Raw genomic sequence first — 55475 nt, forward strand, 5'->3', positions numbered from 1 at the left:
ATGGACTTTCCGTGTCTCCCGCGTGGGCGGATCGGGCTACCGTGGTGCCATGTCCAGCACCAGAATCGGCAAACACATTCGCGCGCCACGGGCGACCGTCTACGGCCTGTTGCTGGATGCCGAAGCGATCGCGCAATGGCGCGTGCCCACCGGGATGACCAGCCACGTCCACGCATTCGAGCCGCGCGAGGGCGGTTGCTTCCGCATCACCCTCACCTACGACGATCCGACCGACGCGGGTAAGACGACCGCGCAGTCCGACACCTATCAGGGGCGCTTCGTCACCCTGATTCCCGACGAACAGGTCGTGGAAATGGTCGAATTCGAGACCGACGATCCGGCCGCACGCGGCGAGATGACCATCGCCATCACCCTTTCCGACGCGGAGGACGGTGGAACCGATCTCGTGGCGATCCACGAGGGCGTGCCGAGCGCGGTGAAACCGGAGGACAACGAACTGGGCTGGCGCCTCGCGCTCGCCAAACTGGCCACGCTTGCGGAGACCGGCACGCTCGACTGAGCGGAGCCGAGCCGGATCGAGCATTCTGGCGTGCGAATTCAGCGCGGTGCGTGGTTCGCGCAGGCGGCTTTCTCACCGGGGCTCGATCGGACAGGGCCACAGCATGTTTCACCGCTCCAGCTGCTGACGGAGCGGTCGAGAGGTCGTGCCGGGCCGTCCGCCACACGGCGACCACGTGGCAGCCGAGCACATCCGTCGTTACCGTGAAGGGATGTCGCCGTTGGACGATCGGCACCCGTCCACCGTCACCGACTGGGATGATGCGCGACGTAAGGCTCGACTCCGGGAGACCCGCCTCGGGCACCGGTGGACGACGTTGCGCCGCACCAGGTTGGCACTACTGCGGGTCGCCGCACTACTGATACTCGTACTCATCGTGTTCACCCAGTACTGGGTGCACGATGTCGCCCCCGAGCGCGCCAGACTCGCGCTGACCGAGCCCGCGCTGCTGCCGGTGGCGACTCCCGCGCGAGAGGAGAACTGGGACACCGCGGTCGTCGACCTGGTAGGTCTCGGCGGACTGAACGCCTCCGACACGGCGTCCGCGCTGCCCGCGCTACGACGGATGGGCGTGGTCTGGGCCATCAAATACGACAACGAGGGCATCGACAGCAAGGTGATCGCCGATCTCGTGGTCCGCGCCGCCCAGATGTCGGGCGTGCGGAACATCGTGCTCGTCGGGCACAGCATGGGCGGTGTGATCGCGCTGGAGGTCGGCCAGCACATCCACTTGGACAGCGATCGGCGGCTGGCCGGCGTGCTACTGGACTGCACGCCCGTCGATTTGAACGCGGTGCGCCCGGAGAGCCGCGGCCGGGGCGAGGACATGCTGCGCTGGATGGGATGGCTGCCGGGGGCGCGCGAGAGCCGCACGCTGCGCATGGCCGTGGAGACCTATGCGCGGCGGGACCGGTTCGTCGATCGCGCCGCCGATCCCGTGCCCACGATCCGATTCGCCGAACTCGGCCAAGTGCTCGTCGACGTCGCGACCGAGAAGGTGATGTCGCGCAACGCGGCGAGCAACGGCCTGATCGAATCCCAGTTCCTGGCCATCGTCGGCGGCGGCGCGATCGACAATCTGCGCGCCCTCTCCCGCCCGGTGAACGGCAAACCGCGCCCGGCCATCGTCTACATCCGGCCGCGCGAAGCCGAACGGGACCGCGTCGTCGACGTCGCGTACTCGCACCAGGTGCTGATCGAACGGGTGGGCGGAGTGGACGGCAGCCTGCTGGTCGTGCTGCCGCGCGGCACCGGCCACGCCAACCCGAGGCAGGCGCCCGCGGAGTACAACAAGGTCATCGACCAGCAGGTGCTGCCGTTCGTGCAGCGGTATCTGGATCAGGTACGCGGGGTCCGCAGTGCCGCAGCGCCGCCCTGACACCGGTTCGAATCAGGCTGTCGTTAACCGTGTTCGGGCTCGTTCCGTCCTGCTTGACTACCCGGTATGTTTCGACCGAGTACGTTCCTGCCCGGCCTCCGCGGCCGCACCACCGCCGCCTTGCTCGTTTTGGCGACCGCTGCGACCCTCGGGTTGACCGGATGCGCGAAGGACGACACACCGGTCGTCGACACCGCCAACACTCCGTTGCCGACGGAGGTGCCCGCGGGCATCAAGCTGATCGTCGCCGACCAGCAGGAGCGCCTGCAGAGCGTGCTGCGCGCGTCCGGTGAACTGGACAAGTTGCCGTTCAAGGTGGAGTTCGCCAACTTCGTCGGCGGGCCCGCCATCCTGGAGGCGTTCCGCGCAGGCGCCGCGGATGTGGCGCCGGTCGGCGACGTGCCGCCGATCCACGCGCTGGCCGCAGGGCAGGACGTGCCGATCGTCGGCGCACAGCAAACCAGTCCTGCCGCACTGAAATTGGCGGTCGCACCCGGCCGCACCGCCACCACGCTGGCGGATCTCGAGGGTAAGAAGATCGCCTACGCCGAGGGCACCGCGCAGCAGGCCGCGGTGCTGCGCGCGCTGGACAAGGCCGGGCTGAAAACCGGCGACGTGCAACTGGTCCGGCTGCAGCTGGCCGAGTTCCTGGACGCGGTGCGCACCGGCCAGGTCGACATTGCCCCGCTGATCGAGCCGAACGTGACCCGGCTGCTGCGTACGCCCGGCACCTCGCTGATCCCGGACTCCGAGACCGCGGGCATCTACGGCGGCCTGGCCTACCTGTACGCGCGGCGCGCGGTGACGCAGGACCCGGCCAAGTCGGCGGCGGTCGGCGCACTCGTCGGGGCCTACGTCCGGGCCTACCAGTGGGTCAACACCCACCGCGAGGAGTGGGCGCAGAAGTACTACGTGGACAGCCAGAAGGTCAGTCCCGAGGATGCCCGGCGCATCGTGGATTCGCTCGGCACCTACACCTTCCCGCATCTGGACCAGAAGCTCGTCGACCGGCAGCAGTCCACCATCGACGCGATCGCGGCCGCGGGCGAACTGCCCAAGATAGTCAGCGCCGCCAACGGTTTCGACCTGCGCTACGACGCCGTCGTGACGCGCGCGGTCACCGAATCCGGCGCCTCGCACGAACCGAAGGAGCGGTGATGGCCACCCTGGACGCCGGAGTACTCGGCCGATTCGGCAGGACGGGCGCCGCACCCGCCGAGCTGCAAGCCAGGGGCAAGGTGACGCGACGCAGGCTCGGACCGGGCAAGCCGATTCCGTTCGGCATCGCGCTCGGTCCGACGCTGCTGGTGGCGGCCTGGGTGATCGGATCCGCCGCGGGCGCCATCGATCCGGAGACACTGCCCGCCCCGTGGACTGTCGCGCAGACCGCGGGTGATCTGATCGCCGACGGACGTTTGCAGTCCAACCTGCTGACCTCGGTGCAGCGCGCGGGCATCGGTCTCGGTCTCGGCGTGGCCATCGGCGTGCTGCTCGCGCTGGCCGCCGGGTTGAGCCGGGTCGGAGAAGCGTTGCTGGACGGACCGGTTCAGATCAAGCGGGCTATTCCGACGCTGGCGCTGATCCCGCTGTTCATCGTCTGGTTCGGCATCGGCGAGGAGATGAAGCTCATCGTCATCACCACCAGCGTGTTCGTCCCCGTGTACATCAACACGCACGCCCACCTGCGCAGCGTGGACGCCCGCTATGTGGAACTCGCCGAGACGGTGCAGCTTTCGCGCTGGGGCTTCATCCGCCGCATCGCGTTGCCCGGTTCGCTCCCCGGCTTCTTCATCGGTCTGCGCCTGGCCGTGACGATCTCGTGGCTGGCGCTGGTCGTGGTGGAACAGGTCAACGCCACCAGCGGCATCGGCTACCTGATGACGCAGGCGCGCACCTACGGCCAGATCGACGTCATCGTGGTCGGTCTGGTGATCTACGGCCTGCTCGGACTGTTCGGCGACATCGCCGTGCGCGCGCTGGAAAGGAGGGCGCTGGCATGGCGCCAGACACTCGCGGACTGAACGTGGTCCGCGCTCGCAATCTGAGCCGCGGGTTCGGCGATCGGGTGGTGTTGCGCGGCATCGACCTCGACATCGCCCGCGGCGAATTCGTCGCGCTGCTCGGCCGTAGCGGCTCGGGCAAGAGCACCCTGCTGCGCGCGCTGGCCGAATTGGACGACGACGTACCGGGTTCCGGCGATCTCGCGGTGCCGTCGGAACGCGCCGTGGTGTTCCAGGATTCGCGCCTGCTGCCGTGGGTGCGGGTGCTCGACAACGTGACGCTCGGCCTGAGCGGTGCGGGCTCGGCCGAACGCGGCCGCGCGGCGCTCGCCGAAGTCGGTCTCGCCGGTCGTGAGAAGGCATGGCCCAAGGAACTTTCCGGCGGCGAGCAGCAGCGCGTGGCGCTGGCCCGCTCGCTGGTGCGTGAACCCGAGCTGCTGCTCGCGGACGAACCGTTCGGCGCGCTGGACGCGCTGACCAGGATCCGGATGCACGCGCTGTTGCAGGAACTGTGCGCCGAGCACAGGCCCGCGGTGCTGCTGGTCACCCACGATGTCGACGAGGTCGTACTGCTCGCCGACCGTGTGCTGGTCCTCGACGAGGGCCGCATCGCCATCGACCTGCGCCTCGACCTGGAACGTCCGCGCCGCCACAGCGATCCGGAGTTCATCGCGGCGCGCGAGCGGCTGCTGGCCGGACTCGGCGTCGACCCCCTTGTCAGCGCGGCCGGTGACGCGGCCGCCCCCCATCATCATCGCGAAGAAGAGAAGCGAGCGTCATGACCGAGCGACCGAGGCAGCTGAGCCTCAACGCGTTCATCTATCCGTCCGGCCACCACGAGGCGGCCTGGCGGCACCCGCAGAGCCGTCCCGATCGTATCTACGACGTCACCTACTACCAGGAGATCGGCCGCACCGCCGAGGCCGCGAAACTCGACGCGGTGTTCTTCGCCGACGGGCCCGCGCTGCGCACCAACGTCGAGCACAACGCGGCGCCCGGCCTGGAACCGATCACGCTACTCACCGCGATCGCCGCGGCCACCACGCATCTCGGCCTGATCGCGACCGCGTCCACCACGTACTACGAGCCCTACAACCTGGCCAGGCTCTTCTCCAGCCTGGACCACATCTCGGGCGGGCGCGCGGGCTGGAACATCGTCACTACCGGAACCGACGTGGCGGCGGCCAACTTCGGCCTCGACCGGCACCCCGATCACGCCGAACGTTATGCCCGCGCACGCGAATTCGTGGACGCCGTGGTCGCGCTGTGGGACAGCTGGGAGGACGACGCGATCCTGCTCGACCAGGCCGCGGGCGTCTACGCCGATCCGGACAAGATCCACCGCATCGATTTCGAGGGCGAATACCTCAAGGTGCGTGGGCCGTTCAACTCGGCGCGTACGCCGCAGGGTTATCCGGTGCTGGTGCAGGCGGGCGCCTCCAATGAGGGTCGTTCCTTCGCCGGGCGCTACGCCGAGGCGATCTTCACCGCGCATCAGCGGCTGTCCGACGCCCAGGCCTTCTATGCCGACATCAAGGCGAAGGCGAAGGAATTCGGCCGCGACGCCGACCAGGTGAAGATCTTGCCCGGCATCAGCCCGTTCCTCGGCGACACCGAGGCCGACGCCAAGCGGCTGGAGCGCGAGTTCAACGAGCTCACCGTGCCGGAGTACGGTCTGGCCCAGCTGGAGAGCATCGCGGGCAAGAGCCTGCGGCACCTGTCGCTGGACGAGCTCGTCCCCGCCGAGGAGTTCGACGGCGCGGGCGATGTCACCGACAACCAGCGTTCCCGGCTGCAGGTGGTGGCGGGCATCGTGCAGCGCGACCGTCCGACGCTGCGCGGGCTGCTGCACCGATTGGCGGGCGCGCGTGGGCATCGGGTCTTCGCGGGCACCCCCGAGCAGGTCGCCGACACCATCGAGGAATGGTTCCGCAACGGCGGCGCGGACGGTTTCAACGTGATGCCGCCGTACTACCCGGGCGGGCTCGAGGTCTTCACCTCGACCGTCGTGCCGATTCTGCAGGAGCGCGGCCTGTTCCGCACCGAATACACCGGGACCACGCTGCGCGACCACTTCGGTCTCGCGCGGCCGGAGAGCCAGTTCGCCCGACGCCCGGCGCTGGCCCGGTGAGCGGGGCGGACGGCAACTGTTCGCGACTCGTCGCGCGGCGGACGCCTCAGGTCCGTCGGGTGACCCAGAATCGCTGCGCCGCGAGGTCGTTCGGTCGGCGGTCGGGGCGGTGAGCGGGAATACCGTCGAGAAGCCCGCGCTAGCCGACGCTCCGGTGCGCCTGCGCAGCCTCACCTGGTCGGTGTTCGTGCCGATGGGGTTGTACGGCACCGGGGCCGGTGCGGCCGCGCCCATGTACGCGCTGCGCGCGCTCGACCTCGGGGCGTCGGTCGGCCTGGCCGGTGTGATCGTCGCGCTCGGCGGGCTCGGCATGGTGCTCACCGATCTGCCCGCGGGCCGCATCGTGGCTCGGATCGGGGAGCGCGGTGCGATAGGACTGGGTTCGCTGCTCGGACTCGTCGGCATCCTGGCCGCGATCCTCGCGCCGAATCTCGGTGTGCTCGCGGCGGGAATGCTGCTCAACGGCGCGGCGGGCGCGGTGTGGGGTCTGGCGCGGCAGACCTACATCGTCGCGGTGGTGCCGCCCGCCGATCGGGGCCGGGCGCTGTCGACGCTGGCGGGTGCGCACCGGCTCGGGTTCTTCTGCGGACCGTTCCTCGGTGCGGGTCTGGTGCACGGCATGGGGCCGAACGGTGCGCTGTGGTTGCAGTGCGTGACGACGGTGCTCGCCGGGTTCGCGATGGTCGCCATTCGTGATATCGACGACGCCGCGTCCGGCGGGCACACGCTGCGCTCGGTGGTTGTCGAAAACCGCAGGCTGCTGGGCACTTTGGGATCGGCGGCGTTGCTCACGGGCGCGGCACGGGCGTCGCGGCAGGCGCTGCTGCCGCTGTGGGCCGCGCACATCGGCCTGAGTCCCACGGCGACCAGTCTCATCTTCGGCGTCTCCGGCGCGGTGGACGTGCTCATGTCGTATCCGGCAGGTGTCTGGCTGGACCGGCGCGGCCGCCGCGCGACGGGCGTGCCCTCGATGATCTGCTTCGCGGCCGGATACGCGGTGCTGCCGTGGACGGGCACGGCGGTCACCATGGGTCTCGCGGCGGTGCTGCTCGGACTGGCCAACGGGATCAGCAACGGGCTGATCATGACGGTCGGCGCGGACGTCGCGCCGGAGGACCGGCGCGCGGAATTCCTCGGCGCGTGGCGGCTCACCCACGATGTCGGCATGTTCGCCGGGCCCATCGCGGTGGGCGTGATCAGCTCGGTCGCGGTGCTCGGCGCGGCCGCCTTCGCGCTCGCGGTGTCCGCCGCAGCGGGTGCGGTGGCGATGTATCGCTGGTTCCCGGGCGTCGTCGGAGTGGGCAGTCATCTCGATCGCGCGAGCGCGGTTCCACCAGAGACAGGTTCGGCTGCCGCCTGAACCAAGCCGCCGCCACTACCCGCGGAACTCCTCGCTCAGGCCGTGGCGCGTTCAGCGGATGCGGCTGCCGAGGAGGTGGCGCACGCCCGCGACGAACAGTTGCAGGCCGAAGTCGAAACGGGCTGTCGCGTCCGGTGTTTCGTCGATCGGAGTGTCCTCGGGCAGCGCGCCCGCCGAATCCATCTGCATCCGGGACTGTTCGTCGACGGTCTGGCCGAGCACGTAGTACAGCAGGGTGAACGCGGCCAGCTCCGCCTCGTGCCGCGGCATTCCCGCGCGGATGGCCGCGCTCGCCAGGCGTTCGCGGCCCTTGCTCGTGGTCAGGCGGGAGGCGTAGGTCGACGAGACCAGCTCGGCGCCGTCGCGGTAGGCGAGCAGGCAGTCGCGCAGCCGGTGCGCGAGTTCGGTGATCTGGCCGGACCACTCTTCGGCGGTCACCGGGTCCTCCATCGGCGCGAGGATGCGGTCGGCGACGGCGCCGAGCAGCGCCTGCTTGTTGGGGAAGTGCCAGTACAGCGCGCCGGGCTGCACCTGAAGCGAGCTCGCCAGCCTGCGCATGGTCAGGTCGGCGAGGCCGTACTGGTCGAGAATGGCGATGGCGCCGTCGACCACGTCCGCCCTGTGCAGCTGCACCCGAATTCCTTCCCCGTCGTGTTTTGACTCACTCCTACCGCTACCCTAGCCTGAACACCGTTCAAGTTGCACGGCCACCTCGAACGCGAGGTGCCGTCGCCGACAGGCAGACCAGCCGAAGGGATTCGTGCAGTGACCCAGGCACCCGTTGACACCGATGTTTTGGCGATCGCCCGCGAGCAGGTGCTCGAGCGCGGCGAGGGTCTGACTCAGGAGCAGACCCTCGAGGTGCTGCGGCTCGGCGACGACCGGCTGGAGGAACTCCTGGCCCTGGCCCACGAGGTGCGCATGAAGTGGTGCGGCCCCGAGGTCGAGGTCGAGGGCATCATCAGCCTCAAGACCGGCGGCTGCCCCGAGGACTGCCATTTCTGCTCGCAGTCCGGCCTGTTCCAGTCGCCCGTGCGCGCCGCGTGGCTCGACATCCCGAGCCTGGTCGAGGCCGCCAAGCAGACCGCCAAGACCGGCGCCACCGAGTTCTGCATCGTCGCCGCGGTGCGCGGACCGGACGAGCGGCTGATGGCTCAGGTCGCCGCGGGCGTCGAGGCCATCCGCAACGAGGTCGACATCCAGGTCGCGTGCTCGCTGGGCATGCTGACCCAGGAGCAGGTCGATCAGCTGGCCGCGATGGGCGTGCACCGCTACAACCACAACCTGGAGACCGCCAAGTCGCACTTCCCGCAGGTCGTCACGACGCACACCTGGGAGGAGCGCTGGGACACGCTGCGCATGGTGCGCGAGGCGGGTATGGAGGTGTGCTGCGGCGGCATCCTCGGCATGGGCGAGACCCTGGAGCAGCGCGCCGAATTCGCCGCGCAGCTGTCCGAATTGGAGCCCGACGAGGTGCCGCTGAACTTCCTCAACCCGCGCCCCGGCACCCCGTTCGGCGACCTCGAGGTGCTGCCCGCCGCCGACGCGCTGCGCGCCGTCGCCGCGTTCCGCCTGGCGTTGCCGCGCACCATCCTCCGCTTCGCGGGCGGCCGTGAGATCACCCTCGGCGATCTCGGCGCCAAGCAGGGCATCCTGGGCGGCATCAACGCCGTCATCGTCGGCAACTATCTGACCACCCTCGGTCGCCCCGCCGAGGCGGACCTCGATCTGCTCGGCGAGCTCAAGATGCCGATCAAGGCGCTCAACGAAACGCTGTAGGGCGCGGCCATGAGTACTGTCATGGATATGGACGAGCGCTACAACCCGTTCACCGGCAAACGGATCGTGCCAGGTCTCGACGACGCGGTGCCGACCGCGGCCGCGTTGGGCCTGGAGCCGCCGCGCTTCTGCGAGCAGTGCGGGCGGCGCATGATCGTGCAGGTGAGTCCCGATGGCTGGTGGGCCAAGTGCTCGCGGCACGGCGTGATCGACTCGAAGAGTCTGGAACACCGCTAGTGGCGACGGTGCGGGCGGACGGCGTCCGGAGCGAGGCGGGAGCGGCGCTGCTCGTCCTGGCGGCGGTGGCGGTGGGCAGTGCGCTCGTCGGCGTGCTGTGGGGTTGGCTGGCGCCGACCGAGCAGTTGCTGGTCACCGAGCCCGGACGCGGTGCGCCGCTGACCGGCGAGAGTACGCATCAGTTCGACGCGGTCGCGCTGTTCGTCTGCGCGGGCGCGGTGACCGGATTGCTCACCGCCGTGGCGGCTTGGCGGCTGCGCACGATACGTGGTCCGCTGTTGCAGGTCGGGTTGCTGTCCGGATCGCTGATCGGCGCGTATCTGATGGCGTGGGTGGGGGAGTCGGTCGCCGAGTCGCTGCATCCGCGTCCCGACGACCCATCGGTCGGCCAGATCGTCAAGCTGCCAACGCAAGTCGGCACCGCGCTCGCTTTCATCGTGCAGCCGCTGGTTGCATCGCTGGTGCTGCTGTTCCTCGCGGCGCTCAGTCCGTCCGAGGATCTCGGCACCGGCTACGGCAGCGCATTCGGTCGTTCGCGCCGGACCGCGGAGTTCGAGCCGATCGGATTCGACGCCGCGGTGCCGCGCGCACCGTACGGAAGCGTCTATGGCGGTTACGATCCGGCGACCGAGGACGGATCGGGATCGGTGTCGCGTCCGGCTCGCTGACCCGTCGCCCAACCGTTGCCTTCGCGGCGCTGTTTTCGTGCCTCTACCACGTAAAATGGTGGAAAACCGTTGCGTTCGGAGAGGAACGGGGGCGTGGCGTTCATCGGTGGCGGTCCGGTCGTCGAGGAGATCGACGCAAAATTCTGGCGGTTGTCGGAGCCGCTCGTCTATCAGGGTGATGTGCAGGAGTTCATCGTGCCCGCGGGCTTCCGTACCGACTTCGCGTCGGTGCCGCGCGCGCTGGTCTGGCTTATTCCCCGCTACGGCGCGTACACCCGCGCCGCCATCCTGCACGACTACCTGCTGCACTCACACCTGGTGAGCACCGCGGACGCCGATGGCCTGTTCCGGCGCTGTCTGCGGGAATTCGGTGTCTCGGTGCCGCGCCGCTGGATGATGTGGGCGGCGGTGCGCTTGGCGAACCGGTTGGCCGGCGCGAACGCGCGAGAGCTGGCCTTGTTTCTGCTCGTCGCGGTGCCCTCGGTGCTCTTCCTCGCGATACCGGTCGTCGTGGTGACGCTGTGCCTGTGGTTGTTCTGGTTGGTGGAGCTGGTGTTCTGGGTCGCGGGCCGCCTTGTCGCCCACACGGCCGCACCGCCTCCGAAGCCCCAGATGAAAACGGCCTGAACGAATTTCTGGTCGCCGACCGTCGCGCCGGAAAATCGGTGGAGCGGTCCGCTCCCGGTCGGTACCGTGACTCGGCAAGCAATCGGGCGAGCCCAGGGGAGGAGGTGAACGACCATGCACGCCCCTCCGCACACCACGGCACAACCCGACCTGTCCCGACCCCCTTCGGAACGCCCCGATCTCACCGCCTGGCGCCGCCGCCACGAACTCCGCCGCTCCAACGCGGCCCAGCCCATCCCCGGCAAGCAGCGCTACCGTCGCGCCGCGAAACACCGAAACCGTTCCCACGACGCGTGATTCGCCTGCGGGCGGGGTCTTCGTGACGACTTCGATGCGCGCCCCACAGCGACCTGCAGGTCTCGGTGATCGCCACCGCCAGCATGGGCGCCCACACGGCGTTGGCGCGAGCATGGGCAGTGGCCAACGCGGTGGCGCAGTGGAATCGACCGGTCTCGACCCGCAGGCGGCTCCAGTGCGGCTCAGCGCCGGATTGCACCACCACCCCCGAATCAGCGCCAGGCATCGACGAGTTCCGCAGGGCCCCAATGCATTGCCAGCGGGAGATCGGTCCCGACGCCTGCGCGGGATACGGCGACGAGTGGCGTGTGAGTGTCGGTACCCGGCGCCGAGAGCATCGCTCGGGCGAGGGCGTCATAGTCGTGGCGATCGAAGGGGCGGTCCTCCAGCCACTTGATCGAGCCGAGGAAGTGGACCGCGCCGGCGATTGGCGCGCGATCGGCGCCGACGAGATCGATCTCCGGATTGTTCTGCCGGTTCCACCACCCGCCGATCGCCTCGGTATCGGGCCACCGCTCATCGGGCAGCAGGCGGAGTAGTGATTCGCGGATGAGCGGTTCGACAGCCCGCCCACGCCAGGCTGTCCAGGATCGTTCGATACGTGTGCGGGCGAGATCGCCGCGCCCTCGTTCGATCAGTGGAATTCCGCGCTGTAGGAAGGCGAGCCAGAATCGAAGGTAGGAATCGGCGATGCGATAACGCTTGTTCTTGCTGTCGGGTTTGGTGGACAGCGGAAGGTCCGCGGCGACAATTCGTTTCGACTGCAATGTGTTCAGCAGGGGCGTCAAGGTTCCTGCGGGTAAAGCGCCCACGCCACCAGCCTGGGCTGCGATGGTGCTGAATGTCCGCTCGCCGCTGCCCACTGCTTCGAGCACCGCGCGCGATCGCGACGCTTCCGGGAACTCGCCGAGCAGCGTCAGTTCCCCCGCTACCAACAGCGGCGACAACGGATTCTCGGTCGAAGCACGGAGAAAGTCGGTTCGGCTCATACCGGGCCGCCACGACTGCACGATCTCCGGGAAACCGCCGGTGATCAGTAGTGCATCGACAGCGGCGGCCGCGTCGAGACCCGTCATCGCCTGAACATCGGCCAGATGGAGGGGTTCGACCGTCATTTTGGCGGCGCGTCCGAAAAACGGACGTTCGCGGGACTGCAGCGCCTCCATCACCGAAATGTCGCTGCCTACCAGAATCAGGAGGACGGGTTTGGCTGACAAATGGCGATCCCACACGGTCTGTAGTGCGCCCTCGAATTCGCCGTCTTGCTCGACCAGCCACGGCACCTCGTCGATCACCGCGATGGTGGGCGAGTCGTCCGGGATCGCGATGGCCAGAGCCCGCAGCGCCTGGTTCCAATCAGCGGCATGTAGGCCCGCCACCAGATCCGCCCCGCCCAGGGGGGAATGGGCGACGGTGGTGAGGAAGTCCGCTCGTTCCGCGACCGGGTTGCGCCCACGGGTGGCCTGGAAGACGAGGTAGGCAAGACCCGACCGATCACAGAACTCCTGGACGAGTCGTGACTTTCCGACCCGTCGGCGACCGGTCAGGATGACCGCTCGACCTCGTGTCGGTCCCGCTTTCTCAGCGACCAGGGTGCGCTGTCGGCCGAGAATGTCCAGGTCAGCGGCCCTGCCTGTGAAATCCATCCACCCTCCGCGCTAAACATAGATCGAATATTACTTAGATGGATTCTAACTTAGTAGTGAGGCAGCTGGGCGGGACGATTCACTCGGCGCGGGGGCGGAGGGCGGCGAATTCGTCGGTGACGCGGAGGCCGGAGTCGCTGAAGCGGTAGACGGCGGCGGGGCGGCCGCCCGCGCGGCCGGGGGCGGCGGTGGCGCCGGTGGGGGTGATCACCTTGCGGCGCGCGAGGACGCGCTGGAGGTTGGTGGTGTCGACTTCGTAACCCAGTGCCGCGCAGTAGATTTCGCGCAGAGTCGACATGGTGAAGGTGGACGGGGCGAGCGCGAAGGCGATGTTGGTGTAGGAGAGTTTGGCGGCCAGCCGGGTGCGGGCGTGATCGACGACCGTGCCGTGGTCGAAGGACATGGCGGGCAGCGCGGAGACCGGGTGCCACGCGGTGTCGCCGGGCAGTTCCGGTTCGGCGGTCAGCGGGACCAGCCCGAGGTAGGCCGAAGCGATCCGGCGCGGACCCGGCACGCGGTCGGGGTCGCTGAAGACCGAGAGCTGCTCGAGGTGGGTCAGCTCGCGCACGTCGACCTTCTCGGCGAGCTGCCTGCGTGCCGACGCGTCCAGGTTCTCGCCGTCGCCCAGCCGTCCGCCGGGGAGCGACCAGGTGCCCTTCTGTGGGTCGAGCGCGCGCTCCCACAGCAACACGGCCAGTTCGGTGCGCTGGCCGGGCGGGCACGGCCCCGATACGCCGTTCGCGACGCCCTGGCCAGCGGTTTTGCCGGTAGGGAAGCGGCGAACCTGGAACACCGCGGTGAGCGATTCGTGGATGGTGCTACTATGGGGCACGTTTTCGATTGTAAGACGAAAACCTGGTTTGGTGTGAATCGGCGGGGTTGCCGGGCGCACGAGGAAGGGAGCCATCATGGCGACGACGGGTGCGAAACTGGCGCCTCCGCTGATGGGGCAGGTATTCGACGGACCCTCCGGCTACGCGGGTGTCGCGGCGACGCCCGAGTGGGCGCAGGAGGTCAAGCGGCTGGCGAGGGAGCGCAACGCGACCATTCTCGCGCACAACTACCAGTTGCCCGAGATCCAGGACGTGGCCGACCACGTCGGCGACTCGCTGGCGCTCTCGCGGATCGCGGCCGAGGCTCCCGAGGACACCATCGTGTTCTGCGGCGTGCACTTCATGGCCGAGACCGCGAAGATCCTCAGCCCGGAGAAGACCGTGCTGATCCCGGACCAGCGCGCGGGCTGCTCGCTGGCGGACTCGATCAGCGCCGCCGAGCTGCGGGCATGGAAGGCCGAGCACCCGAACGCGGTCGTGGTGTCCTACGTGAACACCACCGCCGAGGTGAAGGCGCTCACCGACATCTGCTGCACCTCGTCCAACGCCGTCGACGTGGTCGCCTCCATCGACCCCGACCGCGAGGTGCTGTTCCTGCCGGACCAGTTCCTCGGCGCGCACGTCAAGCGGGTCACCGGCCGCGAGAACATGCACATCTGGGCGGGCGAATGCCACGTGCACGCGGGCATCAACGGCGACGAGCTCACCGAGCAGGCGCGCAGCCACCCGGACGCCGAGCTGTTCGTGCACCCCGAGTGCGGTTGCGCCACTTCGGCGCTGTACCTCGCCGGCGAGGGCGCGTTCCCGGCCGACCGGGTGCACATCCTGTCCACCGGCGGCATGATCGACGCCGCCAAGGCGGCCGCGGAGCGGAGCTCGCGGAGCGGAGGAAAGGGCACAGCGACTCAGGTTCTGGTCGCGACCGAGGTCGGCATGCTGCACCAGCTGCGCAAGGCCGCCCCCGGCATCGACTTCCAGGCCGTCAACGACCGCGCCTCCTGCAAGTACATGAAGATGATCACCCCCGCCGCGCTGCTGCGCTGCCTGGTGGAGGGCGCCGACGAGGTGCACGTCGACCCGGAAACCGCGGCCCTGGGCCGCAATTCGGTGCAGCGGATGATCGCGATCGGCAATCCGGGCGGCGGCGAGTGAGCCGACGCCGTCGACGTGCGGCGGTCGCGTAGCGCCGTCGCACGACTTCGGCGGGCGCGGTGGCATCCGCGCCCGAGCTCGGAACGAGAGGCTGGCGGAGATGAATGCTCCGGTAATCGAGTGGGAGGCCTCGGCCGACCTGGTGGTGGTCGGCGGCGGCGTCGCCGGATTGACGGCGGCGCGCACCGCGTCACTGCGCGGGCTGCGGGTGCTCACGCTCAGCAAGGGCGGGCCGATCGACACCTCCACCCAGTACGCGCAAGGCGGCATCGCCGTCGTCGCGCCGCACGGTGATTCGATCGAGTCGCACGTGCGGGACACCGTGGAGGCGGGGGCCGGACTGTGCGAGACGACCGCGGTGCGCGCGATCGTCGAGGGCGGGCAGGCGGCCGTGGCGGCCCTCACCGACCTCGGCGCGGTGTTCGATCTCGGCCGTGACGGTCAGATCTCGCGCACCAGGGAGGGCGGGCACAGCACGCGCCGCATCATCCACGCGGGCGGCGACGCGACCGGCGCCGAGGTGCAGCGCGCGCTGAACACGGCAGGACTTCCTGTGCTGTTCGGAGCGGCGGCCTGCGAGGTGGTCACCGGGCCCAGCGGGGTGCAGGGCGTGATCGCGGTGTCGGACAAGGGTTTCGGCGTGGTGCACACCCCTGCCGTGCTGCTCGCCACCGGCGGGCTCGGCCAGCTCTACGCGCTGAGCACCAACCCGCCGGGCGCGACCGCCGACGGCATCGCGCTGGCGCTGTGGGCGGGTGCGGCCGTGGCGGACCTGGAATTCGTGCAGTTCCACCCGACGGTGCTGTACACGCCGGGCGGTTTGGGCCGACGGCCGCTGATCAGCGAGGCGGTGCGTGGCGAGGGCGCGACTCTGGTCGACGCCGAGGGCAAATCGGTGACAGCGGGGGTGCATCCGCGCGGCGATCTCGCGCCGCGCGACGTCGTCTCCCGCGCCATCGCCGCGCGGATGCGCGAGCTCGGCACCGATCACGTCTTCCTCGACGGCCGCGCGATCGACGGTTTCGCCCAGCGTTTTCCGACGATCACCGCGTCCTGCCTCGCGGCGGGCATCGATCCGCAGGAGAGCCTGATTCCCGTCGCGCCCGCGGCGCACTATCAGTGCGGCGGCGTGGTCACCGATCCGCACGGCCGCACCGGCGTGCCCGGGCTGTACGCCGCGGGCGAGGTGGCGCGGACCGGGTTGCACGGCGCGAATCGGTTGGCGTCCAACAGCTTGCTGGAAGGCCTGGTCGTCGGCGAGCGGGCGGGTGCCGCGGCCGTGGAGCGCCTCGGGGCGCCCGCGGAGGTCACCGACGTGCGCCCGCGGACCATGCCACGGGCTCCGCGCGCCGCGCTGCAACAGGTCATGACCGCGCACGCCGCGGTGGTACGCGACAGGGACGGGCTCGCGGGTGCGGCGGCGACGCTGGAACGCGCGGTGCTGCGCGGCATGTCGAGCCGGTTCGCCGATTCCGGAACCGTGGTGCCGCCCGCGCCGGACGATCTGGCCGCCCGCCGGATCGCGGAACTGGAGGACGGCGCGCTGACGCTGACCGCCCGCGTGCTGCTGCTCGCCGCGGCCGCCCGCACCGAAAGCCGTGGCTGCCATACGCGATCCGATCGTCCCGAGCCGGACGAGGCGCTGCGGCACAGCATTCCGATCCGCTTGGACGCCGACGGCCGCCCCGATGTGCTGCTGGTCGGCGGCTCGCCCGAGGGGGAGCCGCTGGCCTCCCGCCTGGCCGACGACCCCGAGGCCCCGGCGCTCACCGTGGCGGTGCCGTGAGGCCCGATATCGACTTCCGCTCGCGCTCGCCGCGGGCCGACAGAGGAGGAGTGCACTGATGGCGCTGGACGCCGCACTCGAGCGCGACGAGGTGCTCGCGCTCATTCGCACCGCGCTGGACGAAGACCTGCGCTACGGACCGGACGTCACCACGATGGCGACCGTGCCCGCCGACGCGGCGGTGAAGGCCTCGGTGGTGTCCCGGCAGCCGGGCACCGTGGCAGGCATCGACGTGGGGCTGCTCGTGCTCGACGAGGTGATCGGGCCGGACGCCTACGAGATCACCGAGCGGGTGGCCGACGGGACGCGGGTGCACGCGGGCGACGTCGTGCTCGGCGTGGTCGCGCCGACCCGCGGTCTGCTCACCGCTGAGCGCACCATGCTGAACCTGCTGTGCCACCTGTCCGGCATCGCGACCGCCACCGCGGCCTGGGTGGACGAGGTCGAGGGCACCGGCTGCCGGATCCGCGACAGCCGCAAGACGCTGCCCGGCCTGCGCGGTCTGCAGAAGTACGCGGTCCGGGTCGGCGGCGGCGTGAACCACCGGATGGGACTCGGCGACGCGGCGCTGATCAAGGACAACCACGTCGTGGCGGCGGGCTCGGTAGTCGACGCGCTGCGCGCGGTGCGCGAGCTCGCTCCCGAGGTGCCGTGCGAGGTGGAGGTCGACAGTCTGGAACAGCTCGACGCCGTGCTCGCCGAGAACGTGGAACTGGTACTGCTGGACAACTTTCCGCTCTGGCAGACCCAGGCGGCCGTGCAGCGGCGCAATGCCGTGGCGCCGGAGACCGAGCTGGAGTCGTCGGGCGGCCTGAGCCTGGAGATGGCGGCGGATTACGCGCGCACGGGCGTGGACTATCTCGCGGTCGGCGCGCTGACCCACTCGGTGCGGGTGCTGGATCTGGGCCTGGACATGTAAGCACCGCGGCCGAGCCCACCACGGCGCGTCCGGCCTCGTTCTCGTCGGTGATCCGATCGGGAAGGGGGTCGGCATTCGTCGGCAAAAGGCGCAGACTGTTTCGTAGGACGGCTTGACGCTGTGCATCCGACTGCCCATTGTCACCGGGACACGGTGGCGCGCCGGCTAACGAGTGGAGGTCCGCAATGTCCATGTCATCGACGGTGGAAGCATGCCTGCGCGAAGCAGGCGTCGAATACGAAGTCGTGCGTCATCCGCACAGTTACACCAGCGCACACACCGCGTCGGTGGCCAACATCCCCGGTGATCGTCTCGCCAAGACGATCGTGCTCGAAGACGAGCAGGGCTACGTCGGCGCGGTGCTGCCATCCACCCATCACCTGCGGCTGTCGAAGCTCTGGTCGCAAACCGGACGCCATCTGGTGCTGGCCAAGGAGTCCGAGCTCCGCGAGGTCTTCAAGGACTGCGAGGTCGGTGCGATCCCGGCCGTCTGCACCGCGTACGGGGTGCGGACGCTGATGGACGAAAGCCTCACCACGGTGCCCGACGTCTATTTCGAGGCGGGCGATCACGAGGCGCTGGTCCACCTGCGCACGGATCAGTTCATGCGGTTGATGGAGCGAGCGGAGAAGGCGCACTTCTCGAAGAGCGGGAAGAGCAGCACCGAGGAACCCGCGGTGTGACACCGGGTCGAGCGGCCGCACCACGGATCGATGTCGTGAGCGCGGCGCCTTCGCCCCGGAGCGGAAGACACGCGCCCTGATCAGAGGGTGCGCACCATGGTTCGCTGATGCACGCGCGCGCCCCGATAGCGCAGACCGGGCACCAGCGGTTCCTTGCCGTGTGTGGCGAAGCCCCTCCGCTCGAAAAACCGTACGGCGCGGGTGTTCTCGACCGGGGGCCTGCCGGTGGCAGCCGGGGGAGCCAGCGGCCGCGGCGTGCTCGAGGAATCGAGCCATCAGCGCGTCCGCCGCGCCGGTGCCCCTGCCCTCCTCGGCCACGTCCGATGTGCAGGTGCGAGGGCCGGCGCGGGTCGGTGAACTCGCCCGCGGTCGGCAGGCGGCGCAGCTTCGCGCCGACCCGGCCGGTGCGCGTCAGCCTTCCAAGCTCGCCGTCAATCGGCGCAGCAGCGTCTCGAACTGCTCCAGGATCTCGGGCGGGTACTCGGCCAGGATCGCGTCCTGGCGTTCGTTGCACGGGCGGAAGAACTCGTCGGCCCGTTCCTTGACCTGTGCGCTGGTGCGCAGCGTCACCACGCGCCGGTCGGTGTGCTCGCGTGTGCGGGTGAGGTAGCCCGCGTCTTCCAGCCGGTTGAGCAGCGAACTCATCGCGCCCGAGGTCAACGCGATGCGCTTGCTCAGCTGGGCGGGCGAGATCGGCGTGCCGAGCACCTCGGCGGAGGTGATCTCCAGCAGGGCGAACGCGTCGGTGGAGTGCACGCCGAGGTCCGCGGCGAAGCGGCGGCCGAGCTCGGCGAAGCTCGCGCCGTAGGACAGCAGGCCGTCGGCGAGCCGTTCGCGTTGCGCCGCAGGGTCGTTCGGCACCGGCACTCCTTTCTCGATGGGCACTTGCCCGTGCCCGCACGGATTGACAACTTACCCCGCGGCGGAATAGCTTCATCATAAAGTAACTTGATGATGGAGGTAAATTGCCGACCGAAACCGAGACACCTTCCGCCCGGCGCTGGCTGGGGCTGATCGCCGTCGCCTTGGGTGTCGCCCTGATCGTCGTCGACCTGACCATCGTCAACGTGATCATCGCGCCGATCATCGACGACCTCGGCATCACCTCGATCGAGGCGCAGTGGATCCAGGAGTCCTACGCCATCGTGTTCGCGGCGCTGCTGCTGCTCACCGGGCGTCTCGCCGATCTGTACGGTGCGCGAAGGCTTTTCGTCATCGGGCTGGCGATCTTCGGGGTGACCAGCCTGCTGGCCGCCGCCTCGCCGACCGGGGTCGCGCTCATCGCGGCCCGCTTCCTGCAGGGCGTCGGCGGCGCCATGATCCTGCCGACCTCGCTGGCGTTGGTGAACTGGGGCTTCGCGGGGGAGGCACGCGCCAAGGCGTTCGCGATCTGGGGTTCGACCATCGGCGCGGCGGCCGCGGTCGGCCCGCTGCTGGGCGGCTGGCTGGCGGACTTCTCCTGGCGGTGGGCCTTCGGGATCAACATCCCGCTGGTGCTGGTGATCGTCGCGGCGGTGCTGCGCTTCCTGCCCGCCTCGCCGCGCGTCCGCGGGGGCGTCGACCTGCGTGGCGCGGCGCTGTCGGTGCTCGGGCTCGGGTTGCTGTCGTTCGCGTTGATCGAGGGGCGCCACTACGGGTGGGTGCGCACGATCGAGCCGCTGGTGATCGGTGAGGTGTCCTGGCGTGGCGGGCCGTCGCCGGTGCTCGTCGCCCTGCTCGGCGCGATCGGCGCGCTGGCGCTGTGCTGGCGCAGGCAGCGGCGCTTGGTGCGGACGGGCGGCGATCCTCTGCTGGACGTGCGCTTGTTCGCCGTTCCCTCGTTCCGCAACAGCAATGTCGTCACGATCGTCGTCGGCGTCGGCGAGTTCGGGATCATCGCGGTGCTGCCGCTGTGGCTGCAATTCACCCTCGGCTACACCGCTTTCCAGACCGGGCTGGCCCTGGCCGCGCTGGCGGTCGGCAGTTTCTGCGCCAGCGGGGCGAGTTTCTCGATGACCGCGTCGGCGATGGCGCAGGTGCGGATCGGCCTGCTGCTGGAGGCGGCGGGGCTGGCGCTGCTCGCGCTCGTCGCGGCGGCGGACACGCCCTGGTGGGCCATCGTGCTCGCCCTGTTCGTCTACGGCGTCGGCGTCGGCTTCGCCACCGCGCAGGTGACGAACGTGGTGCTCGCCGACGTGCCCGCCGAACACGCCGGACAAGGCTCGGGGATCCAGAGCGCGGCAAGGGAACTCGGCTCCGCCCTCGGCATAGCACTGCTCACCACGCTCTTCTTCAGCGTGCTCGGCGCCGAACTGCGCGACCGGCTCGCGGGCACACCCGGCGCCGACGAGCTGACCGCCGCCGTCACGGCCAGCGCCGGATCGGCGATCCCGGCGCTCGCGGGCGACCCCACCACCGCCTCGGTCGCCGAGGCCGCCCGCGCGGCCATGACCTCCGGCCTCGCGGCCGCGGCTTACGTCTGCGCGGGACTACTGATACTGGCCCTGGCCACCACCGCGTCCATCCAGCGACGCTCCGCGGGTCTCGCCCCGCGCGTCGCGGTAGACGAACGAGTCCGGGGCAGCAGTGGACAGGCCGAAGTACCCGCTGACCGACGCTAGCGAGTTCGGCTGCCCACCGCCCTGGCTGAGCTGCCACACATTTTCCATCCGCAGCACAGGCTCGTCGCCTCTGTGAGGTGTAGGCACGGTGTGTGGCATGGGCTGTTCCAGCGGGGTTGGGCTCGACCGGTCGGAGACTCGCTGAGCGTCAATGAAACCCTGCCGCACCGTTTGGCTGAGCTGCCTGAAACCCGCTGAGTCGACGACGGAGCCCACCGCCCTGGCTGAGCTGCCACACACTTTGCCTGCGCTGCGCGACGCCTTTGTGAGGCGTAGGCGGGGTGTGTGGCAGCGGCCTGTTCGAGGCGTGTGGAAGGTGTGTGTTGCCCCGGGTGGGGTTGTTTCGGGATGTGGTGGTCAGGCGGTGAGTTCGCGTTCCAGGGGGGTGCGGAAGCGGGGGATGGTGCGGATGTCGCCGAACCAGGTGGTCGTGCGGGCGGCTTCGGCTTCGATGCGGGCTTCGGCTTCGGCGCCGATGTCTTCCAGGAGTCGCCAGACGATCTCGCCGTCTTTGCGCTGAGCCCAGCCGCCGACGATGCGGCCGTTCCACCAGATGGTGGGGCCGATATTGCCGTTGCGGTCGAACAGGGCAGGGGCGTGCGGGCCGAGGTACCAGTCGCGGGACTGCCAGCCCATCGGCGTCGGGTCAAGGGCGGGCAGGAAGGCGGCCCAATCCTCGGGCGCCGCAACGGGTTCGAGGTCGTCGGCGAGGACGAGGCCGGGGGAGCCGTCCAAGTCGACCTCGGCGATGTCTAGACGAGCCAGCGCCTTGCGGACCTCGGCGAGGGTCCAGCCGGTCCACCATTTGAGGTCGGTGAGCGGGGCCGGACCGAAGGCGGCCAGCCACTGGCGCACCAGTTCGGCGCGCGCCTCGTCGGCGGGCAGCTCCGCCACGCCGTCGGGCAGCCAGGACTCCACCGGCGACCACAGGTACTGGCTACTGGCCCAGCTGCCGTTGGGTCGGCCGCGCACGATGCGGCCTTCGCAGCCCAGGGTGACCAGCACCCAGGTGGTGATGTTGGTCGGCTTCGAATACGCCTTGTCCGGTGCGGGATTCACCTGGGTGCGCAGCCGCGGCACGTCCTTGCCGAGCTGCGCGCCGGTGGCGGCGCCACGGGCCAGCAGCGCGCGATGGGTCTCCTCTTCGACCTCGGCCCACCAGTCCGCGACCTTCCCGTCCCCGAATCCGGCCTGTTCGAGGAAGCGTCCGTAGGTGCGGCGCTGCTTGTCCGCCAACGCGTTCGCGCAGGAGGCCTGGAGCACCGGAACCAGTTCGACGGGCGCGACGAACATCGTCCGGCGCATCGCCAGCATGCGCAGCAGCGTCCGGTGCTCGTACAGTTCCCGCTCCACGTCCGCGGGCGTCGCCCGGTGGCTGCGCGCGCCGAGGGAGAGGAACACCGTCGCCGGGTCGGTGGCGTGCAAGACCACCAGCGACCTGGCGATACTCGTGACGTCGTCGGTGCGGTGCGTGTCCGCCAGCCGGTGCCGCACCCCCAGTCGCGCGCGCCGCTCGGCGGCATCTATCGAACGCATAGGCGAATACTAGCCACCGGCTCCGACATCCGACCGTCGCGACGACATGGTGGCCGATGCCGTCACGGCCTCACCCGGCGCCGCGGCGCCAACCGATAGAGCGGGCTCGGCCGGTGTCGGCGTCGCGCGGCGCAGCGCCGATTCCGACAGCGCACAGGCCGCTGCGACCGTCGCGCGGCCGAATCGCGAGGACAGAGCCTCAGAGCCCGAACCGGCTCGGATCCACTCGCAGCGCCTGGCAGGCCTCCCGCACCGCCGCGATCTCGGCCTGGTCGAAGGACCCGTCGGCATTGCCGATCATGATGCCGATCTGCACCACGGCCTCGGCCTCGGTCTGCTTGCCCGCCGCCTTGCCGATCTGTTGCATGACGTGGGCGCGGCCGAAGGCCGGATCGGCGGTGAGTCGATGGCAGTTGTCGTCGAAGAGCGCGCGCAGCTCGTCGGCGGGGAAGTTGTTCAACACCGGATCGGCGCAGATGAGCCCCGCGACCCGCATCCGCTCGTCCGGATCGATGGTCCCGTCGGCGGCGGCGACCAGAGCACACATGCCCATCGCCGCGTCGCGGAAGGAGCCGCCGCGCAGTTCGTTCTTCTTGGCCAGCAGCTGCTTTCGCCACTGCGGGGCCTTGTCCACCACGTCCATCAGCCGACTGACGGTGTGCGCGTTGGAGATCAGCTTGTTGATGAAGGACATGGACGAACTCCCGGAAAGAGGGCCCGGCCGCCGCGGACCCGCGCGGCGCCGAACTCCGACTGGAACGATCGGCACCGTAGCAGACCCCGCGGCGGGAGGACGCCCTTCCGAAAGTTGTTCGGTCGCCGGTCGTTCGCGGGTCCTGCGCCGGGTGTGGGCATCGCGCAGGCCGCCGGTCACGACCTGACGCACAGCGGTGTCGCGCCCAGCGGCGTGGCATCATTCCGAAGACGAGGCGCGGATACGGAGTGCTTGCGGTGTGCTGCCTGCTGTGGGGCGCGACGGTCCTTGCGCCGCCGTCGGTTTCGGCCGAACCCGGCTGCCGGGGCGGAATCGATGTGCGCGCAGTGGCGCTGCCAGTGGACGGTGAGGAGGCCACCGGCCGGGTCCAAGAGCCGTATCGCTGCGTGCCCGGCGATCTGCCGCCACGCGACCTGGTCGTCGCGATGCACGGCCACGACGGCTCCTCGGCCGACCACGCCGACTACCTCACCGCCATCGCCTGCCGCACCGGCGCGCCCTTCCTGTCCATGAACTTGCGCAGCGCCACCAGTGTGTGGCGCACCGGGGAATGGAACCTGTGGGCGGGCTGGCGCGACCTGGTGGCCGCGACCCAGTGGTATCGCGCGGAACCGGTGGAGGGGCCGGACCGCGACTATGTCGTCGACGTGGCGCGCGGCATCGTGACCGCGCCGCCCGCGCCCGCGAACGCCACCTGCGCCGCCTGAGATCGCGGCCTGCCGGAACAGTTCCCGCCTCGATCCAGTTGTTCGGAACGACATCGACAAGAGAGGCGTGAGATGAGCAAGCCAGCGGAGCCGGCGTACCACTGGAACGGAGCGGACCTGGATCTGGACGCCTACCTGGCGCGGATCGGCTTCGACGGTGAACGCGCCCCCACCCTCGCGACACTGCGCGAGCTCGTTCGCCTGCACACCACCTCCATTCCGTTCGAGAACCTGGAGCCGGTGCTCGGCCGCCCGATCCCGCTGGACCTGGCCACCCTGCAGGACAAGCTGGTGCGCGGGCGCCGCGGCGGCTACTGCTATGAGAACGTCGGGCTCTTCGCCGCCGCGCTGGAACGACTCGGTTTCGGCGTGACCGGACTCAGCGGCCGGGTGACCATGGGGTCCGGCGGGTTGCGTCCCTCGACGCACGCCCTGCTGCGGGTGACGACCGCGGACGACGAGCGCGTCTGGATCTGCGACGTCGGATTCGGCTCCGGTCCGCTCGAGCCCTACGAACTGGTCGAGCGGGAGGCGGAGTTCTCCTTGGGGCAGTGGCGATTCCGGCTGGAACGCACGACGGGCGAGCTGGACGCCGACGTGTGGGTGCTGCACCAGTTCGGGCGCGACGGCTGGATCGACCGCTACACCTTCACGACCGAACCGCAGTACCGCATCGATTTCGAGGTGGGCAACCACTTCGTCTCCACCTCGCCGCGCTCGCCGTTCACCACGCGCCCGTTCGTCCAGCGCTTCCTGCCCGACGTGCACCACGTGCTCGACGGCCTGACCCTGATCACCGAACGTCCCGACGGATCGAGCGAGACCCGTGAACTGGAGCCGAGCGAACTGCCCAAGATCCTGTCGAAGGTCTTCGACATCGAGCTCGACCCGGCCGACGTCATCGCGGTGAGCGCCGCGCCCTGGCTCGACCGCTGACCGCGACACCGGCTCCGCGGATACGCCGCGCCGACGGACGATTTCGGTACCGTCGGCGGGGTGCGCATCCACCGGAGGCTCCTGTTCCTGTCCGCGGCACCCGTGCTCGTCCTGGCCGGGTGCAGTTCCGGGCCTGAGCAGCCGGACACCGTGGCCGGGCAGTTCGCCGATGCGCTGAACAGCGACGACGTCGCCGCGGCCGCCGCGCTGACCGACGATCCCGGCAAGGCGGCCGACACGCTGAACCAGCTCTACGACGGCCTCGGCAAGGACGTCGTTTTCGAGGTGCGCTCGACCGACGAGAACCGTTTCACCTTGGCCGCCACCTGGCGGCTGGGCAAAGGCGGCAAGGACGAGTGGAGTTACACCACCGTCGGTGAGGCGACCGAGAACGGCGACTGGAAGATCCGCTGGGATCCGGCCACCGTGGCACCCGGCCTCGCCGCGGGCCCGCTGACCTACGGACCCGCCTACGCCGAACCCGCCCGGGTCCTCGACGGGGCGGGCGGCAACCTGATGACCGAGCAGATCGTCACCCTGGTGAACCTCGCGCCCGGCGCGGACACGGCGGCCGTCGCAGCCCTGGTCGGCCCGCTCGCGCCGGGCATCACCGCGCAGTCCCTGCGGGCGGAACTGGCCGCCGCGCAGGGCAAACCGATCACCGCGATCACGCTGCGCGCCGCCGACATCGCCCCGATCAACGACGCGCTGGCCGCGGTGCCCGGCGTCACCCTCGCCCCGCAGACCCGGCTGCTGACCACCGACAAGGCCCTGTCCTCGCCCACCCTGTCCGGCCTCACCGAACTGTGGCAGCAGAACGCGGACGCGGCGGCGGGCTGGGCCGTGCGGGCAAAGACGCCCAACGGCACCGAACGCATCGCGGGACAGGACCCGCGCCAGACCACCGACATCGCCACCACGCTCGACGTCGGATTACAGCGCGCCGCAGAGGACGCCCTGGCTCCGATCGGGCAGCCCGCCGCGATCGTCGCGCTGCAACCGTCCACCGGCAATGTGCTGGCCATGGCACAGAACGCCGCCGCCGACGCGCAGGGACCGATCGCGCTGACCGGCCTCTACCCGCCGGGTTCGACCTTCAAGACGGTGACCGTCTCGGCCGCGCTGCAGGCGGGCGACGCGACGCCGGACAGCGTGCTCCCGTGCCCAGGCACCGCGGACATCGAGGGCCGCCGGATTCCCAACGACGACAAGTTCGACCTCGGCCGGGTCCCGCTGCACACCGCCTTCGCCCGCTCTTGCAACACCACCATGGGCATGCTGGGCGTGAAGCTACCGCCGGACGGGCTGACGAACGCGGCCGCGCAACTCGGCCTCGGCATCGACTACGTCACACCCGGCCTGACCACGGTCACCGGCCAGGTGCCCGCTGCCGACACCGCGGCCGAGCGCGTCGAGTCCAGCATCGGTCAAGGGCAGGTGACGGCCTCGCCGTTCGGGATGGCGCTGGTGGCCGCCTCCATCGCGCACGGGTCGGCGCCCGCGCCGACCCTGGTGCAGGGCAGGCCGGGGACGGCCGACCGGCAGCCGGAGCCGCTGCCCGGCACCGTCGACGACCAGCTGAAAGCCATGATGCGCGAGACCGTCACCGGCGGCACCGCCACCCAGCTGCGTGACATCCCCGGGCTGCTCGGCAAGACCGGCACCGCGGAGTACATCGACGACACCCACGCGCACGGCTGGTTCGTCAGCATCGACGGTGACCTGGCGTTCGCGGTGTTCGTCAGCGACGCGGGCAGCTCGGCCCCCGCGGTGAACGCCGCGGGACGGATGTTGCGCGCGCGGTGATCTTTCGGCGTTCTCGCACCATACGCGCCGCTCCGCCGTCGCTCCGGCGTGCGCGAAACTGCCTGCGCCCGTACTATCGACCGGTTCCGGCGATTTGGGCGGCGGATATATCCCGGCTGGCGCGGACCGCGCTCCGCACGCCCGCTACACTCGTCGGCGGGCCGCGTCAGCGGTCAATATGCGGGATGTCACGATTTCGAGAAGGTTCGGAGTAGGCGCCATCGATACCGGTCAGTTGATCGCGGAGCATTACCGCCTGGTCGAGCGGATTGGTAGCGGCGGCACAGGTGTCGTCTGGCGTGCCACCGACGAGCGACTCCGGCGTTCCGTGGCGATCAAGCAGATCCACATTAAAGCGAGCCTGCCGGAGGCCGAACGCGAAGTCACGCGCCAGCGCGCGATCCGCGAGGCCCGCAACGCCGCGCGGTTCCAGCACCCGAACGCGATCGTGGTGTTCGACATCACCGAACACGAGGGCGACCCGTGCCTGGTGATGGAGTACCTGAAGTCGCGCAGTCTGGCCGCGGTGCTCTCCGCGCAGGGCACGCTGCCGCTGACTCAGGTCGCACGCATCGGCGAGCAGGTCGCCTCGGCGCTGATCGCCGCGCATCAGGCGAGCATCGTGCACCGCGACGTGAAGCCGGGCAACATATTGCTCGACGACCACGGCACGGTCAAAATCACCGATTTCGGCATCTCCCGCGCCGCAGGCGACGTCACGCTCACCGAGACCGGCTTGATCTGCGGTACCGCCGCCTACCTCGCTCCCGAGGTGGCCCGCGGCTCCGACCCGACCCCGGCCGCCGACGTGTTCTCCCTCGGCGCCACGCTGTTTCACGCGCTGGAGGGCGAACCGCCCTACGGCGCGAGCGCGAATCCGCTCGCGGTGCTCTACGCCGCGGCCAACGGTCAGGTCAGCGAGCCGCGAAACGCGGGGCAGGCCACCGACTTCCTGCTCGCGCTGCTGAATCCGGACCCCCAGGAACGGCCGAGCATGCGCGTCGCGCGCGACACGCTGGCCGCCTTCGCCGACTCCGCCGCGGTGCCCGCCGGATTCGTCCCGGCCAGTGAGGCTTTCGCGCGCCAGTCCGCTTCGGATGCGGCGACGCGGGCGCTGCGCACCCCGGTGCCCCAGCCCACGTACCAGCCGACCGAACGGCACGTCCGCCCGCTGCCGCCGCCGCAGCACGCCGCCGCGCACCCGAACACGGCCGCGCACCCCAGGACCGCGGCCCAGCCGCGTCCGGCGTCCTCCTCGGGCGGCAAGCGGCGCGCGGTGCTCATCGGCGGTGTCGTCGGCGCGGTGGTCGCCGTGGCCGCGCTGCTGATCGGCAGCCTGAACCAGTCGGAGTCGAACTCGCCCTCGGCGCAGGCGACTCCGCCATCGGCGAGCGCCACGGCCACCGGCGGCGCCACCACGACGGCCCCGGCGCTGGGCCGCACGCCGAGCGCGGGCACCGTCGAATGGGGACCGGCCGGTCAGCTGATCGTGAACTTCTACAACAACCCGGGCGGGTCCTGGTCGCTGCTCACCCCGGCGGCGCAGAAGGCCTACGGCGGGGAACAGGCGTTCCGCGAGTACTGGGGTTCGCGCATCGTCGACACGTTCTCCGGCATCAACGCCGCCTCCGGCTCCAACAATCCCGACGGCTCGGTGGACATGCGGCTGGCCAATCTCACGGTGGAGGGCGAGTCCAAGGGGCTGGTGCTGCGGGTCGTCGACGGCGGCGGTCGCCTGCTGATCGACAGCGAAACCCGCTGAGCCGCGGGCGGCGTCGGAGTCGCCGCGAGGAGTCGCAATGGCCACGGCGGCAGTGCCGCCGTTAGTCTTTCGTCATGGAGATCAGGGGGATGCTGGCCGCGGAACGCGCCGAGCTCGTCGAGTTGCTGCGCGACCTGCGCGCGGAGGACTGGGAGACGCCGTCGCTGTGCGCGGGGTGGTCGGTCCGTGATGTGGTCGGGCATCTGCTGTACGACACGATCGCCCCGCTGACCTACGGTGGCGTCGTCGTCCGGTGCGGGTTCTCCATCGATCGGGTGAACGGCCGACTGGTCGACAAGGCGCGGGCGCTGTCCACCGCCCAGCTGATCGACATGTTCGAGAACGCCGCCGGGACGTTGTCGCGATTCGGCCCCGCCCTGGTGCTGGCCGACCTGTTCGTGCACCAGCAGGACATTCGCCGCCCGCTCGGCCGCCCCCGCACGATCCCGGCCGACCGGTTGCGCCGCGCGCTCGAACACCCCGACCCGTTCGTCCGTCCGGGACACCGCAGCAACGGACTGCGGCTCGTGGCCACGGACCTGGACTGGGCCAGTGGCAGCGGGCCCGAGGTGCGCGGTCGCGCCGAGGCGCTGGCGCTCGCCGTCGTCGGACGCACGCAGGTGCTCGACGAACTCGAAGGCGAGGGAGTCGCCGAGCTGCGCCGCCGCTGCGGGTGATCACTGGACCGTCCGCGTGTGCGGGAAGAAGACGTCCGGCGGCGTCCACTAGGCTGGTAGCGGCAACTTTCCTGTTGTGACCAGCTGGAGACAAGGATCGACACCGACATGACATCCCGCATCGAGCTCGCCCGCGTCGATTTGCGCGGTCGTACTCCTTCCGCTGCCGAGCTGCGCTCCGCGCTGCCGCGCGGGGGAGTCGACGTGGACTCGGTGCTGCATCAGGTGCGGCCGGTGGTGGAGGCGGTCCGGGAACATGGTGTCTCGGCGGCGCTCGAGTTCGGCGAGCGGTTCGACGGTGTGATTCCCGCGACCGTGCGCGTCCCCGCCGCCGAACTGGTGAAGGCGCTCGACGAGCTGGATCCCGCGGTGCGCGCCGCGCTGGAGGAGTCGATCGCGCGGGCCCGCGCGGTGCACGCCGATCAGCGCCGCACCGACACCACGACCCAGGTGGTGCCCGGCGGCACCGTCACCGAACGCTGGGTGCCCGTGGAGCGGGTCGGGTTGTACGTGCCCGGCGGCAACGCCGTCTACCCGTCCAGCGTGGTGATGAACGTGGTGCCCGCCCAGACCGCGGGCGTCGGTTCGCTGGTGGTGGCCTCGCCGCCGCAGGCCCAGTTCGGCGGGCTGCCGCACCCGACCATCCTGGCGGCCGCGCAGCTGCTCGGCGTCGAGGAGGTGTGGGCGGTCGGCGGCGCGCAGGCTGTCGCGCTGCTCACCTATGGCGGCGTCGACACCGACGGCGCGGAGCTCGAGCCGGTGGACCTGATCACCGGTCCCGGCAACATCTACGTGACCGCCGCCAAGCGGCTGTGCCGCGGCCTGGTCGGCATCGACGCCGAGGCCGGTCCCACCGAGATCGCCATCCTGGCCGACGCCACCGCCGATCCGGCGCACGTGGCGGCCGACCTGATCAGCCAGGCCGAGCACGACGTGCTCGCGGCCAGCGTGCTCGTCACCGACAGCGCCGAGCTGGCCGACGCGGTGGACGCCGCGCTGAGCGCCCAGATGACCGTGGTCAAGCACGCGCACCGGGTGCGAGAGGCGTTGACCGGCAAGCAGTCCGGCACCGTCCTCGTCGACGACATCGAGCAGGGCCTGCGCGTGGTGAACGCCTACGCGGCCGAGCACCTGGAGATCCAGACCGCCGACGCGGCCGCGGTCGCGGGCCGGGTGCGCAGCGCGGGCGCGGTGTTCGTCGGGCCGTACGCGCCGGTCAGCCTCGGCGACTACTGCGCGGGCTCGAATCACGTGCTGCCCACCGCGGGCTGCGCGCGCCACTCCTCCGGTCTGAGCGTGCAGACCTTCCTGCGCGGCATCCACGTCGTCGAGTACACCGAGGCGGCGCTGAAGGATGTGGCCGGGCACGTGGTCGCGCTCGCCAACGCCGAGGATCTGCCCGCGCACGGCCAGGCCGTCACGGTGCGATTCGAGACGCTGTCATGACCGGTCAGCTCACCGCGCCCGGGTCGTCCATCGGGCTGGACGACCTGCCGCTGCGCGAGAATCTGCGCGGCAAGAAGCCTTACGGCGCACCGCAATTGAACGTTCCGGTGCAGCTGAACACCAACGAGAACCCGCATCCGCCGAGCCGCGCGCTCGTCGACGACGTCGCCGAGTCCATTCGCGCCGCCGCCGCCGACCTGCACCGCTACCCGGACCGTGACGCGGTGGCGTTGCGCACCGACCTGGCGGCCTACCTCAGCCGCCAGACCGGGTTCGCGGTCGACACCGCGAACGTCTGGGCCGCCAACGGTTCCAACGAGATCCTGCAGCAGCTGTTACAGGCCTTCGGCGGACCCGGCCGCAGCGCACTGGGTTTCGTGCCCTCCTACTCGATGCACCCGATCATCTCCGAGGGCATCGACACCGAGTGGGTCGAGGCCGAGCGCAATGCCGATTTCTCGCTCGACATCGACTACGCGCTGGCGGCGATCGCCGAACGCAAGCCGGACGTGGTCTTCGTGACCAGCCCGAACAACCCCACCGGACACAGCATCCCGCAGGACGACCTGGTCCGGATCCTCGACGCGGCGCCCGGCATCGTGGTGGTCGACGAGGCGTACGGCGAATTCTCCGCGGCGCCGAGCGCGATCGCGCTGATCGACCGGTTCCCGGCCAAGCTGGTGGTGAGCCGCACCATGAGCAAGGCGTTCGCCTTCGCCGGTGGCCGCCTCGGCTACCTGGTCGCCGCGCCCGCGGTGATCGACGCCATGTTGCTGGTGCGGCTGCCCTACCACCTGTCGGTGGTCACCCAGGCCGCCGCGCGCGCGGCCCTGCGGCACGCGGACGAAACCCTCGGCAGCGTCGCGGAATTGGCGGCCCAGCGCGACCGGGTCGCGTCCGCGTTGCGCGAGATGGGCTTCGACGTGGTGCCGAGCGACGCCAACTTCGTGCTGTTCGGCCGGTTCGCCGACGCCGCGCACGCCTGGCAGCGGTACCTGGACCGCGGCGTGCTCATCCGCGACGTCGGCATTCCCGGCTATCTGCGCGCGACCATCGGCTTGGCCGCCGAGAACGACGAGTTCCTGCGCGTCAGCAGGGAATTGGTCGGCACCGAGCTCACGCCCCGATGAACCCCGTGGAGGAAGCACCGATGAACAGGACCGCGCGGGTCGAGCGCATCACCAAGGAATCCAGCATCGTCGTCGAACTGGATCTGGACGGCACCGGCAAGACCGAGATCTCCACCGGCGTCCCGTTCTACGACCACATGCTCACCGCGCTGGGCGCGCACGCCAGCTTCGACCTGACCGTGCGCGCCGAGGGCGATATCGAGATCGAGGCGCACCACACGGTGGAGGACACCGCCATCGTGTTCGGGCAGGCGCTCGGCAAGGCGCTGGGCGACAAGTCCGGCATCCGGCGCTTCGGCGACGCCTTCATCCCGATGGACGAGACCCTCGCGCACGCGGCGGTCGACGTGTCGGGGCGGCCGTACTGCGTGCACACCGGCGAACCGGAACACCTGCTGCACGCGGTGATTCCGGGCAGTCCCGTGCGCGGCCGCTCGGAACCGGGCGCGCCGTATTCGACCGTGCTCAACCGGCATGTCTTCGAGTCGATCGCGCTCAACGCCCGCATTGCGCTGCATGTGCGGGTGCTCTACGGCCGCGATCAGCACCACATCACCGAGGCCGAGTTCAAGGCCGTGGCGCGGGCGCTGCGGGCCGCCGTCGAACTCGACCCCCGGGTGAGCGGCGTGCCGTCGACGAAGGGAACGCTGTGACAACGAAATCCGTCGCCCTGCTCGACTACGGCTCCGGCAACCTGCACTCCGCCGAGCGGGCGCTGGTCCGGGCGGGGGCGCGCGTCGAGGTGACCGCCGACCCGCAGATCGCGCTGGCCGCAGACGGTCTCGTGGTGCCCGGTGTCGGGGCGTTCGCGGCCTGCATGGCGGGACTGCGCGAAGTGCGTGGCGAGCGCATCATCGGCCAGCGCCTGGCGGGTGGTCGTCCGGTGCTCGGCATCTGCGTCGGCATGCAGATCCTGTTCGAGCGCGGCGTCGAGTTCGGCGTGGAGACCGACGGGTGCGCCGAATGGCCCGGCGTGGTGGAGCGGTTGTCCGCGCCGGTGCTGCCGCACATGGGCTGGAACACCGTGTCGGCCCCGTCCGACAGCGTGCTGTTCAAGGGCATGGACGCAGACACCCGGTTCTACTTCGTCCACTCCTACGCCGCACAGACCTGGGATCTCCCCCCGAGCGAGCACTTCGCCTCCCCGAAGCTCACCTGGGCCGAGCACGGCGTCCCGTTCCTCGCCGCGGTCGAGAACGGCGCCCTGTCCGCCACCCAGTTCCACCCGGAGAAGTCCGGCGACGCGGGCGCCCACCTCCTGCGCAACTGGATCGACTCCCTCTGAACCACGCCCGGCCGATCGGACCGCGTGCCCTCCGGCATGCGGTCCGATCGGCGCTGGGCGTGCAATTCTCAGCGAAACCCCGGCCTGTCGACTTCCCGGCCACCATTTCTCTCCGTCGATAGTCGAACGGTGGTCGAGCCAGATCGACGGTAGTCGAATGGCCTAGAAGCGAGTGCCGATCGCCCACTGCGGTGTGCTCTGGACCCGGGAGAGCCTCCACCCCTCCGCAGTCCGCACAGCGTCGAACTGGTAGATCTCGCCGAGCGTGTATTTCGGCTCGGTGAGCGTGCCCTCGACCACCGGCGCGAAGGTGGCCAGCAGGTTGGCGCGTACGGCGGCGGCGTCGCCGCGCAGGTCGACGATCACGTTGCTGATGAAGTGCTGAATCTTCTTGTCGGCGGAGTGACTTCGCCCGGCCTGCGCGATCATCGCGGCGACGCCCTGTGCGGTGCCGCCGGGCGTGGTGGCGCTGGCGTCGGCGGTGTAGATCTCCCGGAAGTCCTCGAAGGTCCCGTCGTCCAGGGTGCGGCCGAGGCGGTCGACCAGCGCGCTGATCTGGTTGCGGTCCACCAGTTCTCGGATTTCCCGCCGCTCGACGTCGTCGGCGGCGGCGGTGGACGAGCAAGCGGCCAGCGCCGCGATCGGCAGCAGGGCGAGCGGGAGGACGAGGCGGATCTTCTTCATGGCAATGGCCTTTCGAACTATATGTTGGTCTCTCCAACGTTGGTGAAGCCAACGATAACAAACGTGGGTCGCGCCAACAAGTGGGTTGCTAGATTGGTGCCATGGAGATCGCGCACGACGGCGCCGCGGGCAGGCTGCGCGCACTGCCCACCCGGCTGATCAACCAGGTGGCCCTGGTGGCCGACCGGGCGACGGAACGGGCACTGGAGGACACCGGATCGCGCAGGCACCACTACGCCCTGCTCGCGACGCTGCGCGAGTTCGGTCCCGCGAGCCAAGCCGATCTCGGCCGCCGCACCCGCATCGACCGCAGCGACATCGTCGCGGCCCTCAACGACCTGGCCGACCGCGGTTTCGTGGAACGCAGCCCCGACCCGGGCGATCGCCGCCGCAACATCGTCACCCTCACCCGCCCCGGCGCGCGCCATCTCGACGATCTGGACGTGCGCCTGGACACCGCCCAGGACGAGCTGCTCGCCGCGCTCTCCGCCGCCGAGCGCCGCCAGCTGGTCGGTCTGCTCGCTCGCATACTGGATGATCACTCGCGATCCTGACCCGCACCGCGTTTCCGCAGGCCGGAGGTGGGGCGCGGGGAGCGGGCGACTATGCTGCTCGGAGTGAGTCTTGTGCTACTACCTGCCGTCGATGTCGCCAATGGAGAGGCCGTGCGCCTGGTGCAGGGGGAGGCGGGCAGTGAGACCAGCTACGGCTCGCCTCGCGACGCCGCACTGGCTTGGCAGGAGGCGGGCGCCGAGTGGGTGCACCTGGTCGATCTGGACGCGGCGTTCGGCCGCGGCTCCAACCGTGAACTGCTCGCCGAGGTGATCGGCGAACTCGACGTGCAGGTCGAGCTGTCCGGCGGCATCCGTGACGACGACTCCCTCGAGGCGGCGCTTGCCACCGGCTGCGCCCGCGTCAACCTGGGCACCGCCGCGATGGAGGACCCGGTGTGGTGCGCCCGCGCCATCGCCAAGCACGGCGAGCGCATCGCGGTCGGCCTCGACGTGCGCATCATCGACGGCGAACACCGGCTGCGCGGCCGCGGTTGGGTCAGCGACGGCGGCGACCTGTGGGAGGTGCTCGAGCGCCTGGAGCGCGACGGCTGCTCGCGCTACGTGGTCACCGACGTCACCAAGGACGGCACGCTGACCGGCCCGAACCTGGACCTGCTTCGTGACGTGTGCGCGGCCACCGACGCGCCGGTGATCGCCTCCGGTGGCGTGTCCACCGTCGAGGACCTGGTCGCCATCTCCGGGCTGGTTCCCGAGGGCGTCGAGGGCGCGATCGTCGGCAAGGCGCTGTACGCGGGCCGGTTCACCCTCCCCGAGGCGCTGGCCGCGGTGCGCTGATACCGAAACCGATGGCTGCCAACCCGATCGCAGAGCTTCCCGAGCTGCTCGCCGTCGCGAGCGAGATCCTCGACGACTCCAGTGCGCGTTTCGTCGAGGGTCTCGGCGCGCCGAGCGCGGTCACCAAGGGCCGCAACGATTTCGCCACCGAACTCGACTTGGAGCTGGAACGCACCATCTCCGAGGGCCTGGCCTCGCGCACCGGAATCGAGGTGCACGGCGAGGAATTCGGCGGTCCGCAGCTCACCTCGGGCACGGCGTGGGTGCTCGACCCGATCGACGGCACCTTCAACTACTCCTCGGGTCATCCGCTCTCGGGCATGCTGCTCGCGCTGGTGCGCGACGGCGAACCGGTGCTCGGGCTGACCTGGTTGCCGATCCTCGGCCAGCGCTACGCCGCGGTGCGCGGCGGGCCGGTGCTGCTCAATGGCAAACCGCTGGCGCCGCTGCCGCCCGCGAAACTGGCCGACTCGATGATCGGATTCGGCGCGTTCAACGTCGATTCCGCGGGCCGCATCCCCGGCCGCTTCCGATTCGATCTGCTCGGTCCGCTGAGCAGGCTCTCCTCCCGGGTGCGGATGCACGGGTCCACCGGCATCGACCTGGCCTTCACCGCCGCCGGGGTGCTGGGCGGCGCGATCGTGTTCGGCCACCATGCGTGGGACAACGCGGCGGGCGTCGCGCTGGTCCGCGCCGCGGGCGGCGTGGTGACCGACCTGGCGGGCGAGCCGTGGACCATCACCTCCGGGTCGGTGCTCGCGGCGGCGCCGGGGGTGCACGAAGAACTGCTCGAGATGATCTGCACGGTCGCCGATCCGTCGACCGCCGAGGAAGGATGAGCCGATGACGTTGGCCGTACGCGTGATTCCGTGTCTCGACGTGGACGCGGGCCGGGTGGTCAAGGGCGTCAACTTCGAGAACCTGCGCGACGCGGGCGATCCCGTCGAGCTGGCCGCGACCTACGACGCCCAGGGCGCCGACGAACTGACGTTCCTCGACGTCACCGCCTCCACCGGCGACCGCGGCACCATGATCGACGTGGTGACCCGCACCGCCGAGCAGATCTTCATCCCGCTCACCGTCGGCGGCGGCGTGCGCACCGTCGAGGACGTGGACCGGCTGCTGCGCGCGGGCGCGGACAAGGTCTCGGTGAACACCGCGGCGATCGCCCGTCCCGAGGTGCTGCGGGAGATGTCCGAGCGATTCGGTTCGCAGTGCATCGTGCTCTCGGTGGACGCGAGGACCGTGCCCGACGGCGAGCCCGACACCACCTCCGGCTGGGAGGTCACCACGCACGGCGGCAAGCGGGGCACCGGCATCGACGCCATCGAATGGGCGATGCGCGGCGCCGAATTGGGCGTCGGCGAGATCCTGTTGAACTCGATGGACGCCGACGGCACCAAGACCGGTTTCGACCTGCCGATGATCCGCGCGGTCCGGGCCGCCGTCTCGGTTCCCGTGATCGCCAGCGGCGGCGCCGGGGCCGTCGAGCACTTCGCCCCCGCGGTGCAGGCGGGCGCCGACGCCGTGCTCGCGGCGAGCGTCTTCCACTTCGGCGACCTCACCATCGGACAGGTCAAGGATGCCATGCGCGCGGAGAACATCGTCGTTCGCTGATTCCGCGGCCACGCCGATCGGGTGCTGGCGGGAATCGGCCGGGCCGGAATCGCCTCGCGGCCGCGTGGGTTGGCCGAGCCATGAGCATCGGTGTGGCACGACGACATTCCGTCCTATCGGCGGATCGTCGAACTGTCCGGGGCGCGGCGTGCGGCGGATCTGGTCGTCATCGGCGACGAGGCCGTGATCGCTTCGCGCGTCGCGGAATACTTCGACGCAGGCGCGACCGACGTGATCTTCACGCAGACGGATCTGACCACGCCGGAGGACCAGCGGCGCACCTGGGAGGTCCTCGGAGCGCTGCGCCGCACGCGCCGGACCGACGCGGCGACGGCCCTGTTATAACGGTGGCATGACACTCGACCCCGCCATCGCCGCCCGTCTCAAGCGCAACGACGCGGGTCTGGTGGCCGCCGTCGCGCAGGAACGCGGCACCGGCGATGTGCTGATGGTCGCCTGGATGGACGACGAAGCCCTGGCCCGCACGCTGGAATCCCGCAAGGCGACCTACTATTCGCGCTCGCGGCAGCAGTACTGGGTCAAGGGCGAGACCTCCGGCCACACCCAGTACGTGCACGAGGTGCGGCTGGATTGCGACGGCGACACCGTGCTGCTCGTCGTGGACCAGGAGGGCGCGGCGTGCCACACCGGGACCCACACCTGCTTCGATTCCGACCTGCTGCTCGGCGAACCCTGAACGACGCTGCCGGACGTAGTCCGTCCGAAGACCGCGCATGGCCGGAGCGAAGGCGGAGGTACGCCCTGATCGGCACGGCCGGACGCGCGCTCAGTCGCTCGACCGGTCGCCTCGCGCGGCGCCGTCGACGCTCGGCGCGAGCCGGCTCACCGCCTCGGGGAGGCGCTGGGCGAGGATCTCGCTGAGGTCGGCCAGTTGGTCCTTCTGGGTGGCGTCCAGTTCGTCGAACACCAAGCGCCGCACCGCGTCCAGATATCCCGGCGCCGCCTCGACGACCTTGAGGTAACCGTCGTCGGTGAGCACCGCCTGCACGCCGCGCCGGCCCACCGTTGCCGAGCGCTGGGCCCAGCCCAGCCGCTCCAGCTTCGACACCACGTGCGACAAGCGTGATAGCGATGCATTTGCTTTGTGGGCAAGCTCACTCATTTGGAGTCGATGCCCCGGTTCCTCGGAAAGCAAGGTCAAAACCCAGTACTCGAAATGCGTGACCCCGGATTCACGCTGCAATTGGGTGTCCAAGGCGCTCGGCAGCCGCGTCATCAGCGCCACGACCGCACGCCATGCCCGTTGTTCCACGGGATCCAGCCACTTCGTCACTATGCGCCTTCTTTCGAGCCAAGTGACGTGGGTAGTTAGGGAGCCTATTGATCAGTGAAAAAGCAAATTCACAGTCACTCGCGTGCAACGAGTTTGCCACGACTTCGCTCGGCGGTCATACGGATCCTCGATGTCGTGAGTTCATTCACAAATGGTGGTGGCGTGTCGATGTCGTGTCCCGCGCGGCGGGCGTCGGGGCGGCGGCGGGTGGCGCGGAGGCGATCTGCTGGGCGGCCTTCTTGCGGCGCATCTGTCGGCGCACCACGAAGAACACCACACCGGAGAAGACCAGCGCCGCAATGATCGCGCCGGCGAGACAGGCGCCGCGGAACGCAGGCGCGTCCACGTCGAGGACGCGCTCGCCCGCGTGCGCGGCGCTGCTGTTGCCGAGCACGATGGACAGCGTCATCAGATTCGGTATCGCCAGCAGCACGGCAAGTACCACCGCGGCGCCCGCCAGGAACTTGCCCGCCCGTTTGCGCCACATCAGCACCGCGAAAAGCAACAGCAACAGCGGAACGATGGTGCACACCGCGCCGAAGAAGAATCCCCAGCCGATGCCCTTGCTGAAGCTGCCGCTCACCATTTCGGCGATCCGCTGCGCCCACCAGCGCGGAATGAACGCGGCCAGGACCAGATAGGTGACGAAGAGGACCACGACGAGCACCACGCCGCCGATGATCCGATTGCGCCAGACTGTCGCGCTGGATTTGCCGTCCGGCCGAACCTCGCTCGAAGTCATGGTTTCAGCGTAGGTCGACCGGACGGTCTCGGTACCGCAGCGCGGTCGGCGTTTCGCCTCGTCAGCGCTTCCCGACGAGGCGGAGCGGGGTTTCGCCTAGCGGACCCGTTCGCGCAGGAAGCTCAGCGCCTCGTCGGCGTGCGCGTTGGCCCGCAACTCGCTGGCGATCACCGCGAGCACGGTGCGGTCGGTGTCGATGACAAAGGTCTGCCGCTTCACCGGCGCGAGCTTGCCGAGCAGGCCGCGCTTGACCCCGAACTGCGCGGCGACCGCGCCGTCGGTGTCGGAGAGCAGCGGATAACCGAGGCCCTGTTTGGCGGCGAAACCCGCCTGGGTGTCCACCGCGTCGGTGCTGATGCCGACGCAGGAGGCGCCGAGCGCGGCGAACTCCGCGGACAGGTCCCGGAAGTGGCAGGCCTCGGCGGTGCATATCGGGGTGTTCGCACCCGGGTAGAAGAACAGCACCAGTGGTCCGTCGGCGAGCAACTCGTCGAGGGAGCGGAGGGTGCCGGACTGGTCGGGGAGCTCGAACTGCGGGGCGCTCTGGCCTTTCTGCATAGCAGGGACAGTACCGGGCGTACTGGACGCTCGGTACCGTCCGATCGGACGCTGCGCGCTTGCCGACCGGGCCCGAGGCGGCCTTGCACCGGGCCGGGCGCAGCGCGGGTGTCCGCCCTGGGATGATGGAGTAATGCCTGGCGCGTCCACTCCCACCACCACGACCCGCGAACAGTTCCATCTGCTCGCCGCGGAGCATCGGGTGGTCCCCGTGACCCGAAAGGTGCTGGCGGACTCCGAAACTCCGCTGTCGGCCTATCGCAAGCTGGCCGCCGATCGGGCTGGCACCTTCTTGTTCGAGTCCGCCGAGACCGGACGGTCCTGGTCGCGCTGGTCGTTCATCGGCGCGGGCAGCCCGTCGGCGCTCACCGTGGTCGACGGCGAGGCGGCGTGGCTCGGCCACATCCCCGTAGACGCCCCGTCGGGCGGCGATCCGCTGGTCGCGCTGCGCGAGACGTTGCAGCTGCTGCAGACCGAGCGGTTGCCGGGCCTGCCGCCCCTCACCGGCGGCATGGTCGGTTATCTCGGCTACGACGCGGTGCGCCGGATCGAGCGCCTGCCCTCCTCGGCCGTCGACGATCTCCAGCTGCCCGAGATGGTGCTGCTGCTCGCGACCGATCTGGCCGCCTTCGATCACCACGAGGGCGCCATCACGCTGATCGCCAACGCCGTGAACTGGAACGGCACGTCCGACCGCGTCGACGAGGCCTACGACGACGCGGTCGCCCGCCTGGACCGGATGACCGAAGCGCTGGCCGCTCCTGCCGCGTCCACCGTCTCGGTCTTCGACCAGCCCGAGCCGCAGTACCGCAGGCAGCGCACCTCCGACGAGTTCGGCGCCGGCGTACGCAGGCTGGTCAAGGAGATCGAGGCGGGCGAGGCGTTCCAGGTCGTGCTCTCCCAGCGGTTCGAGATGGACTATCGCGGCGAGGCGATCGACCTGTACCGGATGCTGCGGGCCTCCAACCCGAGCCCGTACATGTACCTGATCCACGTCCCCGACGGCGAGGGCGGCACGGCCTTCTCGATCGTCGGCTCCAGCCCGGAATCGCTGGTGACCGTGAAGGAAGGCGTGGCCACCACGCACCCGATCGCGGGCACCCGCTGGCGCGGCGCCACCGAGGAGGACGACCTGCTGCTGGAGAAGGGGCTGCTGGCCGACGAGAAGGAAAACGCCGAGCACCTGATGCTCGTCGACCTCGGCCGCAACGACCTCGGGCGGGTCTGCCAGCCGGGCACGGTGCGCGTCACCGAGTACCGGCACATCGAGCGCTACAGCCATGTCATGCACCTGGTGTCCACGGTGTCGGGACGGCTGAAGCCGGGCAAGGTCGCCTTGGACGCGGTGAGCGCGTGCTTCCCCGCGGGGACCCTGTCGGGCGCGCCGAAGGTCCGGGCGATGGAGCTCATCGAGGAACTGGAGCAGACCCGGCGCGGCGTCTACGGCGGCGTCGTGGGCTACCTCGACTTCGCGGGCGACGCCGACACCGCGATCGCCATTCGCACCGCCCTGCTCAAGGACGGCATCGCCTACGTCCAAGCGGGCGCGGGCGTGGTCGCCGATTCCGATCCGGACTACGAGGACGTGGAATCGCGCAACAAGGCGATGGCGGTGCTGAAGGCCGTCGCCGCCGCCCAGACCGTGCGCGCCTACGGCGCCGACCTATCGGCGGATCCGGGCGGCGTCCGATGACCGGCGCGGAATCGGAACGAGATCAGCGCGCCTCGGCGGAGACCGGCGAGTCCCCGGCCGCCGAGGCGGTCGCGCCCGTTCGCCGCGCCGAGGGGCGCAGGTATCCGATCGGGGCCATCGTGCTGCTGGCGCTGGCCGCGGCGCTGATGTGGGGCTCCTCGCGACTGACCTGGGTGACGGTGTCGTCCTCGGACGGACTCACCGAACCGCGCACCGACGAACTGAACGGCGGCGTCTGGTTCGGCGCGCTCACCCCGCTGGCGCTGGTGCTGCTGGCGGCCATCGCCGCGCTGCTGGCCACCAAGGGATGGCTGCGGCGGATGGTCGGCGTGCTCGTCACGCTCGTCGCGGCGGTGACCGCGGTGCCCGCCTTCGCGCTGCTCACCGGTCAGGGCGCGACCGAGGAACGCGCCGCCGCGCTGGCCGAGCTGCCGGGCCGCGCCACGGTCACCGAGGTGACCACCGCGCCGTTGCCCGCGGTCCTCACGATGGCCGCGGCACTCGCCGCGTTCGCGGCGGGCGTGTTGCTGGCGCGGATGCCGAGGGAGTCGGGCAGGCTCTCCGGCAAGTACGAGAGCCCGGTGGTGCGCCGCGAGGCCGCCACCGAGGAAGTGACCAAACAACGCGCCGCGGACACCTCGGGGCAACTCTCGGAACGGGTGCTGTGGGACGCGCTGGACGCGGGTACCGACCCGACCGACGACACGCCGGGCGCGGTATCGAATTCCCATAACGGCAGGGTGCCGGATTCGCGGAACGGCACGAGGCCTGCCGCGGGCGACGGAGCCGAGCCCGATTCCGGCGAGTCGAACTCACATGACCGGGCGGTGGACGGTGGTGCGGGCTGACGTGACCGCCCACACCGCGCCCCGTGGGTTCCCCGCGCGGCGTGACCGCCGGTCGGCCGCTGAGCTGAACCCCGGCCGCAAGACAAGAGGTACAGCCATTTATTCTTTGTCAGCATCGGTGAGACAGCGCCTGGGGGGATTCTCAGGCAGCAAGTCCGTCTCCCCAGAAAGGATTCGAGCCAGATGACGGTACTCGACTCGATTCTCGACGGGGTCCGCGCGGATGTGGCCGCTCGGGAAGCCCTGGTGGACTTCCCGGCCATCAAGGCCGCAGCCGCCGCAGCGCCCGCCCCGCTCGACGCGCGCGCCGCGCTCCTGGAAGACGGCATCGGCGTCATCGCCGAGGTCAAGCGGGCCAGCCCGTCCAAGGGACCGCTGGCCGACATCCCGGACCCCGCGAGCCTGGCCAAGGCCTACGAGGACGGCGGCGCCCGCATCATCAGCGTGCTCACCGAGGGACGCCGCTTCGGGGGTTCGCTCGACGACCTGGACGCGGTGCGCGCCACCGTGAACATCCCGATCCTGCGCAAGGATTTCGTGGTCGGTCCCTACCAGATCCACGAGGCGCGCGCGCACGGCGCCGACGTCATTCTGCTGATCGTCGCCGCGCTCGAACAGGACGTGCTGTCCGCGCTCATCGACCGCACCGAATCGCTCGGCATGACCGCGCTGGTCGAGGTGCACACCGAGGAGGAGGCCGACCGCGCGCTGTCCGCGGGCGCGTCGGTGATCGGCGTGAACGCCCGCAACCTCAAGACGCTCGAGGTGGACCGCGACGTGTTCGCCCGCATCGCCCCCGGCCTGCCCACCGAGGTCATCCGGATCGCCGAGTCCGGCATTCGCGGCACCGCCGACCTGCTGGCCTATGCCGGCGCGGGCGCGGACGCGGTCCTGGTCGGCGAGGGCCTGGTGACCAGCGGCGACCCGCGCGCCGCGGTGTCCGAGCTGGTGACCGCCGGCACCCACCCGTCCTGCCCCAAGCCGGCTCGGCGGGGCCGGTGATGGCGGTGAACGCGCTACCCCAGGCCAGTGCGGGCGTCGCTCACCCGAGCGCGCACGAACCGGATCTCGGCGGTCACTTCGGCGTCTACGGCGGCAGGCACGTGCCGGAGGCGCTGATGGCGGTGATCGAGGAGGTCACCGCCGAGTACGAGAAGTGCCGCGCCGACCACACCTTCCTCGACGAGCTGGACCGGTTGCAGCGCGACTACACCGGACGCCCGTCGCCGCTGTTCGAGTGCAAGCGGCTCGCCGAGCACGCGGGCGGCGCCCGCATCCTGCTCAAGCGCGAGGACCTGAACCACACCGGCTCGCACAAGATCAACAACGTGCTCGGCCAAGCGCTGCTCGCCAAGCGGATGGGCAAGACCCGCGTCATCGCGGAGACCGGCGCCGGCCAGCACGGCGTCGCCACCGCCACCGCGTGCGCGCTGCTCGGTCTCGACTGCGTGATCTACATGGGCGCGGTCGACACCGCCCGCCAGGCGCTGAACGTGGCCCGCATGCGGCTGCTCGGCGCCGAGGTCATCTCGGTGACCACCGGTTCGCAGACGCTCAAGGACGCCATCAACGAGGCGCTGCGCGACTGGGTCACCAACGCCGAGCAGACCTACTACTGCTTCGGCACCGCGGCGGGCCCGCACCCGTTCCCGCTCATGGTGCGCGACCTCCAGCGCGTCGTCGGCCTCGAGGCGCGCCAGCAGGTGCAGGAGCTGACTGGCAGGCTGCCCGACGCGGTGACCGCCTGCGTCGGCGGCGGCTCCAACGCGATCGGCATCTTCCACGCCTTCCTCGATGATCCGGCCGTCCGGCTGATCGGCTACGAGGCGGCGGGCGACGGCGTCGACACCGGCAGGCACGCCGCGACGTTCACCGGCGGCACGCCGGGCGCGTTCCAGGGCGCCTACTCGTACCTGTTGCAGGACGAGGACGGCCAGACCATCGAATCGCACTCGATCTCCGCGGGCCTGGACTACCCGGGCGTCGGCCCCGAGCACGCCTACCTCAAGGACATCGGCCGCGCCGAGTACCTGCCGATCACCGACACCGAGGCCATGGACGCGCTGCTGCTGCTCAGCCGCGCCGAAGGCATCATCCCGGCGATCGAGTCCGCGCACGCCGTGGCGGGCGCGCTGACGCTGGGCGAGGAACTCGGCCCCGGCGCGATCATCCTGGTCAACCTGTCCGGCCGCGGCGACAAGGACATGGACACCGCGGCCCGCTGGTTCGGGCTGTTCGACGCACCGCAGGAGACCGAGTCGTGAGCCAGCAGTCCCGCCTCGCCAACACCTTCGCCGCGGCGCGCGCGGAGAACAGGGCCGCGCTGATCGGCTACCTGCCCGCGGGCTACCCCGATCTGGCCGGTTCCATCGAGGTGTGCCGCGCGATGGTCGAATCCGGTTGCGACATCATCGAGGTCGGCGTCGCCTACTCCGATCCGGTGATGGACGGCCCGACCATCCAGGCCGCCGCCGAGCAGGCGCTGCGCGGCGGCGTGCGGGTGCGTGACGTGTTCACGGTGGTCGAGGCGATCGCCGAGGCGGGCGGCAAGGCCGTGGTGATGAGCTACTGGAACCCGGTGCTCCAGTACGGCGTCGACCGCTTCGCGCGCGACCTGACCGCTGCCGGCGGTGCGGGCATCATCACCCCGAACCTGATTCCAGAGGAGGCCGACGACTGGTTCGTCGCCTCGGCCGCGCACGATCTGGACCGCATCTTCCTCGTCGCGCCGTCCTCCACCGAAGAGCGCTTGGTGAAGACGCTCGAGGCGTCCCGCGGTTTCATCTACGCGTCCTCGACCATGGGCGTCACCGGCGCGCGCGACGTGGTGTCGGCCGCGGCGCCCGCGCTGTGCGCCCGCATCCGTGCTCATTCCGACATACCGATCGGCGTCGGTCTCGGCGTCCGCAACGGCGTCCAGGCCGCCGAGATCGCGAGTTACTCCGACGGCGTGATCGTGGGTTCGGCGCTGGTCACCGCCGCGGCCGACGGGTTGGACGCGGTGCGCGCGCTGACGAGGGAACTCGCCGAAGGCGTGCGCTCGGCGACCGTCGTCTCGTAGCACCTCCCGGCGTCGGAAGGCGCTGTCGGGCGGAGTCCGTCAAGAGCGCGCGAGTGCCCTCGGCTACGGTGGCCCCGTGACGTTACGAAGCGATGTGCTGGCCTATATCCCCAGCCCCCCGCAAGGCGTGTGGCAACTCGGGCCGATCCCGCTGCGGGCCTACGCCCTGTGCATCATCCTCGGCATCGTCGTCGCCATCTGGTGGGGCGAGCGGCGCTGGCAGGAGCGCGGCGGTCAAGCGGGCACGGTGCTGGATGTCGCCATGTTCGCGGTGCCGTTCGGTCTGATCGGCGGTCGCCTCTACCACGTGGCGACGGACTGGAAGAAGTACTTCGGCGCGGGCGCCAACCCGATCGAGGCGCTCTACATCTGGCAGGGCGGCCTCGGCATCTGGGGCGCGGTGTTCCTCGGCGGCATCGGCGCCTGGATCGGCTGCCGCGTGTACAAAGTCCCGCTGCCCGCCTTCGGCGACGCCATCGCGCCGCCGATCCTGCTCGCCCAGGCGATCGGCCGCCTCGGCAACTACTTCAACCAGGAGCTCTACGGCCGGGAGACCACCGTGCCCTGGGGTCTGGAGATCTACCCGCGGTTCGACTCCAACGGTGATCCCGACCCGATGAACGGCATCTCCAACGGCGTCGTCGAGAAGATCGTGCATCCCACGTTCCTCTACGAGCTGGTCTGGAACCTGGTGGTCGTCGTGCTGCTGGTGCAGATCGACCGGCGCTGGCGGATCGGCCACGGTCGCCTGTTCGCGCTCTACGTGGCGGGTTACAGCTTCGGCCGGTTCTTCGTCGAACTGATGCGCGACGACGAGGCCACCAAGATCGCGGGCATCCGCATCAACTCGTTCACCTCGGCGCTGGTCTTCCTCGCGGCCATCGCCTACTTCGTGTTCGCCACCAAGGGCCGCGAGACCGCCGAGCAATTGCAGCCCGGCGCGATGAAGCGCCCGTGGCCGTGGCAGATCGGCGCACTGCGCGCCGCGGGTGCGTCGACCGCGACCGCGGTGACGCTGGACAAGAGCGAGGTGTCCGCGAAAGACCCGGCGGACGAGGCAGACTCGGCGGACGAGTCGGATCGATCCGAGAAGGCGGCGTCGGAGAAATCCGTCGACGACGATTCCGACAAGGCAGTGACGGTGCCCCCGGAGAAGTCCGCCGCGAGCGCGGGGGAGGAATCCGACACCGCGGAGGCGGAGCCGAAGTCCACGGCGGCGGCGAAAGATTCGCCGGACGCGGACGACGACTCCGCCGAGGAACCTAAGTCCGGCGTAGCGGCCGAGAAGACCACGGCGGACAAGGGCAAGTAGCCGCCGCGCGAAATCGACCGCGCGCGACGGCAACACATCCGCCACCGCGCGCGATAACGATGCGGAGTCCGAAGAATTCCGTTCTTCGGACTCCGCGCCTAGAAGCGCCGGGGCGACAAAACCGGTCGATTGCGGCAAGAATGTCCGGTGATCGTCGCGGGCGTGCCCGTCGAGGCGATCGACGAACCGGGGGCCAGCAATGGGTGCCCACTTGATGAGGAGGACATAAGTGACCGACCCTTACCAGAACAACCAGGGCTTCGGCGGCCCGCAGTACGGCCCGCCGGGTACGGGTCCGGACCTGAACAAGGACGCGTCGGGCCAGCAGCAGTACGGCCAGCCCGCCGACCAGTACGGCCAGCAGCAGTTCGGACAGCAGCCCGGTGGCTACCCGCCCGCGGCGCCGTACGGCCAGCCGCAGCCGCAGGGCTACAACCCGGCCGATCCGGACGCACCGTACGGCCGTGACGCTTTCGGCGTGCCGCTGTCCGACAAGCAGAAGATGATCGCGGGCATTCTGCAGCTGCTGGTCGGCACCCTCGGTATCGGTCGCTTCTACCTGGGCTACACGACCATCGGCATCTTGCAGATCGTGACCTGCGGTGGCTGCGGCATCTGGTCGCTCATCGACGGGATCATGATCCTGACCGGCAAGGTCCCCGACGCCAACGGGCGACCGCTGCGGGACTGACCCACGCTCCGAAGGGCGTCGCCGAACAGGCGGCGCCCTTCGCGTTTTCGCGATGCGATCCTTTCGCGCACGGTGAGCGGAATACTGTGCAGCAGCCCGCAACGGGCGTAATTTTGGCCTGATCTGTGTGTCGTGTGTGGGCATTCTCCGCACCGGAGAGAGGGATTTCGTGCGTCGCAAGCTGTTCTCCGTCGTCATGCTCGCCATCGTCGCCGCCACCGGCCTCACCGCCTGCGGCAGCGGCGACGACCCGAACGTACTGAAAGTCGGCACCGAGGGGACCTACTCGCCGTTCAGCTATCAGGGCGCCGACGGCGCGCTCACCGGCTACGACGTCGAGGTGGTCCGCGCCGTCGCCGAGAAGCTCGGCCGCAAGGTCGAATTCGTGCAGACGCCGTGGGACGCGATCTTCGCAGGCCTGGAATCCAACCGTTTTGCCTTGGTCGCCAACCAGGTCTCGATCACCGAGGAACGCAAGAACAAGTACGAGCTCTCCCAGCCGTACACCACCTCTGAGGGCGTGATCGTCACTCGCGCCGACAACACCGCCATCAGCTCGCTTGCCGATCTCACGGGCAAGACCTCAGCGCAGTCCGCCACCAGCAACTGGGGCGCGGTCGCCACGGGCGCGGGCGCGAAGGTGGAGGCCGTCGAGGGCTGGGTGCAGGCCATCCAGTTGCTGAAGAACGGCCGCGTCGACTGCACGATCAACGACAACCTGGTGTTCAACGAGTACACCAAGACCTCGGGCGACAAGTCGGTCAGGATCGCCGCCCAGACCGGCGAGACCAGCAGGATGGGCTTCGCCGCGCGCAAGGGCGATCCGTTGATCGCCGAGGTGAACCGGGCGCTGGACGAGCTGCGCGCCGAGGGCAGGCTGGGGCAGATCTCGGACAAGTACTTCGGCGTCGACGTCAGCAAATAACCGCTCGTGGACGCCGCGACCAGGGAGCTGATCTGGCACAACCTGTGGCCGATGCTGGAGGCCACCGTCACCAAGACCATCCCGCTCACCGCCATCAGCTTCGTGATCGGGCTGGCGCTCGCGCTGTTCGTCGCGCTGGCGCGGATGTCGCCGAGCCGGCTGCTGTCCGCGCCCGCGCGCTTCTACATCTCGATCATCCGCGGCACGCCGCTGCTGGTGCAGCTGTTCATCGTGTTCTACGCGCTGCCGCAGTTCGACATCGTGATCGATCCGTTCCCCGCGGCGGTGATCGCGTTCAGCCTGAACGTCGGTGGCTACGCGGCCGAGGTGGTGCGCGCCGCGATCCTGTCGGTCGCGCACGGGCAGTGGGAGGCGGCGCAGGCGCTCGGCATGTCGTATCCGATGATGCTGCGGCTGATCATCCTGCCGCAGGCCGCGCGGATCGCGGTGCCGCCGCTGTCGAACACGCTCATCTCGCTCGTCAAGGACACCTCGCTGGCCTCGACCATCCTGGTAACCGAACTGTTGCGCACCGCGCAGCTTGCGGCCGCGCCGACCTTCGACTTCTTCGCCCTCTACGGGGTCGCGGCGCTCTACTACTGGGTGATCTGCCTGATCCTCGGCTTCGGCCAGACACGCCTGGAGACGCGCCTTTCCCGCCACGTCGCCCGGTGAGGACCCGTTCACCAAGTCTTCACCGACACCACGACAGGCCCGTACCACTGAGCAGGACTACGCTCTACTCGTGATGCGACGGACGAAGATTGTGTGCACGCTCGGCCCGGCCACTGCCACCGAGGACCGTATCCGCGAACTCGTCGAGAGCGGTATGGACGTAGCTCGCCTGAATTTCAGCCATGGCGAGCACTCCGACCATGCCGAGAACTACAAGAAGGTGCGCCAGGCCTCGGACCACGTCGGCCGAGCGGTTGGCATTCTGGCCGATCTACAGGGTCCCAAGATCCGGCTCGGCCGGTTCATCGAGGGCCGCACGGTGTGGGCGACCGGGGAGGAAGTGCGCATCACCGTCGATGACATCGACGGCACTCACGACCGGGTCTCGACCACGTACAAGGAGCTGTCCAAGGACGCCAAGCCCGGCGACCGCCTGCTCGTCGACGACGGCAAGGTCGGCCTGACGGTCACCAGCGTCGAGGGCAACGACGTGGTCTGCCGGGTGACCGAGGGCGGACCGGTCTCCAACAACAAGGGCGTCTCGCTGCCCGGCATGGACGTGTCGGTGCCCGCGCTCTCCGAGAAGGACATCGAGGACCTGGAGTTCGCGCTGAAGCTGGGCGTGGACTTCATCGCGCTCTCGTTCGTGCGCTCGCCCTCCGACGTCGAGCTGGTGCACGACGTGATGGACCGGATGGGCCGTCGCGTTCCGGTGATCGGCAAGCTGGAGAAGCCCGAGGCCATCGACAACCTCGAGGCGATCGTGCTGGCCTTCGACGCGATCATGGTCGCGCGGGGCGATCTCGGCGTCGAGCTGCCGCTGGAGCAGGTGCCGCTGGTGCAGAAACGGGCCATCCAGATGGCCAGGGAGAACGCCAAGCCGGTCATCGTCGCGACCCAGATGCTGGAGTCGATGATCGAGAACTCGCGCCCGACCCGCGCCGAGGCCTCCGACGTGGCCAACGCGGTGCTCGACGGCGCGGACGCGGTGATGCTGTCCGGTGAGACCTCCGTCGGCGCGTACCCGATCGAGACGGTCCGGACGATGGCCCGCATCGTGCACGCGGTCGAGGCCGAGTCCTCCACCCGGGTGCCGCCGCTGACCCACGTGCCGCGCACCAAGCGCGGTGTCATCTCCTACGCGGCGCGCGACATCGGCGAGCGGCTCAACGCCAAGGCGCTGGTGGCGTTCACCCAGTCCGGCGACACCGTGCGCAGGCTGGCCCGGCTGCACACGCCGCTGCCGCTGCTCGCCTTCACCCCGCTGCCCGAGGTGCGCAGCCAGCTCGCGCTGACCTGGGGCACCGAGACCTTCATCGTCCCGACGGTGAAGACCACCGACGCGATGATCCACCAGGTGGACCAGTCGCTGCTGTCGATGGACCGTTACAAGAAAGGCGACCTGGTCGTCATCGTGGCGGGCTCCCCGCCCGGTACTGTCGGTTCCACCAACCTGATCCACGTGCACCGTATCGGTGAGGAGGACCATTAGCGTGAGTGCTTCGCTAGGCGGCCCCGTCGGCACCCAAGAGCCGACGAAGCGGTCCGATCTGGATGTGCTGCTCGGTCTGCTCGATCTCGAGCAGATGGACACCGACGTCTTCGTCGGCCACCATCCGGAGAAGGTCTGGAGCCGGACCTTCGGTGGACAGCTGGTCGCGCAGGCGATCATGGCGGCCGGTCGCACCGTGGGCGACCGGCCCGTGCACGCCGTGAACGCGCATTTCGTGCGCGGCGGCGATCCGAAACAGCCGATCGAGTACCGGGTGGACCGGCACCGCGACGGCCGCTCCTTCGCCAACCGCACGGTCACCGCCGTGCAGGACGATCAGGAGCTGTTCGTCATGCTGGCCGCCTTCCAGGACTGGGGCAAGGGCCTCGAGCATGCCCACCCTCATCCCGAGGTGCCGGACCCCGAGCAGCTGCCGCGCATCGAGGAGAGCTTCGAAGGCTTGGAGGACAAGCTGGAGATGTTCGTCAACGCGCCGCATCCGATCGACATGCGCTACACCAACGATCCCGCCTGGATCATGAAGGGCACAGGGGAGCGGCTCAACCACAACCGGGTGTGGATGCGCGCCGACGGCACGCTGCCCGACGATCCGCTGATCCACGTCGCGACGCTGGGCTATTCGTCCGATACGACGGTGCTCGACTCGATCATCACCACGCACGGGCTCTCCTGGGGACTGGACCGGATCATCGCGGCCACGGTGAACCACTCCATCTGGTTCCACCGTCCGTTCCGCTTCGACGACTGGGCCCTGTACGCCACCGAGTCCCCGGTCGCCGCGGGCTCGCGCGGCCTGGCCACCGGTCGGTTCTATTCGCGTAGCGGTGAACTCCTCGCCACCACGGTGCAGGAGGGCGTCATCCGCCACTTCCCGTCGCGCGGCTGAACCCCGTCCGCCGACGAAGCGAGCGCCCACGCCGAAACAGCCTGGGCGCTACAGGATCTCCCGCTCGATCTCGAAATCGAAACTGTCCCTGCGCTGCGTGCTGATCGTGCGCGGCACGTCCGGATCATCTATGCCGCAGGATGTTTCGATCATCAGGCGGCGTTCCAGGGCGGCCAGGCCGGGGGCGGTCAGATCGCGCGGCGCACCGACCAGGCTGAGCGCGATCTCGTAGGTGCGGCGCGCGTCCGGCTCCTGGCCGGGATGGTCTACGCGCCATTGGGTTTCGAGCAGAACGTGGGCCGGGTCCTCCGGCTCGACCGGCAACGTGAAACGCCACGCGAAGACGTCGCGGTCGTGCAGGTGGTCGTCCACCACCGCGCGCACCGTCTCGACGACGCGTTCGAGGGTCTCCGGCGTCACATAAACATGAAGCGAAACATCCGAGATTCTCGGCATGTCTGATTCCTGTCTGTGTCGAACCATCAACGGCGAATGCTGTCCGCGGGGAGTGTAATCCCTCGGTGGGCATGGGCGACATAGCCGGGCGCGGTTTGTCCGCCACGTCCCGGTTGCGCGGCGGTCACCGGATGCGCTGCGCCGCCAGGAATGCCGAGAGCGGCGCGGGTGCGGCGCCCGGTTGCACCACCAGACCGGTGCGTTGGTCGTCGTCGGGACGGGTCTGGGCGTGCGGCGCCAGCGTCAGCATCAGCGGCACCAACGCCTCGGCGATGCGATCGCCGACCTCGCAGTAGGCGGCCTCGGACAGGCCGACCGGGTCGCCGATGTTCTCCCGGCCGACGATGGAGAGATCGTTGCGAGCCAGGTGCAAGTCGGCGACCGTGCGTGCACCGGTGACCTTGGCGATCCGGTGCGCTTCCAGCAGCGTGAAGGTGCGGGAGGCGGCGCCGAAGGCCATGTCGGCGGCTTGGTCCCTGATCTGTTCGGTCATCGCTAGCACGAGGTCGGCGCGGTCGATCAGTTCCGGCTTCAGTTTGCGCGCACGGAAGCCGTCGGGGTCCGCGCCGAGACCGGAAATGGTTTGCGCGGTGAGCGGTTCGATGGGGAAGCCGACAAGCGCACGGGTGCCCGCGCTTTCGGCGGTGAGGCCGGCGAAGTTGTGTTCGACGGCGAGCGCGCGGGTGAGCCGCTCGGCGATCACCGAACGGCACACATTGCCGTTGCAGACGAACAGGACGTGCATGTGGCTACGGTAATTCGGCCGGTCGCGAACCAGAAGTCGGCCGTGCCGGAATCACAGGTGCGCAGACACATATTCATCTGGCTGTCGCGCGCCGTACACAAAGCTCACCCGGGTATTCAGGCGGATTCTCGATGCACGTCACGATCGAGCGCCGGGCTTAACGCAGAACTTACCCAGCTGTTTCGACCTTCAATCATCCACTTGCCGTTGACGATTGTGTGACTACTCACTCGGATTCGTTTCGGTAATAAGTGTTTTCGGTGATCACCGGCGCCACTTCGGCGTTTTCGCCGTACACCCGTCCGCGGGTGGAGAACATCGGGCCGCGGGAGGCGATCACCGGCGCGAACCTGGCCATCCCGGTGGCGGGCGCCATGTCGTCGTACATCGCGTCGATGCCGCCGCGCGCGAAGTACGCCTCGTGCCAGAATCCCGTCCCGCCGGAGTCCTTCAGGAATTTCGCCCACCAGTCCTGGTGCGGCTCCGACCGCGTCCACCGCTCCAGGCTGTCCAGATCGCGCCAGTACTGCCGCGCTCCCCAGTGCGGCGGAAACAACCCCCACACCACGTCCTCGTGCAGCAGCAGTCCCTCTGGCCGGTCCCGATGCGAGCGATAGAGCTTGGGACCCAGCCCGAGCAGCCGCACCATGCCCCGCGGCCTGCGCACCCGCATCCCGAGGTAGATGACCACGAGATCCGGATAGCCGGACAGGTCGACGGTCGTCCTGTTCACCCGCATACAGAAACCTCCGCACCGGCGCGCACGATTGCGCCCACCTACGAAGTACGTTCCAGCCCGACCTTCGGTTCAGCAAGGCAGGCTGCATGTCCTATGGACCCGCCGCGGTCGCGGCGGACAGCATCCCGGCCCGCCGATCCCGACGCGCAGTCCTCGCCAAAGCGTTGGCGGCCAATGACAGATCGTCGGTACGCGATCGTCACGCGGCGAAGTCGTGGTTCCCCTTTCCGATCGGCAGGCAAGCACCAACGCCAATAGCGCACCCTTCTGCCGCACCGCCGAGAATCCGCGCAGGACAACAGGTTTGGATTTTCACTCGAGGTCCGATTCGAACGTGAAGGACGGAAATCCCCAACGCCACCACACTTTCCGAGACCGCTCCGGGATATTCGCCCTGGCCTGCACCCGAACTCGTGACGTGGTGATTCGGTATCCGGTTGTCCGGAAGGGTTTGCGGTACTTGTGACACTCCGGTGACACCGAGCCGTGCGGCGAACGCAGCGCCTAGCCGTATGAGCAGCCGGGTATTCGAGAGCACGCACCTCGACGTACGCGGCGGCACGTGTAATTCTCGGAGGATGAGGGATTTCGGGGTGGGATTACTGGTGAGCGCTGTCCCACTGCTGCTCGTGCTGGCGGGTCTCGGCTTCCAGTTCGGTGGCCCGCTCGCGGTGCTGACCGGCAAGCGCATGGTCCGGCTGGTCGGGCGCGAGACGATCCTCACCGGCTATCAACTTTGGTTGCTCGCACTCGCCGCCGTGCCAGTGGTGACCTGGATCATCGGGATCGTCACAGCTGCGACAACGATATGGCAGGGTGCGATCGCGTTCGGGGTAGGTATGTCGATACCCCTCGCACTCGCAGCGGCGCTTTCACCGTGGCTGCTGTTGGCTTGGATTTTCCTGGGGGCCGGAGAGCTAGTGACGAACTCCTGACAGCACAGCGGGACCACAGCCGGTGAACCGGGCGGCTGGCGGCGAATCCGCCCATCCAGCCGAGACCCGCCTACGAACGCCGATCTCACCCCTTCGAGCGCAACCCACCGACCACCGACTCCGGCGCACTGAACGTAACCACTGAAAGGGGGGTCCGGGGGGCTCAGCCCCGCCGGGCGGGGTCTGGGGGTTGCACCCCCAGATGAACACGAACACCAATGCCCCAGCGCAGCCGCGAAGCGCGCAAGCAGGGCTCACCCAGCATTGGTGCCGAGTGTGGGACTCGAACCCACACGTCCTTTCGGACAACGGTTTTTGAGACCGTCGCGTCTGCCAGTTCCGCCAACCCGGCGCACCGGGTGTGAACTATAGCGGGTCGGTGTGGCTTTCCGCGAACGGGTTGCCATGTACGCCACAGTTTCGTCTTTACGCAGGGTATATGCGTTGTCGGCTGAACTGAAAGGTACTCTTTACATCACTCGACAGCATGCAGGTGGGGCGAGGCCAGGGTTCGTGTGGGCCTCGGCCTGTTCGTGCGTGTCGGGACAGGCATCGGAACCAGAGGGGTCTTACCTATGAGTGAGCGCAGCGAGCGAATCCTGTGCCAGCGCGATGTGCGCATGCCGGAACCGAGCACCAGCGAGGTGGAGGCATGAGCGGCACTGCGGCCGGGGGCGCCACGAAGAAGGACGCGGGGGCGAAGCGGGTCGTCGTTGCCGAGGACGAGGCGCTCATCCGGATGGATCTGGTCGAGATGCTGACCGAAGAGGGCTACCAGGTGGTCGGCGAGGCGGGGGACGGGCAGCAGGCGGTGGATCTCGCGGTGGAGCACCGGCCGGATCTGGTGATCATGGATGTGAAGATGCCGCGCCGTGACGGCATCGACGCGGCCGCCGAGATCGCGTCGAAACGTGTTGCGCCGGTGGTGATTCTGACCGCGTTCAGCCAGCGTGACCTGGTGGAGCGGGCGCGCGACGCGGGCGCGATGGCGTATCTGGTGAAGCCGTTCACGAAGTCGGATCTGGTGCCTGCGATCGAGCTGGCGGCGAGCCGTTTCCACGAGATCACCGCGCTGGAGAGCGAGGTCGCGAATCTGGCCGATCGGTTGGAGACGCGCAAGCTGGTGGAGCGGGCCAAGGGCGTGCTGATGCAGACCCAGGGTTTGTCCGAGCCGCAGGCTTTCAAGTGGATTCAGCGGACCGCGATGGATCGCCGGACTACGATGAAGGCCGTTGCCGAGGTGGTGCTGGAGAACCTGGCGCCGAAGTGATGCGCCGCACCCTCGGGCCGGTGTCGGCTGGAAAGATTTACGCACCGGAAACACGATCGCCAAAAAGAATTCGACACGAAGTCATCTGCATGATGCGAATGTGATGCGGATCTAACGTGCCAACGCTATGTTCTGACCGGGCTGACGTGGTCGGCCTCCTCGGATTGCCGGGGGAGCACAGGACGTAGAGGTGAGACGTGCTTAGTTCGACATGGCGCAGTCGTTCGACGCGCAGCGTATTGGTGATCGGCGCTGCCGCCGCGCTCGCATTGACCGGGTGTAGCGACAAATCCACCGACAGCGGCTCGGGCGCGACCGGTACCGGTTCGGGGGGCCTGTCCATTCAGCCGGTCATGCAGGTGGACACCGCCGGTAAGGAAGTGCCGAAGACGGATCCCGCGAAGGCGGCCGATCCGGCGGGTGACGGCAAGGCCACCTGTGCTCCCGGTACCTCCATCGCCATGGCGGGTGCGCTCACCGGCCCGGATGCGGCGCTGGGCATCAACATCGTGAACGGTGTGAAGCTGGCGCTGGATCAGCACAACAAGGCGAATCCGGGCTGCAAGATCGAGCTGAAGCAGTTCGACACCGAGGGCGATCCGCAGAAGGCGACCCAGGTGATCCCGCAGATCGTCAACGATCGGTCGATCATCGGCCTGGTCGGCCCGGCGTTCTCCGGTGAGACCAAGGCGACCGGCCAGATTCTGAGCGACGCGGGCCTGGTGTCGGTGACCTCGTCGGCGACCAACGCGACGCTGACCCAGAACGGTTGGACCACCTTCTTCCGCGGCCTGGCCAACGACGACGTGCAGGGTCCTTCGGTGGCGAAGTACCTGGTGAACACCGCGAGCTACAAGAAGGTGTGC

59 protein-coding genes and 1 tRNA gene (1 of these 60 running past the window's edge) are annotated in these 55475 nt (G+C 69.5%); 46 read left to right on the forward strand and 14 right to left on the reverse strand.

The window, feature by feature from the left end:
* Window positions 1-49 precede the first annotated feature (49 nt).
* From AC3ERS_RS25595 to AC3ERS_RS25625, 7 genes are all read left to right on the forward strand, one after another.
* On the forward strand, window positions 50-520 hold the full coding sequence (locus tag AC3ERS_RS25595; protein WP_431970638.1) for an SRPBCC domain-containing protein: 471 nt from the start codon (window positions 50-52) through the stop codon (window positions 518-520).
* 211 nt (window positions 521-731) lie between these two features.
* Complete coding sequence (locus AC3ERS_RS25600; RefSeq protein ID WP_431970639.1) at window positions 732-1898, forward strand: alpha/beta fold hydrolase; 1167 nt, start codon at window positions 732-734, stop codon at window positions 1896-1898.
* A gap of 66 nt (window positions 1899-1964) precedes the next feature.
* On the forward strand, window positions 1965-3056 hold the full coding sequence (locus AC3ERS_RS25605; RefSeq protein ID WP_431970640.1) for an ABC transporter substrate-binding protein: 1092 nt from the start codon (window positions 1965-1967) through the stop codon (window positions 3054-3056).
* The gene (locus tag AC3ERS_RS25610; protein WP_431970641.1) at window positions 3056-3919 is read left to right on the forward strand and encodes an ABC transporter permease; all 864 of its coding nucleotides are present in this window, start codon (window positions 3056-3058) and stop codon (window positions 3917-3919) included. The genes AC3ERS_RS25605 and AC3ERS_RS25610 overlap by 1 nt, the downstream gene beginning before the upstream one ends.
* Window positions 3895-4680, forward strand: coding sequence for an ABC transporter ATP-binding protein (locus AC3ERS_RS25615; RefSeq protein ID WP_431970642.1), 786 nt, complete (start codon window positions 3895-3897; stop codon window positions 4678-4680). The genes AC3ERS_RS25610 and AC3ERS_RS25615 overlap by 25 nt, the downstream gene beginning before the upstream one ends.
* Window positions 4677-6029 carry an LLM class flavin-dependent oxidoreductase gene (locus tag AC3ERS_RS25620; RefSeq protein WP_431970643.1) on the forward strand — a complete coding sequence of 451 codons (1353 nt, stop codon included), beginning with the start codon at window positions 4677-4679 and terminating at the stop codon, window positions 6027-6029. Before AC3ERS_RS25615 ends, AC3ERS_RS25620 begins: the two co-directional genes overlap by 4 nt.
* A 109-nt stretch (window positions 6030-6138) precedes the next feature.
* Window positions 6139-7389, forward strand: a complete 1251-nt coding sequence (locus tag AC3ERS_RS25625) for an MFS transporter (RefSeq protein ID WP_431970644.1) — start codon at window positions 6139-6141, stop codon at window positions 7387-7389.
* 51 nt (window positions 7390-7440) lie between these two features.
* On the opposite strand, the gene AC3ERS_RS25630 is transcribed toward AC3ERS_RS25625, so the two are convergent.
* A complete protein-coding gene (locus tag AC3ERS_RS25630; RefSeq protein ID WP_431970645.1) occupies window positions 7441-8022 on the reverse strand; it encodes a TetR/AcrR family transcriptional regulator C-terminal domain-containing protein in 582 nt (193 codons plus the stop codon).
* A 132-nt stretch (window positions 8023-8154) separates the two neighbouring features.
* On the opposite strand from AC3ERS_RS25630, the gene bioB reads away from it, so the two are divergent.
* The 5 genes from bioB to AC3ERS_RS25655 all read left to right on the forward strand — a co-directional run bounded on the left by bioB (window position 8155) and on the right by AC3ERS_RS25655 (window position 10997).
* Entirely contained in the window at window positions 8155-9168 is a 1014-nt protein-coding gene (gene bioB / locus AC3ERS_RS25635; protein WP_431970646.1) for a biotin synthase BioB, read from the forward strand.
* 9 nt (window positions 9169-9177) lie between these two features.
* A complete protein-coding gene (gene bsaP / locus AC3ERS_RS25640; RefSeq protein ID WP_068068416.1) occupies window positions 9178-9405 on the forward strand; it encodes a biotin synthase auxiliary protein BsaP in 228 nt (75 codons plus the stop codon).
* Entirely contained in the window at window positions 9405-10073 is a 669-nt protein-coding gene (locus AC3ERS_RS25645; protein ID WP_431970647.1) for a DUF2567 domain-containing protein, read from the forward strand. The genes bsaP and AC3ERS_RS25645 overlap by 1 nt, the downstream gene beginning before the upstream one ends.
* 93 nt (window positions 10074-10166) lie before the next feature.
* Window positions 10167-10700, forward strand: coding sequence for a DUF1353 domain-containing protein (locus AC3ERS_RS25650; protein ID WP_431970648.1), 534 nt, complete (start codon window positions 10167-10169; stop codon window positions 10698-10700).
* A gap of 114 nt (window positions 10701-10814) precedes the next feature.
* Window positions 10815-10997, forward strand: a complete 183-nt coding sequence (locus AC3ERS_RS25655; protein ID WP_431970649.1) for a hypothetical protein — start codon at window positions 10815-10817, stop codon at window positions 10995-10997.
* A gap of 212 nt (window positions 10998-11209) precedes the next feature.
* On the opposite strand, the gene AC3ERS_RS25660 is transcribed toward AC3ERS_RS25655, so the two are convergent.
* Entirely contained in the window at window positions 11210-12292 is a 1083-nt protein-coding gene (locus tag AC3ERS_RS25660; protein WP_431970650.1) for an ATP-binding protein, read from the reverse strand.
* Between the two features lie 430 nt (window positions 12293-12722).
* Complete coding sequence (locus AC3ERS_RS25665) at window positions 12723-13475, reverse strand: NUDIX hydrolase (RefSeq protein ID WP_431970651.1); 753 nt, start codon at window positions 13473-13475, stop codon at window positions 12723-12725.
* Window positions 13476-13551: 76 nt separating this feature from the next.
* Between AC3ERS_RS25665 and nadA the strand changes: the two genes are divergently transcribed.
* The 4 genes from nadA to AC3ERS_RS25685 all read left to right on the forward strand — a co-directional run bounded on the left by nadA (window position 13552) and on the right by AC3ERS_RS25685 (window position 18016).
* Complete coding sequence (gene nadA / locus AC3ERS_RS25670; RefSeq protein ID WP_431970652.1) at window positions 13552-14628, forward strand: quinolinate synthase NadA; 1077 nt, start codon at window positions 13552-13554, stop codon at window positions 14626-14628.
* Window positions 14629-14728: 100 nt separating this feature from the next.
* On the forward strand, window positions 14729-16414 hold the full coding sequence (locus AC3ERS_RS25675; RefSeq protein WP_431970653.1) for an L-aspartate oxidase: 1686 nt from the start codon (window positions 14729-14731) through the stop codon (window positions 16412-16414).
* Window positions 16415-16472: 58 nt separating this feature from the next.
* Entirely contained in the window at window positions 16473-17333 is an 861-nt protein-coding gene (nadC, locus tag AC3ERS_RS25680; protein ID WP_431970654.1) for a carboxylating nicotinate-nucleotide diphosphorylase, read from the forward strand.
* 185 nt (window positions 17334-17518) lie between these two features.
* Entirely contained in the window at window positions 17519-18016 is a 498-nt protein-coding gene (locus AC3ERS_RS25685) for an aminoacyl-tRNA deacylase (protein WP_431970655.1), read from the forward strand.
* A gap of 411 nt (window positions 18017-18427) precedes the next feature.
* On the opposite strand, the gene AC3ERS_RS25690 is transcribed toward AC3ERS_RS25685, so the two are convergent.
* Complete coding sequence (locus AC3ERS_RS25690; protein WP_431970656.1) at window positions 18428-18877, reverse strand: MarR family winged helix-turn-helix transcriptional regulator; 450 nt, start codon at window positions 18875-18877, stop codon at window positions 18428-18430.
* A 104-nt stretch (window positions 18878-18981) separates the two neighbouring features.
* Between AC3ERS_RS25690 and AC3ERS_RS25695 the strand changes: the two genes are divergently transcribed.
* Window positions 18982-20616, forward strand: coding sequence for a DHA2 family efflux MFS transporter permease subunit (locus AC3ERS_RS25695; protein WP_431970657.1), 1635 nt, complete (start codon window positions 18982-18984; stop codon window positions 20614-20616).
* 357 nt (window positions 20617-20973) lie between these two features.
* On the opposite strand, the gene AC3ERS_RS25700 is transcribed toward AC3ERS_RS25695, so the two are convergent.
* Window positions 20974-22152 (reverse strand): winged helix DNA-binding domain-containing protein, encoded by a 1179-nt coding sequence (locus AC3ERS_RS25700; RefSeq protein ID WP_431970658.1) that lies wholly within the window; start codon window positions 22150-22152, stop codon window positions 20974-20976.
* A gap of 199 nt (window positions 22153-22351) precedes the next feature.
* Complete coding sequence (locus AC3ERS_RS25705) at window positions 22352-22846, reverse strand: tellurite resistance TerB family protein (RefSeq protein ID WP_431970659.1); 495 nt, start codon at window positions 22844-22846, stop codon at window positions 22352-22354.
* A gap of 347 nt (window positions 22847-23193) precedes the next feature.
* Between AC3ERS_RS25705 and AC3ERS_RS25710 the strand changes: the two genes are divergently transcribed.
* The 9 genes from AC3ERS_RS25710 (at window position 23194) to hisH (ending at window position 32616) form a co-directional block, all read left to right on the forward strand.
* Entirely contained in the window at window positions 23194-23574 is a 381-nt protein-coding gene (locus AC3ERS_RS25710; protein WP_431970660.1) for a hypothetical protein, read from the forward strand.
* Window positions 23575-23646: 72 nt separating this feature from the next.
* The gene (locus AC3ERS_RS25715) at window positions 23647-24510 is read left to right on the forward strand and encodes an arylamine N-acetyltransferase family protein (protein WP_431970661.1); all 864 of its coding nucleotides are present in this window, start codon (window positions 23647-23649) and stop codon (window positions 24508-24510) included.
* A gap of 60 nt (window positions 24511-24570) precedes the next feature.
* On the forward strand, window positions 24571-26316 hold the full coding sequence (locus tag AC3ERS_RS25720; protein ID WP_431970662.1) for a penicillin-binding transpeptidase domain-containing protein: 1746 nt from the start codon (window positions 24571-24573) through the stop codon (window positions 26314-26316).
* A 235-nt stretch (window positions 26317-26551) separates the two neighbouring features.
* Window positions 26552-28078, forward strand: coding sequence for a serine/threonine-protein kinase (locus AC3ERS_RS25725; protein WP_431970663.1), 1527 nt, complete (start codon window positions 26552-26554; stop codon window positions 28076-28078).
* 74 nt (window positions 28079-28152) lie between these two features.
* On the forward strand, window positions 28153-28755 hold the full coding sequence (locus AC3ERS_RS25730; protein WP_431970664.1) for a maleylpyruvate isomerase family mycothiol-dependent enzyme: 603 nt from the start codon (window positions 28153-28155) through the stop codon (window positions 28753-28755).
* Window positions 28756-28863: 108 nt separating this feature from the next.
* On the forward strand, window positions 28864-30201 hold the full coding sequence (hisD, locus tag AC3ERS_RS25735; protein WP_357410261.1) for a histidinol dehydrogenase: 1338 nt from the start codon (window positions 28864-28866) through the stop codon (window positions 30199-30201).
* A complete protein-coding gene (locus tag AC3ERS_RS25740) occupies window positions 30198-31331 on the forward strand; it encodes a histidinol-phosphate transaminase (RefSeq protein ID WP_431970665.1) in 1134 nt (377 codons plus the stop codon). Before hisD ends, AC3ERS_RS25740 begins: the two co-directional genes overlap by 4 nt.
* A gap of 20 nt (window positions 31332-31351) precedes the next feature.
* On the forward strand, window positions 31352-31984 hold the full coding sequence (gene hisB / locus AC3ERS_RS25745) for an imidazoleglycerol-phosphate dehydratase HisB (protein ID WP_431970666.1): 633 nt from the start codon (window positions 31352-31354) through the stop codon (window positions 31982-31984).
* Window positions 31981-32616 (forward strand): imidazole glycerol phosphate synthase subunit HisH, encoded by a 636-nt coding sequence (gene hisH, locus AC3ERS_RS25750; protein WP_355004130.1) that lies wholly within the window; start codon window positions 31981-31983, stop codon window positions 32614-32616. Before hisB ends, hisH begins: the two co-directional genes overlap by 4 nt.
* A gap of 162 nt (window positions 32617-32778) precedes the next feature.
* Here hisH and AC3ERS_RS25755 read toward each other — a convergent pair whose 3' ends face one another.
* A complete protein-coding gene (locus AC3ERS_RS25755; protein ID WP_431970667.1) occupies window positions 32779-33300 on the reverse strand; it encodes a nuclear transport factor 2 family protein in 522 nt (173 codons plus the stop codon).
* Window positions 33301-33401: 101 nt separating this feature from the next.
* On the opposite strand from AC3ERS_RS25755, the gene AC3ERS_RS25760 reads away from it, so the two are divergent.
* The 6 genes from AC3ERS_RS25760 (at window position 33402) to hisI (ending at window position 36963) form a co-directional block, all read left to right on the forward strand.
* Complete coding sequence (locus tag AC3ERS_RS25760; protein WP_431970668.1) at window positions 33402-33854, forward strand: MarR family winged helix-turn-helix transcriptional regulator; 453 nt, start codon at window positions 33402-33404, stop codon at window positions 33852-33854.
* Between the two features lie 63 nt (window positions 33855-33917).
* Window positions 33918-34649 carry a bifunctional 1-(5-phosphoribosyl)-5-((5-phosphoribosylamino)methylideneamino)imidazole-4-carboxamide isomerase/phosphoribosylanthranilate isomerase PriA gene (gene priA / locus AC3ERS_RS25765; protein WP_431970669.1) on the forward strand — a complete coding sequence of 244 codons (732 nt, stop codon included), beginning with the start codon at window positions 33918-33920 and terminating at the stop codon, window positions 34647-34649.
* A gap of 11 nt (window positions 34650-34660) precedes the next feature.
* Window positions 34661-35488, forward strand: coding sequence for an inositol monophosphatase family protein (locus AC3ERS_RS25770; RefSeq protein WP_431970670.1), 828 nt, complete (start codon window positions 34661-34663; stop codon window positions 35486-35488).
* Window positions 35489-35492: 4 nt separating this feature from the next.
* Window positions 35493-36266 carry an imidazole glycerol phosphate synthase subunit HisF gene (gene hisF, locus AC3ERS_RS25775; RefSeq protein ID WP_431970671.1) on the forward strand — a complete coding sequence of 258 codons (774 nt, stop codon included), beginning with the start codon at window positions 35493-35495 and terminating at the stop codon, window positions 36264-36266.
* Between the two features lie 90 nt (window positions 36267-36356).
* On the forward strand, window positions 36357-36611 hold the full coding sequence (locus AC3ERS_RS25780) for a hypothetical protein (protein WP_431970672.1): 255 nt from the start codon (window positions 36357-36359) through the stop codon (window positions 36609-36611).
* Window positions 36612-36618: 7 nt separating this feature from the next.
* Window positions 36619-36963: a phosphoribosyl-AMP cyclohydrolase gene (hisI, locus tag AC3ERS_RS25785; RefSeq protein WP_431970673.1), complete on the forward strand. Its 345-nt coding sequence runs from the start codon at window positions 36619-36621 to the stop codon at window positions 36961-36963.
* A 90-nt stretch (window positions 36964-37053) separates the two neighbouring features.
* On the opposite strand, the gene AC3ERS_RS25790 is transcribed toward hisI, so the two are convergent.
* The 3 genes from AC3ERS_RS25790 to AC3ERS_RS25800 form a co-directional block, all read right to left on the reverse strand.
* Window positions 37054-37503 (reverse strand): MarR family winged helix-turn-helix transcriptional regulator, encoded by a 450-nt coding sequence (locus AC3ERS_RS25790; RefSeq protein WP_431970820.1) that lies wholly within the window; start codon window positions 37501-37503, stop codon window positions 37054-37056.
* Window positions 37504-37705: 202 nt separating this feature from the next.
* Window positions 37706-38302: a permease gene (locus AC3ERS_RS25795; protein WP_431970674.1), complete on the reverse strand. Its 597-nt coding sequence runs from the start codon at window positions 38300-38302 to the stop codon at window positions 37706-37708.
* 96 nt (window positions 38303-38398) lie between these two features.
* Window positions 38399-38860: a peroxiredoxin gene (locus tag AC3ERS_RS25800; RefSeq protein WP_431970675.1), complete on the reverse strand. Its 462-nt coding sequence runs from the start codon at window positions 38858-38860 to the stop codon at window positions 38399-38401.
* A 133-nt stretch (window positions 38861-38993) separates the two neighbouring features.
* On the opposite strand from AC3ERS_RS25800, the gene AC3ERS_RS25805 reads away from it, so the two are divergent.
* The 11 genes from AC3ERS_RS25805 to AC3ERS_RS25855 all read left to right on the forward strand — a co-directional run bounded on the left by AC3ERS_RS25805 (window position 38994) and on the right by AC3ERS_RS25855 (window position 50464).
* On the forward strand, window positions 38994-40553 hold the full coding sequence (locus AC3ERS_RS25805; protein ID WP_431970676.1) for an anthranilate synthase component I: 1560 nt from the start codon (window positions 38994-38996) through the stop codon (window positions 40551-40553).
* The gene (locus AC3ERS_RS25810; RefSeq protein ID WP_431970677.1) at window positions 40550-41401 is read left to right on the forward strand and encodes a TIGR02234 family membrane protein; all 852 of its coding nucleotides are present in this window, start codon (window positions 40550-40552) and stop codon (window positions 41399-41401) included. Before AC3ERS_RS25805 ends, AC3ERS_RS25810 begins: the two co-directional genes overlap by 4 nt.
* A gap of 183 nt (window positions 41402-41584) precedes the next feature.
* Window positions 41585-42403: an indole-3-glycerol phosphate synthase TrpC gene (gene trpC / locus AC3ERS_RS25815; RefSeq protein ID WP_431970678.1), complete on the forward strand. Its 819-nt coding sequence runs from the start codon at window positions 41585-41587 to the stop codon at window positions 42401-42403.
* On the forward strand, window positions 42403-43665 hold the full coding sequence (gene trpB, locus AC3ERS_RS25820) for a tryptophan synthase subunit beta (RefSeq protein WP_431970679.1): 1263 nt from the start codon (window positions 42403-42405) through the stop codon (window positions 43663-43665). The genes trpC and trpB overlap by 1 nt, the downstream gene beginning before the upstream one ends.
* Window positions 43662-44462 (forward strand): tryptophan synthase subunit alpha, encoded by an 801-nt coding sequence (trpA, locus tag AC3ERS_RS25825; protein WP_431970680.1) that lies wholly within the window; start codon window positions 43662-43664, stop codon window positions 44460-44462. The genes trpB and trpA overlap by 4 nt, the downstream gene beginning before the upstream one ends.
* A 94-nt stretch (window positions 44463-44556) precedes the next feature.
* Window positions 44557-45774 (forward strand): prolipoprotein diacylglyceryl transferase, encoded by a 1218-nt coding sequence (gene lgt, locus AC3ERS_RS25830; protein ID WP_431970821.1) that lies wholly within the window; start codon window positions 44557-44559, stop codon window positions 45772-45774.
* A 229-nt stretch (window positions 45775-46003) separates the two neighbouring features.
* Complete coding sequence (locus AC3ERS_RS25835; protein ID WP_357459972.1) at window positions 46004-46465, forward strand: TM2 domain-containing protein; 462 nt, start codon at window positions 46004-46006, stop codon at window positions 46463-46465.
* Window positions 46466-46634: 169 nt separating this feature from the next.
* Window positions 46635-47390 carry an amino acid ABC transporter substrate-binding protein gene (locus tag AC3ERS_RS25840; protein ID WP_431970681.1) on the forward strand — a complete coding sequence of 252 codons (756 nt, stop codon included), beginning with the start codon at window positions 46635-46637 and terminating at the stop codon, window positions 47388-47390.
* Between the two features lie 6 nt (window positions 47391-47396).
* Window positions 47397-48065 carry an amino acid ABC transporter permease gene (locus AC3ERS_RS25845; RefSeq protein ID WP_431970682.1) on the forward strand — a complete coding sequence of 223 codons (669 nt, stop codon included), beginning with the start codon at window positions 47397-47399 and terminating at the stop codon, window positions 48063-48065.
* Between the two features lie 70 nt (window positions 48066-48135).
* On the forward strand, window positions 48136-49557 hold the full coding sequence (gene pyk / locus AC3ERS_RS25850) for a pyruvate kinase (RefSeq protein WP_431970683.1): 1422 nt from the start codon (window positions 48136-48138) through the stop codon (window positions 49555-49557).
* Window positions 49558-49651: 94 nt separating this feature from the next.
* Window positions 49652-50464, forward strand: coding sequence for an acyl-CoA thioesterase (locus tag AC3ERS_RS25855; protein WP_431970822.1), 813 nt, complete (start codon window positions 49652-49654; stop codon window positions 50462-50464).
* 48 nt (window positions 50465-50512) lie between these two features.
* Here the strand turns inward: AC3ERS_RS25855 and AC3ERS_RS25860 are convergent, their stop codons facing one another.
* From AC3ERS_RS25860 to AC3ERS_RS25870, 3 genes are all read right to left on the reverse strand, one after another.
* Window positions 50513-50920: a hypothetical protein gene (locus tag AC3ERS_RS25860; RefSeq protein ID WP_431970684.1), complete on the reverse strand. Its 408-nt coding sequence runs from the start codon at window positions 50918-50920 to the stop codon at window positions 50513-50515.
* Between the two features lie 124 nt (window positions 50921-51044).
* Entirely contained in the window at window positions 51045-51665 is a 621-nt protein-coding gene (locus AC3ERS_RS25865; protein ID WP_431970685.1) for an arsenate reductase/protein-tyrosine-phosphatase family protein, read from the reverse strand.
* A 226-nt stretch (window positions 51666-51891) separates the two neighbouring features.
* Entirely contained in the window at window positions 51892-52404 is a 513-nt protein-coding gene (locus tag AC3ERS_RS25870; RefSeq protein ID WP_431970686.1) for a monooxygenase family protein, read from the reverse strand.
* A 578-nt stretch (window positions 52405-52982) separates the two neighbouring features.
* Between AC3ERS_RS25870 and AC3ERS_RS25875 the strand changes: the two genes are divergently transcribed.
* Entirely contained in the window at window positions 52983-53339 is a 357-nt protein-coding gene (locus AC3ERS_RS25875) for a hypothetical protein (RefSeq protein WP_431970687.1), read from the forward strand.
* A 265-nt stretch (window positions 53340-53604) separates the two neighbouring features.
* On the opposite strand, the gene AC3ERS_RS25880 is transcribed toward AC3ERS_RS25875, so the two are convergent.
* Window positions 53605-53691, reverse strand: a tRNA-Leu gene (locus AC3ERS_RS25880).
* Between the two features lie 300 nt (window positions 53692-53991).
* On the opposite strand from AC3ERS_RS25880, the gene AC3ERS_RS25885 reads away from it, so the two are divergent.
* Complete coding sequence (locus tag AC3ERS_RS25885) at window positions 53992-54609, forward strand: ANTAR domain-containing response regulator (protein WP_431970688.1); 618 nt, start codon at window positions 53992-53994, stop codon at window positions 54607-54609.
* 359 nt (window positions 54610-54968) lie between these two features.
* On the forward strand, window positions 54969-55475 hold the start of the coding sequence (locus AC3ERS_RS25890) for a branched-chain amino acid ABC transporter substrate-binding protein (RefSeq protein ID WP_431970823.1). It continues 570 nt past the right edge of the window; the window shows 507 of its 1077 coding nt (coding positions 1-507); its start codon is at window positions 54969-54971; the stop codon falls past the right edge of the window.

Source organism: Nocardia sp. bgisy134 (assembly GCF_057708325.1).

Excerpts from the sequence above, each read along its gene's own strand:
- AC3ERS_RS25600 (WP_431970639.1), top strand. The coding sequence starts at position 732 with ATGTCGCCGTTGGACGATCGGCACCCGTCCACCGTCACCGACTGGGAT.
- AC3ERS_RS25875 (WP_431970687.1), top strand. The coding sequence starts at position 52,983 with ATGAGGGATTTCGGGGTGGGATTACTGGTGAGCGCTGTCCCACTGCTG.
- AC3ERS_RS25800 (WP_431970675.1), bottom strand. The coding sequence starts at position 38,860 with ATGCAGAAAGGCCAGAGCGCCCCGCAGTTCGAGCTCCCCGACCAGTCC.
- AC3ERS_RS25810 (WP_431970677.1), top strand. The coding sequence starts at position 40,550 with ATGACCGGCGCGGAATCGGAACGAGATCAGCGCGCCTCGGCGGAGACC.
- AC3ERS_RS25610 (WP_431970641.1), top strand. The coding sequence starts at position 3,056 with ATGGCCACCCTGGACGCCGGAGTACTCGGCCGATTCGGCAGGACGGGC.
- nadA (WP_431970652.1), top strand. The coding sequence starts at position 13,552 with ATGGCGACGACGGGTGCGAAACTGGCGCCTCCGCTGATGGGGCAGGTA.
- trpC (WP_431970678.1), top strand. The coding sequence starts at position 41,585 with ATGACGGTACTCGACTCGATTCTCGACGGGGTCCGCGCGGATGTGGCC.
- AC3ERS_RS25885 (WP_431970688.1), top strand. The coding sequence starts at position 53,992 with ATGAGCGGCACTGCGGCCGGGGGCGCCACGAAGAAGGACGCGGGGGCG.
- AC3ERS_RS25795 (WP_431970674.1), bottom strand. The coding sequence starts at position 38,302 with ATGACTTCGAGCGAGGTTCGGCCGGACGGCAAATCCAGCGCGACAGTC.
- trpB (WP_431970679.1), top strand. The coding sequence starts at position 42,403 with ATGGCGGTGAACGCGCTACCCCAGGCCAGTGCGGGCGTCGCTCACCCG.
- AC3ERS_RS25730 (WP_431970664.1), top strand. The coding sequence starts at position 28,153 with ATGGAGATCAGGGGGATGCTGGCCGCGGAACGCGCCGAGCTCGTCGAG.
- AC3ERS_RS25770 (WP_431970670.1), top strand. The coding sequence starts at position 34,661 with ATGGCTGCCAACCCGATCGCAGAGCTTCCCGAGCTGCTCGCCGTCGCG.
- hisF (WP_431970671.1), top strand. The coding sequence starts at position 35,493 with ATGACGTTGGCCGTACGCGTGATTCCGTGTCTCGACGTGGACGCGGGC.
- AC3ERS_RS25715 (WP_431970661.1), top strand. The coding sequence starts at position 23,647 with ATGAGCAAGCCAGCGGAGCCGGCGTACCACTGGAACGGAGCGGACCTG.
- hisI (WP_431970673.1), top strand. The coding sequence starts at position 36,619 with ATGACACTCGACCCCGCCATCGCCGCCCGTCTCAAGCGCAACGACGCG.
- AC3ERS_RS25870 (WP_431970686.1), bottom strand. The coding sequence starts at position 52,404 with ATGCGGGTGAACAGGACGACCGTCGACCTGTCCGGCTATCCGGATCTC.
- AC3ERS_RS25700 (WP_431970658.1), bottom strand. The coding sequence starts at position 22,152 with ATGCGTTCGATAGATGCCGCCGAGCGGCGCGCGCGACTGGGGGTGCGG.
- AC3ERS_RS25760 (WP_431970668.1), top strand. The coding sequence starts at position 33,402 with ATGGAGATCGCGCACGACGGCGCCGCGGGCAGGCTGCGCGCACTGCCC.
- AC3ERS_RS25755 (WP_431970667.1), bottom strand. The coding sequence starts at position 33,300 with ATGAAGAAGATCCGCCTCGTCCTCCCGCTCGCCCTGCTGCCGATCGCG.
- AC3ERS_RS25805 (WP_431970676.1), top strand. The coding sequence starts at position 38,994 with ATGCCTGGCGCGTCCACTCCCACCACCACGACCCGCGAACAGTTCCAT.
- hisD (WP_357410261.1), top strand. The coding sequence starts at position 28,864 with ATGACATCCCGCATCGAGCTCGCCCGCGTCGATTTGCGCGGTCGTACT.
- AC3ERS_RS25740 (WP_431970665.1), top strand. The coding sequence starts at position 30,198 with ATGACCGGTCAGCTCACCGCGCCCGGGTCGTCCATCGGGCTGGACGAC.
- bsaP (WP_068068416.1), top strand. The coding sequence starts at position 9,178 with ATGAGTACTGTCATGGATATGGACGAGCGCTACAACCCGTTCACCGGC.
- AC3ERS_RS25675 (WP_431970653.1), top strand. The coding sequence starts at position 14,729 with ATGAATGCTCCGGTAATCGAGTGGGAGGCCTCGGCCGACCTGGTGGTG.
- AC3ERS_RS25860 (WP_431970684.1), bottom strand. The coding sequence starts at position 50,920 with ATGCCGAGAATCTCGGATGTTTCGCTTCATGTTTATGTGACGCCGGAG.
- AC3ERS_RS25615 (WP_431970642.1), top strand. The coding sequence starts at position 3,895 with ATGGCGCCAGACACTCGCGGACTGAACGTGGTCCGCGCTCGCAATCTG.
- AC3ERS_RS25655 (WP_431970649.1), top strand. The coding sequence starts at position 10,815 with ATGCACGCCCCTCCGCACACCACGGCACAACCCGACCTGTCCCGACCC.
- AC3ERS_RS25595 (WP_431970638.1), top strand. The coding sequence starts at position 50 with ATGTCCAGCACCAGAATCGGCAAACACATTCGCGCGCCACGGGCGACC.
- AC3ERS_RS25705 (WP_431970659.1), bottom strand. The coding sequence starts at position 22,846 with ATGTCCTTCATCAACAAGCTGATCTCCAACGCGCACACCGTCAGTCGG.
- AC3ERS_RS25855 (WP_431970822.1), top strand. The coding sequence starts at position 49,652 with ATGGACACCGACGTCTTCGTCGGCCACCATCCGGAGAAGGTCTGGAGC.
- hisB (WP_431970666.1), top strand. The coding sequence starts at position 31,352 with ATGAACAGGACCGCGCGGGTCGAGCGCATCACCAAGGAATCCAGCATC.
- nadC (WP_431970654.1), top strand. The coding sequence starts at position 16,473 with ATGGCGCTGGACGCCGCACTCGAGCGCGACGAGGTGCTCGCGCTCATT.
- AC3ERS_RS25865 (WP_431970685.1), bottom strand. The coding sequence starts at position 51,665 with ATGCACGTCCTGTTCGTCTGCAACGGCAATGTGTGCCGTTCGGTGATC.
- AC3ERS_RS25685 (WP_431970655.1), top strand. The coding sequence starts at position 17,519 with ATGTCCATGTCATCGACGGTGGAAGCATGCCTGCGCGAAGCAGGCGTC.
- AC3ERS_RS25605 (WP_431970640.1), top strand. The coding sequence starts at position 1,965 with ATGTTTCGACCGAGTACGTTCCTGCCCGGCCTCCGCGGCCGCACCACC.
- AC3ERS_RS25790 (WP_431970820.1), bottom strand. The coding sequence starts at position 37,503 with ATGACGCGGCTGCCGAGCGCCTTGGACACCCAATTGCAGCGTGAATCC.
- AC3ERS_RS25620 (WP_431970643.1), top strand. The coding sequence starts at position 4,677 with ATGACCGAGCGACCGAGGCAGCTGAGCCTCAACGCGTTCATCTATCCG.